Origin of the sequence: Streptomyces flavotricini (assembly GCF_020639365.1) — a bacterium.
Taxonomy (GTDB): domain Bacteria; phylum Actinomycetota; class Actinomycetes; order Streptomycetales; family Streptomycetaceae; genus Streptomyces; species Streptomyces flavotricini.
Genome location: NZ_JAINUL010000001.1, coordinates 4,453,883 through 4,510,740 on the forward strand (window position 1 = coordinate 4,453,883; position 56,858 = coordinate 4,510,740).

Here is a 56,858-nt window from a genome sequence, read left to right on the forward strand (position 1 = left end):
GGCCGAAGCTGTGGCCGAGGCCGTCGCGGAACCCGAGGCCGAAGCTGTGGCCGAGGCCGTCGCGGAACCCGAGGCCGAAGCTGTGGCCGAGGCCGAAGCTGTGGCCGAGGTCGAGGTCGAGGCTGTCGAGGCACAGGCTGTAGCCGAGGCCGTCGAGGCCGAGGCGGAGACGCCCGACGCGGAGCCGGTGGCCGAGGCGGTCGCCCCGGTCGTGGCCGAGCCCGAGGTTCAGACCGAGCCCGAGGTCGTCGTGGAGCCCTTGGCGGCCGAGGCGCAGACCCCTGAGGTGGAGCCGGTCGCCGACGTGACCGAGGTCGAGCCGGTGGTCGACGCGATCGCCGAGCCCGAGGCCGTCGCCGAGGTCGTCGAGGCCGAGGTCGTGGCCGCCGCGGAGCCGGTCGTCGAGGTCGCCGCCGAACCCGGGGCCGAGGCCGTCACCGACATCGCCGCCGAGCCCGAGGCCGTCGCGGAGCCGGTCGCCGAGGTCGTCGAGGTCGCCGCCGAACCCGAGGCCGAACCGGTCGCCGAGGTCGTCGAGGTCGTCGCGGAGCCGGTCGTCGAGGCCGTCGCCGCCGACGACGTCGAGGGTGCTGCCGCCGAGACCGCAGGGCCGGCTCACGCGCTCGCCGACGTGAAGCGGGCGGCTCCCGCGGTGGCCGCGGCCTACAAGGCCGCCGGACAGGCGCTCCGGGGCAAGGGCAAGGCCGGTGCGCGGGCCAAGGTGTACCTGGTCCTGGACCGGTCCGGGTCGATGCGCCCGTTCTACAAGGACGGCAGCGCCCAGCACCTCGCGGACCACGCCCTCGCCCTCGCCGCGCACCTCGACGCCGCCGCGACCGTACACACCGTGTTCTTCTCCACGGACGTGGACGGCACCGCCGACCTGACCCTGGAGGCCCACGACGACGCCTGGGTCGAAGCCCGCCACGGCGAACTCGGCCGCATGGGCCGCACCAGCTACCACGTGGCCGTGGAGGCCGTCGTCGAGCGGTACCAGAAGGACGGCGGCGAAGGCCCCGCCCTCGTCGTGTTCCAGACCGACGGCGCCCCCGACAGCGTCCGGCCCGCCAAGCAGGCCCTCGCCGACGCCGCCGCCTCCGCACCCGGCGTGTACTGGCAGTTCGTCGCCTTCGGCGAGCACGACGCCAAGGCCTTCGACTTCCTGCGCAAGCTGGACGCCGAGAACGCCGGCTTCTTCCATGCCGGCCCGGCCCCCGCCGAGCTGACCTCCGCCGCGCTGGCCAAGGGGCTGCTCCAGAGCTTCTGAGCCCCGCAGTCACCCGCGCAAGACGAAGGGCCCGGGATCCATCGGATCCCGGGCCCTTCGTCTCACCTACGGGCGATCAGCGCGCGGCGTCCGGGTGGACGGCCTCCGCGATCGGCTTGGCGTCGGCGGCCTTCGTCTCCACCGGCTTGCGCAGCGCGATGTTCAGCTCGCGCAGGCGGGACTCCTCCAGGACCGTGGGCGCGCCCATCATCAGGTCCTGCGCGTTGCCGTTCAGCGGGAAGGCGATGGTCTCGCGGATGTTCGGCTCGTCGGCGAGCAGCATCACGATGCGGTCGACGCCCGGGGCGATGCCGCCGTGCGGCGGGGCGCCGAGACGGAAGGCGCGCAGCATGCCGGCGAACTCGCGCTCGACGGTCTCCGCCTCGTAACCCGCGATCTCGAAGGCCTTCAGCATGACCTCGGGCTCGTGGTTGCGGATGGCGCCGGAGGACAGCTCGATGCCGTTGCAGACGATGTCGTACTGCCAGGCCAGGATGTCGAGCGGGTCCTTCTCCTCCAGGTCCTTCATGCCGCCCTGGGGCATGGAGAAGGGGTTGTGCGAGAAGTCGATCTTGCCGGTCTCCTCGTCCTTCTCGTACATCGGGAAGTCGACGATCCAGCAGAACCGGAAGACGTTCTCCTCGAACTGGCCGGCGCGCTTGGCGGCCTCGACCCGGACCGGGCCCATGATCTTGGAGACCTCTTCGAACTCGCCCGCACCGAAGAACACGGCGTGGCCGGGGAGCAGGCCCAGGCGCTCGGTGAGGACCTTGACGTTCTCCTCGGTGAGGAACTTGGCGATCGGGCCGGTCAGCGAACCGTCCTCGCCCACACGGACCCACGCCAGGCCCTTGGCGCCGAGCGAGATCGCGTACTCGCCGAGGCCGTCGAAGAACTTGCGCGGCTGCGCGGCGGTGTCCGGGACGGCCAGCGCACGCACGTGCTTGCCGGCGAACGCCTTGAACTCCGAGCCCTCGAAGACGTCGGTGATGTCGACGAGCTCCAGCTTGGCGCGCAGGTCGGGCTTGTCGTTGCCGTACTTCAGCATCGACTCGCGGAACGGGATCCGCGGGAACGGCGAGGTGACCTCGCGGCCGTTGCCGAACTCGGTGAAGAGCTCGGTCATCAGGCGCTCGATCGGCTGGAAGACGTCCTCCTGCTCGACGAACGACATCTCGACGTCGAGCTGGTAGAACTCGCCCGGCGAGCGGTCGGCGCGGGCGTCCTCGTCACGGAAGCAGGGCGCGATCTGGAAGTACCGGTCGAAGCCCGAGATCATCAGCAGCTGCTTGAACTGCTGCGGGGCCTGCGGCAGGGCGTAGAACTTGCCCGGGTTCAGGCGGGAGGGGACGACGAAGTCACGGGCGCCCTCGGGGGAGGTCGCGGTGAGGATCGGGGTCGCCATCTCGTTGAAGCCGAGGGCCACCATCTTGTGGCGGATCGCCGCGATGACGGCGGAGCGCAGCATGATGTTGCGGTGCATGCGCTCGCGGCGCAGGTCCAGGAAGCGGTACTCCAGGCGCCGCTCCTCGTTCACACCGTCGTCGGTGTTGATCGTGAAGGGCAGCGGGGCGGCCGCGCCGAGCACCTCGACCTCGACGGCCTCGATCTCGATCTCGCCGGTGGGGAGGTCGGCGTTGACGTTCTCGGCGCCGCGCGAGACGACCTTGCCGTCGACGCGGACGACCGTCTCCTTGGAGAGCTTGTCCAGGACGGCGGCCGCGGCGGTGCCGGGGCGGGCCACGAGCTGCGTGATGCCGTAGTGGTCGCGCAGATCGATGAAGAGGATGCCGCCCAGGTCTCGACGGTTGTGCAGCCAGCCGCTCAGCCGGACGTCGGCGTTGACGTCAGAGGCGCGGAGCTCGCCGCAGGTGTGGGACCTGTACCGATGCATCAGTCATCCAGTTCTTCGCGATACCAGGGTGGATTCAACCCTCACAAGGTTACCGTCCGGGCAGGGGACCGTGCTGGCGTGCCCGTCAGCGCCCGCGAACAGGCACTCCCGGGGGATGACCTGTAAAGATGACCGGGTGCGCACCGAGGACGTCCTGGCCGCCATCGCGACGGGCCTGTGGCGATGGGACAACGCCTCCGGGACGGTCACCCTCGACAGCGAGGCCGCCCGGCTGCTCGGGCTGCCCGCGGAGCCCGCCGTGCTGCCCGAGGTCGTCGTGCGGTCGCGGTTCCACCCGGTGGACTGGAACGAGATCAACGGAATCGTCAACCTCGCGGTGGCCGAGGACACCCTCGCCGAGGCCCGGCTGCGGATCATGGACGAGGACGGGCGCGTGCTGCGGACCGTGCGCAGCCGCTCCAAGCCCGTGGAGAACCGGTCCGCCGAGGGCCGCGTCGACTACGAGCTGATCGGCACGATCCAGGAGATCGCCGAGCCGCAGCCGGGCACGACCGCCGTGCACACCCCGATCACCGGCGACTGGCGGCGCTCCCGGGAGGCCTTCCTGCTGGACGCTGGACGGGCGCTCGCCGAGGCCCGGTCCACGGCGGAGGTGCTGCGGGTCGCCGCCTCCCTGTCGATGCCCGGCTTCAGCCCCGACGGGCTGGCGGTCTTCGGGGTGGCCGGGGACCGGCTGTCGATCATCGGGCACCACGGGCACGGACCCGGGGACGAGGCCCCCTTCTCGGACATGCGGCTGGAGACGGATTACCCCGCCGCCGAGGTCGTCCGTACGGGGCGGGCGATCTACCTCCCCAGCCCCGAGGAGTACAAACGGCGGTTCCCGGCCACCTGGCCGCTCGCCCAGCGCTTCGGCCGGGCCTCCTGGGCCTTCGTCCCCCTGATCGTCGCCGGACGCACCATGGGCGCCTGGATGGCAGCGTTCAAGCACCCGGTGTCCTTCTCACCGGACGAGCGGTCCGTCCTGACCACCGTGGCCCGGATGCTCGCCCAGGCCCTCCAGCGGGCGGGCGTGGCCGAATCCGAGCGGGAACTCACCTCCGACCTGCAGCGGTCGATGATGCCCATGCTGGGCCCCGACATCCCGGGCATGCAGCTCGCGGCGCGGTACGTCCCGACCGGCGGCGGGCTGGAGGTCGGCGGCGACTGGTACGACATGATCCCGCTCCCGTCGGGACGGTTCGCGCTGGTCATCGGGGACGTCCAGGGGCACGACGTACGGGCCGCCGGGCTGATGGGCCAGCTGCGGATCGCGGTGCGCGCGTACGCCTCCGAGGGCCACCGGCCCGACGCGGTGCTCTCCCGCGCCTCGCGCTTCCTGGCCGGCATCACGGACTCGTACGAGGACTCCGACTTCCGCAGCCCGCGCTTCGCGACCTGCCTGTACGTGGAGTGCGACCCGGCGACGGGGCTGCTGGAGGTGGCCCGCGCCGGCCACCCCGACCCGGTGATCCGGATGACGGACGGCACCGTGCTGATGCGACCGACCGCCGGGGGCCTGCCGCTCGGCATCGTCGCGGACACGGACTACCCCACGACGCGGTTCACGCTGGAGCACGGCGAGACGATGATGCTGTGCACCGACGGGCTCATCGAGACCGGCGGGCACGACCTGGACACCGGCTGGGCGCGGCTGCGGGCGATCCTCGAGTCCGAGACGCACGAGCCGGGCAGGGGCCTCGGGCCCGACGGCCTGGAGAAGCTGGCCGACCTGCTGGTCCAGGCCGTGCACGGGCCCTCCTCGCACCACACCACCGGCCCGCTGGCCGACCGGCGCGAGGACGACATAGCCGTCGTCCTGCTGTGCAGGGAGGGCGCGGACCGCGGCTACGGGGCCCCCGCGGAGCACCCGGCCCGACCGGCGCGACCGGCGCGCCGCACCATGCTGACCGTGGCGCAGGCGGAGCCGGAGCGGATCGCGGGCGCACGCCGGCAGATCCGGGAGCTGCTGCACGACTGGGCGGACGCGGAGCAGGTGGACTCGGCGGTGCTCATGGTCTCCGAGATGGTCACGAACGTCCTCGTGCACACGGACGGCGACGCGCTGCTGGTCGCGGAGGCGGTGGGCGAGCTGGGGACGCGGCGGCTGCGCATCGAGGTGGCGGACGCCAGCGACGAACTGCCGCACAAGCGGCACCCGGGCGAGATGGCGTCGAGCGGCCGGGGCGTCCTCCTGATGGAGATGCTGGCGGACACCTGGGGCGTGGATCCGCGCGGCGAGGGCAAGTCGATCTGGTTCGAGATGGACGAACAGGCCAAGGACGACTGAGCGACGACCGGGCCCCGGCCGCGACGCCGTCCCGCGAGACCGTCCCGCGAGGACGTCCCACGACGCCGTCCCGGAACGCCGTGGTTGGATGCACCGGTGCTGACTCTGCTCCCTCCGCCGGTCAGGCGGCTGGCCGCCTGGTGCGTGGTCGCCCTGCTCGTCAGCGGCGTGGTCGCCGTCGGCGTGTGGCTGTGCATCACGTTCAAGACCGCCGTCACGCCCGTCCTGCTCGCGCTGCTCGGAGTCGCCCTGCTCGGGCCGATGCACCGGCGCCTCGTACGGATGGGGGTGCACCCCTCGCTGTCCGCCGCGCTCACCTGCCTCGGCGTGGTCGCGGTGTTCGGCGGGGCCGGGTACGTGGTCGTGCACGCCCTGATCAGCACGGGCGACCAGATCCTCGACTCCCTCAAGCAGGCCGGACAGGACATCACCGCCCGCTTCGGGCCCGCCGGGACCTCCCTGGAGGACCTGGCCTCGAATGCCAAGGAGCTGCTGGCGAAGTTCGGCGGTACGGCCGCCTCCGGCGTCATCACCGGCATCAGCGTCGTCGGCGAGGTGATCGCCACCTCCGTCCTCGCCCTCCTGTTGATGTTCTTCTTCCTGCGCGACTCGCACCGCGCGGCCGGCACCCTGCGCTCGCTCGCGCCCCGCGCGGCCGGCGACACCGTCGAGGCGATGGCCCGCCGTGCCTTCGAAGCCGTCGAGGGCTTCATGCGCGGCACCACCTTCATCGCGCTGATCGACGCCGTGTGCATCACGGTCGGACTGCTCGTGCTCCGCGTCCCCGGCGCCGTCGGCCTCGGCGCCCTGGTGTTCGTCGGCGCGTACATCCCGTACCTGGGCGCCTTCATCTCCGGCGCGGTGGCCGTCCTCGTCGCCTTCGCCGAGCGGGGATGGTTCATCGGGCTGTGGGCGGTGGGCGTGGTGATCGCCGTGCAGCTGCTGGAGGGGCACATCCTGCAGCCGGTGATCCAGAGCCGGACCGTCCAGATGCACCCCGCCGTGGTCATGCTCGCCATCACCGCCGGAGCCAGCGTCGCCGGGATCCTCGGCATGCTGCTGGCCGTACCGCTCACCGCGGCCGCGTTCGGCGTGGTGTCGGAGATCCGCCGTCGCTACGCGGGGGCCGAGCGCGCCGAGTAGCAACGTTTCCGGGCAACCGTGCAACGGTCCCCGATCATCCGGCCGGGGTGGCGGCGCTGCGCGACTGGACCCCGGTGATGTCGCCGCTCACCGTCGCCGTGGCGCCGCTGATCGGACTGGTCACCGGGGTCCTGGCCGGCCTGTACCCGGCATGGCCGTCCTCCCGTACGCAGCCGGCGGAGGCCTGCGCCGCCAGGGGGCGGTCAGGAGTGCTGGTCCGCCGACTTCGTGCGCTCCCGGGCGGTGGTGGGGATGGTCCCCAGCCGGCCCGCCTGGAAGTCGTCGAAGGCCTGCTGGAGCTCCTGCCGGCTGTTCATGACGAACGGCCCGTAGTGCGCCATCGGCTCCCGGATGGGACGCCCACCGAGGAGCACGACCTCCAGGTCCGGGGTGTTCGCGTCCTGGGACCCGTCCGCCCGCACCGTGATCGAGCCGCCCTCGCCGAAGACCGCCGTCTGCCCCGTGTGGACGGGACGCCGGTCGGTGCCGACGCTGCCGCGGCCGGCCATGACGTACGCGAGGGCGTTGAAGTCCTCGCGCCACGGGAGGGTGATCTGCGCGCCGGGGGTGACGGTCGCGTGGATCATCGTGATCGGGGTGTGGGTGATGCCGGGACCGGCGTGGCCGTCCAGCTCGCCGGCGATCACGCGGAGCAGGGCACCGCCGTCGGGGGTGGACAGCAGCTGGACCTGGCCGCCGCCGATGTCCTGGTAGCGCGGGGGCATCATCTTGTCGGAGGCGGGGAGGTTCACCCACAGCTGGAGGCCGTGGAAGAGACCGCCGGACACGACGAGGGACTCCGGCGGGGCCTCGATGTGCAGGAGGCCGGAGCCGGCGGTCATCCACTGGGTGTCACCGCCGTTGATGACTCCGCCGCCGCCGTTGCTGTCCTGGTGGACGAAGGTTCCGTCGATCAGGTACGTGACGGTCTCGAAGCCGCGGTGGGGGTGCCAGGGGGTGCCCTTGGGCTCGCCCGGCGCGTACTCCACCTCGCCCATCTGGTCCATCATGATGAACGGGTCGAGGTGCTGGTAGTTGATCCCGGCGAACGCGCGGCGCACCGGGAACCCCTCGCCCTCGAACCCACCCGGGGCGGTCGTGACGGCCAGCACCTTGCGGGCGGCGGTCTCCTGGGCGGGCTCCGCGACGCGGGGGAGCGTCAACGGGTTCTCCACAGTCACTGCAGGCATGGTCGGAACCTCCTTCTGCGTCGAGTTTAGTTGAAACTCGAACTTCCTGCCACACCCCACAGAACAGAAGGGGCCCCGGGGGAATTCCCCCCGGGGCCCGAAGCCTCTCACCTGCGGTTATGCGGTCATACGGTCACGGCGAGACGACGACCGAGTTGATCGGCGTGATGTCCCGCCACCGCCACTGGTCCAGCGGCATGTCCTCACAGCTGCCGGTGCCGTTGTATCCGGTGCACAGCTTGAACTTCCAGCCGCCGGTCTGGTTGTTCAGCACCCAGCGCCAGTCGTTCTTGTTGCTCAGGTTGTAGGTACCCGCGGCGTTGAACTTCACGTCCACCGTGTGCGAGCCCCAGCCCGGGGTGTAGATGCACCCGTACCCGGAGGGGCACCCGTCGACCGTGTGGTCCGAGGCCGTCGCGGGTGACGCCGCCAGGACCCCCGTACCCAGCGCCATGACCCCGGTGGCCGCCAGCGCGGCGAGCTTCGTGCGTAAGGACGTGACGGACATGGCAGTCTCCCTGTCGGTAGGAGCGGGATTCCCCCGCAGCACCGATGTTCGGGAGCCGGGGCGCCGGCCGCGATCCTTTCGGGCACCGCCGAAAGGTCGGCCGTCAGCCCGTACTGTGGAGCAGGTCCACGCCCAGTCCGGTGGCCGAGTGGAGGACGGCCTTGCCGTCCCTCTCCGTGGTGATGAGCCCCGCCGCGCGCAGCGTGCGCGTGTGCTCCGACACCGACGGCAGGCTGATGTCCAGGTCCCGGGCCAGTTCGCTGGTGGTCCGCTGCTCGATCAGCAGGTGCAGCACGGCCGCCCGGGTCCGGCCCAGCAGCGCGTCCAGCGCGCCCTCCGCCCGGTCCGGCTCGACCAGGGGCAGCGGGGTCATCGCCGGGTAGTGCAGGACGTGCGACCCGTCCGGCAGGCCGGCCAGCAGCGGGCGCCCCGTCCAGAACGCCGAGGGCATCAGCATCAGACCGCCGCCGCCGAGCCGGACCTCGTAGTCCGGCTCGAGGCCCACCTCGAAGACGGTGTCCGACCAGGCCGCCGCCGGGTGGACGCTCGCCAGGCACGCCTTGATGCCGTGGGCGGCCAGCAGCCGGGTGCGCCAGGCGACGTCCGCCCTGTAGGACTGCCGGACCCGCGGCCACTGCGGGGCCACGACCGCCTCGTACGCGCAGCGGATCGCGCTGTCCAGCAGGTCCCACGCCTCACGGTCCTGCCCCCACAGCGCACGCAGCCAGGACGCCGGGCCGGGGGCGCGGGCGGCGGTACGGTGCAGCTGCTCGGCGCTCAGCCGCGCACCCGCGTCCCGTACGGCGGCGAGTCCCTCCTCCAGGCTCCGCGCGACGGGCTCGACGAACTGCGGGTTGTCGCCGTCCGGCCGCAGCAGATCGAGCAGCGGGCGCGCCCGGTCCGGTAATTCCCGGCTGACGCGGCTGCGCCAGCGGCCGAAAACCGCCTGTTCGTCCACGCGCTGCCAGGCGATCAGCGCCATCGACAGCTCCACCAGCGGCAGCGGCTCGCTCGCGAACGTGACGTTGAGCAGGTCCTCCGCCGTGAAATGCACTCGCAGCACGTCCGCCCCCCGGCCACGGCCTCCGTCAGCCGTACATGCGGCGCATCGCGTAGTCGACCATCTGCTCCACGGCCTTCGCGTCGAAGACCATGCGGTGGTCGCCCTCCATGTCGAGGACGAAGCCGTAGCCGGTCGGCAGCAGGTCGATCACCTCGGCGCCCGTGATCACGAAGTACTTGGACTCCTTGCCGGCGTACCGGCGCAGCTCCTTGAGCGTGGTGAACATGGGGATCACCGGCTGCTGCGTGTTGTGCAGCGCCAGGAAGCCCGGGGTCTCACCGCGCGGACAGTAGACCTTCGACGTGGCGAAGATCTGCTGGAAGTCCTCGGCGGACAGCGACCCGGTCGTGAAGGCCCGCACCGCGTCGGCGAGCGACGGCGGCGAGGGCTCGGGGTACAGCGGCTGCTCGCCGTACCCGCCGGCCATCTGCTGCGGGGCGGCGTACTGCTGCCCTGCGCTCACGTTCTGGTCGTAGCCGTACATAGGGCGAAGCCTACCGAGCGCCCCCGACCCCGTGGACGCGCATTCCCGCCAGGGTCGCGGCTCGCGGCCGGCCGGTGCGCCGCTTGACCCTGGTCACAGTCGCCCCGTCAGGGGTTGCGTCTTATTACCCACGGGTAGCATCATGAACGTTACCGATTGGTATGTACGAGGAACCTGTCTTCCCGAGCCTTAACGGAGCCGTCGCCATGGGGCACTACAAGTCGAATCTCCGCGACATCGAGTTCAACCTCTTCGAGGTGCTCGGCCGCGACAAGCTGTACGGCACCGGCCCGTTCGGTGAGATGGACACCGAGACCGCCAAGAGCGTCCTGTCCGAGATCGCCCGCCTCGCCGAGAACGAGCTGGCCGACTCCTTCGCGGACGCCGACCGCAACCCGCCGGTCTTCGACCCGGCCACCAACACCGCGCCGGTCCCGGCGTCCTTCAAGAAGAGCTACGAAGCCTTCATGGACTCCGAGTACTGGCGGCTCGGCCTGCCCGAGGAGATCGGCGGCACCACCTCGCCCCGCTCCCTCATCTGGGCCTACGCGGAGCTGCTGCTCGGCTCGAACCCGGCCATCTGGATGTACTCCTCCGGCCCGGCGTTCGCCGGCATCCTCTTCGAAGAGGGCAACGAGGCGCAGAAGAAGGTCGCGCAGATAGCCGTCGAGAAGCGCTGGGGCTCCACCATGGTCCTCACCGAGCCGGACGCCGGCTCGGACGTGGGCGCCGGCCGCACCAAGGCCGTCCAGCAGGAGGACGGCTCCTGGCACATCGAGGGCGTGAAGCGCTTCATCACGTCCGGTGAGCACGACATGGAGGAGAACATCCTCCACTACGTCCTCGCGCGCCCCGAGGGCCACGGCCCGGGCACCAAGGGCCTGTCGCTGTTCCTCGTCCCGAAGTTCCACTTCGACTGGGAGACCGGCGAGCTGGGCGAGCGCAACGGCGTCTACGCGACGAACGTCGAGCACAAGATGGGCCTCAAGGCCTCCAACACGTGCGAGATGACCTTCGGCGACCAGCACCCCGCCAAGGGCTGGCTGATCGGCGACAAGCACGACGGCATCCGCCAGATGTTCATGATCATCGAGTTCGCCCGCATGATGGTCGGCACGAAGGCCATCGCGACGCTCTCGACCGGCTACCTGAACGCCCTGGAGTACGCCAAGGAGCGCGTGCAGGGTCCGGACCTGGCCAACTTCATGGACAAGACGGCCCCCAAGGTCACCATCACGCACCACCCGGACGTGCGCCGCTCGCTGATGACGCAGAAGGCGTACGCCGAGGGCATGCGCGCCCTGGTGCTGTACACCGCCTCCGTCCAGGACGCGATCCAGGTCAAGCAGGCCGCGGGCGAGGACGCCTCCGCCGAGATTGGCCTGAACGACCTGCTCCTGCCGATCGTGAAGGGCTACGGCTCGGAGCGCTCGTACGAGCAGCTCGCGCAGTCGCTGCAGACCTTCGGCGGCTCCGGTTACCTGCAGGAATACCCGATCGAGCAGTACATCCGCGACGCCAAGATCGACACCCTCTACGAGGGCACCACGGCGATCCAGGGCCAGGACTTCTTCTTCCGGAAGATCGTCCGCGACCAGGGCGCCTCGCTGAACGTCCTCTCCGAGACGATCAAGAAGTTCCTGGCCGAGGCCGTCGGCGGCGAGGAGCTGGCCGGTGCCCGCGACGCGCTCGCCAAGGCGGCCGTGGACCTGGAGGGCATCGTCGGCCAGATGATCGTCGACCTCACCGCCACCGGCGAGGACGTCAAGAACATCTACAAGGTCGGCCAGAACACCACCCGCCTGCTGATGGCGTCCGGTGACGTCGTCGTCGGCTACCTGCTGCTCAAGGGCGCGGCCGTGGCCGCCGAGAAGCTGGCCGCCGGCGCCCCCGCGAAGGACGTCGCCTTCTACACCGGCAAGATCGCGGCGGCGAAGTTCTTCGCCTCGCAGGTGCTGCCGAACGTCTCGGTCGCCCGCGCGCTGGCCGAGGCCGTCGACAACTCCCTGATGGAGCTCGACGAGGCCGCGTTCTAGCCTCCACCGTCATCCAGCCGCGGGCCGGGCCCTCCCAGAGGGCCCGGCCCGCGGCATTCACAGGTTGTCGGTGGTTCGTGGCACGCTCGTAGACATGAGCCCGGCAGAGCAGCACAACCACAGCAGGGGGTACTCCGTCCCGACCGGGCGGCCGTACGCCCTCAAGGAGCTGCAGGCCGCCCTGGGCAGCCTCGGCGACCATCTGCGGGAGCTGTACGACGGCGCCCACCCCGCCGAGTACGAGGCCGTCGCCGACGCCCTCTACACCGCCTTCCAGACCGCGGCCGGGCTGGCACCCGCCAAGAGCTACACCGGCTGCTCCGAGCACCCCAACGGGGCCCTGGACCCCGAAGCGCCCGACGGCTGGGGCCGCTGCCTGATCTGCAACGACCGGCGCCGGCTCGGGCTCCGCTCCCAGGGGGTGCGCGGCGCCCGCCCGGCGTCCGCCGCCCCGCCCGCGGGGGAGCAGCGCCGGCTGGGCTATCCCGTACCGGATCCTCCGTACACGCTGCAGTCCCTGCGCGACCACCTCCGCACGGTCGAGGACCGCCGCTTCCACCTGGGCTTTTCCTCCCCCGCCGAGGAGTTTGTCCGGATAGCGGACGATCTCCATCGGGCATTCATCGTGGCCCGCGAGCTGTCCAGGCCCCGCAACGCCTCCGGCTGCTCCGAGCACCCCGGCGCGCCCATCGACCCGGACGCGCCGCCCGGTGAGGCCTGTATCTTCTGCGCCGGACGCAAGAGACGCGCGCAGCGCTCCGCGACAACCCCGGAGATGCTCCCGCGCATCCGCCGGGGCGAGCGCAGACAGCTGCAGCGCAGATTCGAGCGCCCGCCGGGCTGACAGGCCGCCGGGAAGTGGACCACACGGCCCGCGGTCCCGGCGCTTCGGCTATCCGCCGCAGTCCGACCATGGCGAACACGACCGTCGTTAAGGTGAACCACATGAGCTCTCCCGCCCGCTTCGACCGCGGCCACACCGACGATCTGATGACCTTTTTGACGGCCAGTCCGTCGCCGTACCACGCCGTGGCCAATGCGGCCGAGCGGCTGGAAAAGGCAGGTTTCAGGCAGTTGTCGGAAACGGACGCCTGGGACTCGGGCAGCGGAGGCCGGTTCGTCCTGCGCGGCGGCGCGCTCATCGCCTGGTTCGTCCCGGAGGGCGCGACCCCGCACATGCCGTTCCGGATCGTCGGCGCGCACACCGACTCCCCCAACCTCCGCGTCAAGCCGATTCCTGACACGGGCTCACAGGGCTGGCGGCAGATCGCGGTCGAGATCTACGGCGGAACCCTGCTCAACACCTGGCTGGACCGGGACCTGGGCCTGGCGGGCCGGCTGACCCTGCGCGACGGCAGCGAGCGGCTGGTGAACGTGGACCGCGCACTGCTGCGCGTCCCGCAACTGGCCGTGCACCTGGACCGGTCGGTCAACAGCGAAGGGCTCAAGCTCGACAAGCAGCGTCACATGCAGCCGATCTGGGGCCTGGGCGAGGCGCACGAGGGCGACCTCATCGCCTTCCTGGAGGAGGAAGAGGGCCTGCCGCAGGGCTCGGTGGCGGGCTGGGACCTGATGGTCCACTCGATCGAGCCGCCGTCGTACCTGGGGCGCGACCGCGAGCTCGTGGCCGGCCCGCGCATGGACAACCTGGTCTCGGTGCACGCGGGCGTCGCGGCGCTGGCCGCCGCCTCGACCGCCGAGAAGCTGGACCACATCCCGGTGCTCGCCGCGTTCGACCACGAGGAGAACGGCTCGCAGTCGGACACGGGCGCGGACGGCCCGCTCCTGGGGAACGTGCTGGAACGTTCCGTCTTCGCACGTGGGGGCACGTACGAAGACCGCGCGCGGGCCTTCGCGGGCACCATCTGCCTTTCCTCGGACACCGGCCACGCCGTGCACCCCAACTACGCGGAACGGCACGACCCCTCGCACCACCCGCGCGCCAACGGCGGCCCGATCCTGAAGGTCAACGTCAACCAGCGGTACGCGACGGACGGCACCGGACGCGCGGTGTTCGCGGCGGCGTGCGAGCGGGCCGGCGTGCCGTGGCAGACGTTCGTCTCGAACAACTCGATGCCGTGCGGGACGACGATCGGCCCGATCACGGCCGCCCGGCACGGGATCCAGACGGTGGACATCGGCATCGCGATCCTGTCGATGCACAGCGCCCGCGAACTGTGCGGTGCGGACGACCCGTACCTGCTCGCGAACGCGCTGGCGGCGTTCCTGGAGGACTGACGCCGCGGCGGCGCCGCCTGCCGGATCCGGGCGGGCGGCGCGGCTCCGGCAGGCACGGGCTTGGGCCGGGCGGGTCGATCTCGGACGGCGACGCGGTGCGATGAACGTATGGTGACACTCCGTCATGTTGTGCTGGAGTTCCGCCCTTCCCGGCCGACGAGGAGAGTCCCGTGCTCCGCCTGTTCCGCCTGTTCCGCCTCCTCCCCGTGCCGCGCGTCGCGGGCGCCGTGGCCATCGCCCTCGCCCTGCTCGTGGCCGCCCCCGCGGCCGCCACCGCGAAGCCGCCGGAGTCCGCGGACGCCTCGCTCTCCCTCACGGACCCGCGGATCGTCGCGCACTTCGACTTCGAGGCCGGCCAGACACCGGAGAACATCGCGCTGGAGCCGGACGGCTCCGCCGATCTGACCCTGGCCCTCGCCCGCCAGGTGGTCCGGGTGGACCCGCACGGCGGGAAACAGGTCCTCGCGACCCTGCCCGACGTCGCGGACCCGCAGACGCCGCTGCTCGGCGTCGCCGTCGTGAGCGGGATCGTCCGCACCCACGACGGGACGCTCTACGTCGGCTACAACACGGGAACGGCCGAGACCGGCATCTACCGGATCACCCCCGACCACGAGGTCACCAAGCTCGTCGGCATGCCCCCGAAGGGCTTCGTGAACGGCCTCGCCCTCGACGAGCACCACGGGCTCATCTACGCCGCGGACTCCGTCCTCGGCACCGTGTGGCGCATCTCCCTGGACGACGAGCCCCAGGTGACGGCCTGGGCCACCGGCGCGGCGCTGGAGCCGACCACCTTCATCGGCGCGAACGGCATCAAGGTACGGGGTCACGCGGTCTGGGTGTCGAACTACGACCGGGCCACGCTGCTGCGGATCCCGATCGACGAGGACGGGTCCGCGGGGAAGACCGGGACGCACGCCACCGGGCTGACGGGGATCGACGACTTCGCGTTCGCCGGGCGCGGCGAGACGGTGCTCGCCGCGCTGAACACCACCGCGAGCGGACTCGCCCTGGTCCGGCCCGACGGCACCCACACCGTCGTGCTGACCGGGAAGGACGGGTTGTCCGGGCCGACCTCCGTGGCGGTCCGCCACCACAAGGTCTACGTCACCAGCGGCGCCTTCCTCAACGGAATCGACCCGAACCTGCTCGTCGCCGACGCGGGGAAGGGCGCCCGGGCCGCACGGCGCCCTTCCCCGTAGTGGCTGTCCGGCCCTAGGCGTCCATCCCGGCGAGCACGAGCGGGAGCCGGGTGGCGCCGTCGGCCGTGACGGTCACCGGCACGCCCCAGTCCTGCTGGTGCACGTGGCAGGCCGGGTACTCGTTCGCCGGGTCGTCGTCGCACGAGGCCGCCATCGCCGAGACGTGCAGCACGCCCTCGGTGACCTCCGGGTTCAGGGCCAGCTCCCGGAAGAGGTCCGTCCCGGTCCCCTCGCCGCCCACCAGCAGTTCCGGCGGTGTCGAGGACACCAGCAGCCGTGTCGACGGTCCGTAGCGGGTGTCGAGCTTCTGGCCGGTCGGCGCCTGGAAGACCACGTCGAGCCGGAGCGTGCCCGGGGCGACCTCGGTGGCGGCCCGCTGCGTGCGGTGCGCGACCGCGTCGACCCGTACGGCCTCCTCCGGGAGGCGCAGCCGGGTCAGCCGGTGCCGGGCGGACTCGACGACCACGATGTCCTCGCCGACGAGCACCGCGTCACTGGGCTCCCGAAGGTCGGTGGCCAGTGTGGAGACCTGGCCGGTCGCCGGGTCGAATCGGCGCAGGGCGTGGTTGTACGTGTCGCACACCGCGACGGAGCCGTCGGGCAGCGCGGTCACCCCGAGCGGGTGCTGGAGCAGGGCCTGGGCGGCGTCGCCGTCCCGGTGGCCGAAGTCGAACAGGCCGGTCCCGACGGCGGTCCGTACGGCGTACCCGTCGCCGCCCTCGCCCTCGGGTTCCACGTACCGCAGGGCGCTGTTCTCGGAGTCGGCGATCCACAGCCGGTCCCCGGCGGCCGCGAGCCCGGAGGGCTGGGCGAGCCAGGCCTCCGGCGCGGGCCCGTCGTGCAGGCCCTCGCTGGTCGTGCCTGCGGAGACGGCGACCGTCCCGGTCTCCGGGTCCCAGGTCCACAGCTGGTGCACGCCCGCCATGGCGATCCACACCTTGCCCTGCCACCAGGCGACGTCCCACGGCGAGGACAGGTCCACCTCCAGGGCCGGGCCGGAGGTCGGGGAGCCCTGCCACCACTGGCGGCCGGTCCCGGCGACGGTCTCGACGGCGCCCGTCGCGGGGTCGAAGCGGCGCAGCGCGTGATTGACGGTGTCGGCGACCACGACCGAACCGTCGGGGAGCAGGGCCAGGCCCTGGGGCTCGCTGAAGGCGTCCGGTCCGAAGCCGCGCTCGCCGCTGCCGATGCGGCGTACGACGCTTTCGCCGTCGGGGCCCAGCTCCACGAGCTGGTGGCGCGTCGAGTCCGACACGAGGAGGTTCCCGCTCGGCAGCAGCAGCGCCTTGCCGGGGAAGCGGAGGTCGGTCGCCACCGGCTCGGGCGCCACGTAGGGCCCGTCCCCGCGGCGCAGCGTGCCCTTGGCCTCGTGCTCGGCCTCGAGCTCGTCCACGAGGCGGGCGATGGCGTGTGCGTGCCCCTCGCCTGCGTGCTGGGCGACGATGTACCCCTCGGGGTCGATGACGACGAGCGTCGGCCAGGCCCGTACGGCGTACTGCTTCCAGGTCGCCAGCTCGGGGTCGTCGAGGACGGGGTGGTGCACCTCGTACCGCTCGACCGCGTCGACGACGGCCGCGTGCTCCGCCTCGTGCACGAACTTCGGCGAGTGGACGCCGATGATCACGACGGTGTCGCGGTGCTTCTCCTCCAGCTCGCGCAGCTCGTCCAGGACGTGCAGGCAGTTGATGCAGCAGAAGGTCCAGAAGTCGAGGATCACGATCCGGCCGCGCAGTGCGGCGAGGGTCAGGTCCTTCCCGCCCGTGTTCAGCCAGCCCCCCTTCCCGACCAGCTCGGGAGCACGGAGACGGGCACGGCGGGGCGCGGGGGTGTGCGCCGGGGCGGCATCGTTCATGCTTCAAGCTTGCCATCCACGCGGGAACACCCCCCTCACGGGTGCCGTCACCCCGCCTGGTCGAAGAGGGCGCTCAGGCGGGGCAGCCGGGCCGCGGTCTGCGCCGTGTCGTCGAAGTCGAAGTCCCAGGACGGGTCCAGCGCCGGGTAGCTGATCGTGAAGGACTCCGCCGGGAGCTCGCGGCCCGTGGCCGACTCGTACGCCGTCCAGGCGATCGAGAGGGCCTCCTCGTCCCACAGCTCCAGACCCTCCGCCGCCGCCTCGCGGACCGCGGGGTGGTCCGCCAGGGAGTCGGGGTCGGCCAAGGCAAGGGCGAAGGCCTCCTCGCCCTGGGTCAGGAGCCAGCCGCGGAAGTAGTCGAAGCCGTCGTCCGAGCAGCCGCCGTTGATCACGTACGCCGCGGCCCAGAGCGGGCTGCGGTAGGACTCCGCCAGCAGGTCCCACAGCACCTGCTGGGCGGCGGCTATCTCGGACCCGGGGCGGCGCGCCAGCAACTCCGAGGCGCGTGCCGCCACCTGGTCGGGCTCGGACTCCGTACGGGCCGTGTCGATCAGCTTCCAGAACGTTTGCTTGTCCATGGGGAAAGCGTGGCATTCCCCTCTGACATCGGACGCGTCGTCAGACCGTGAGGAAGGAGTGGAGGGATTGGGTCAGAGCGGTGATGAAGGCCTCCTGCGTCGCCGGGGGCACGAGGTCCAGGGAGAGGTACGGGTTCAGGTCCTCCAGCTCGACGAGCAGGAGTTCGCCGGAGGGGGCGCGGCAGGCGTCCACCCGCTGGATGCCGTGCGACAGCGTGTTCCAGGCGATGAAGGAGCGGGCGAAGTCCAGGTCGGCCGCCGTGGCCTCGTACGGCTCCAGCTCCCAGCGGCGGTCCGGGTCCGGGGCGTGGAGGGCGTACTGGAAGGCGTCGTCGACGAAGTAGAAGGAGACCTCGTACGCGAAGTCGATGCGCGGCTGGATCAGGTTCACCCCCGCCGGGCCCTGCGGGTGCGGGGTGAAGGTCAGGCCTATGGAGTCCGCGCCCTGCTTGGGCTTCACCGCGTACGAGGGCACCGCGGGCAGCAGCGCGAGGTCGGCGGGGTCGTCGATCGTGGGGATGACGGGGTGGCCGGCGGCCGTGAGGTCGAGGAGGTACTGCTTGCCCGCCATGTCGCCGCGGCCCGTGAGCGGGTTGTAGACACGGGTGCCGGCGGCGAGGGCGGCCGCGCGGAAGGCGTCGTACGCCTCCTGGTAGTGCAGGACCGGCCCGCTGTTGCGGACGATCACCGCGTCGAAGTCCGCCATCATCCCCGCCGCGTCCAGCGGGTGGCACAGGGCGAGCGGGAAGTGCTCGCGCAGCCGGGAGGTGAGGAGGATGTCCTCGTCGCAGTAGCGGCGGCCGCGTGCCGGGTACGCCAGGTCGGTCACATAGAGCAGAGGCATGGCGGCAACCTATCGCGGGCATCGATCCGGGCATGAAATACCTGGTTCGGGACAAAATGCTGGCCGTCGGGGACGACTACTGGATCGAGGACGAGGCCGGGAGGCACGCATTCCTCGTCGACGGCAAGGCGCTTCGCGTCCGGGACACGCTGGAGCTGAAGGACCCGGACGGGCACATCCTGATCACGCTGCGGGAGAAGCTTTTCACCCTGCGCGACGCGATGACGCTGGAGCGCGACGAGCGCCGGCTCGCCGTGATCCGCCGCAAGCGGCTCTCCCTGCTGCGGGGCCACTACCTCGTGACGCTGGCCGAGGGCACCGAACTGGACGTGAGCGGGCGGCCCCTGGAGCGGGAGTTCAAGATCGAGTACGAGGGGGAGCTCCTCGCGCTGGTCTCGCGCCAGTGGTACCGGATCCGCGAGACGTACGCCGTGGACGTGATCCGGGAGGACGCGGACGCGGCGCTGCTGATCGCGGTCGCCGTGTGCGTCATCCGGCTGGCGGAGAAGGAGCGGGAGGGCGGGGCCGGTCCCGATGGTGATCCCGGGCCGTGAGCTGGCCCTGGACGTAGGCGTCGGTGTCCGGCGTGTACGGGCCGCCGTGGTCCAGCAGGAGGTCGGTGATGCGCTGCCACTCGGCGGCCTCGGCGCGGACGGCGGCGTCCGCGGACTCCAGGTCGCCGGCGTCGGCGAGCACGCCCTCCAGGGCGGCTTCCGCCTCGTGATGGGTCATGCCGGTGGCCAGGTCCCGGACCTGCCGGCGGGCTTCGACCTCCGCGGCGTCGGGCTCGTGCGGCTCCAGCGCGGCCTCCAGCACGTCCTCCGCGTCATCCGTCACGGCGCACCGCCTCCTCGTCTCCTCGTCGCGGAACCGGCGACCGCCGACCGGCGCCGCCCGTTCCTCTCCCCTGCCCGTGAACCGCGGCGCCAACCGGGGCCGTCCGGGGCGCCGGGGCCCGCGTGGCCCGGCGCCCCGGGGCGCCGGGGCGCCGGTCAGTGCAGGCGGCGGTCCTTCAGGGCCGGGAACTGCTCGCGCGTCTCGGCCACCTTCGCCGGGTCCAGGTCGACGGTGAGGACGTCCTCGCCGGGGCCCGCCTCGGCCAGGACCTCGCCCCAGGGGTCCACGACCAGGCTGTGCCCGGCCTGCTCGACGCCCGCGTGCGTACCGGCCAGCCCGCAGGCGAGCACGTACGACTGGTCCTCGACGGCCCGCGCCCGGTTCAGCAGGGTCCAGTGGGCCCGGCGTCGGGCCGGCCAGCCCGCGGCCACCACCATCGTGGTGGCCCCGGCGTCGACCAGGCCGCGGAACAGCTCGGGGAAGCGCAGGTCGTAGCAGGTGGCGATGCCGAGGACCTGCTCCGGCAGGGTGACGGTGGTCAGGGAGTCCCCGGCCGACATCAGGACCGCCTCGCCCTGGTCGAAGCCGAAGCGGTGGATCTTGCGGTACGTGGCGGCCAGCTCGCCGGCCGGGGACAGGACGAGGGCGGTGTTGTAGAGGGAGCCGTCGCCCGCGCGCTCCACGACCGAGCCCGCGTGCAGCCAGACCCCGGCGTCGCTCGCCGCCTTCGACATCGTCTCGTACGTCGGACCGTCCAGCGGCTCGGCCTCGGTCTCGAACTGCTCGTAGGCGAAGGCGCCGATCGTCCACAGTTCGGGCAGCACGACCAGGTCCGAGCCGGCCTGCTCCCGAACGATATCGGCCACTCGGGCCCTGCGTGCGGCGACCGACTCCCCGTCGGACACGGCGATTTGGATCAGAGAGGCGCGCACAGTACCACCGTCCTGGCATTCAAGCCGTCAACTCGGGCCTACGATCGTCACACGAAAGCACTGCCGGGGTGCTCACCGGCAGCGTAGTTTTGGAAGCAGTCCACACGCTTCCAGAAAACGCGCCACTGAACAGCACGCGAGGGGTCCCGTTGACCGTCCAGCCGCATCCCAGCCTCCAGCCCTATGCCGACGCGTGGACCCACTCCATCGAGGCGATATCCGAGCTGGTCCTCCCCCTGGCGGAGGGCGAGTGGAACCGGGCGACCCCGTGCCCCGGCTGGTCCGTCCGTGATGTGGTGTCACACATCATCGGAATCGAATGCGAGCAGCTGGGGGATCCGCGGCCGATCCACACCGTCGCGAGGGACCTGCGGCACGTGGTCGACGAGTTCAGCAGGTACATGGAGGTCCAGGTTGACGTCCGGCGCCACCACACCGCGCCGGAGATGACCTCGGAGCTGGAGTACACGATCATCCGGCGGTCCCGTCAGCTGCGGAACGAGAAGCGGGATCCGGCCACCATGGTGCGGGGCCCGCTGGGCGACCAGGTGACCCTGGAGCACGCGTTGCGGCTGCGGGCGTTCGACGTGTGGATCCACGAGCAGGACCTGCGGGCGGCACTGGGCGTGCCGGGGAACTGGGACTCGCCGGGGGCGTACGTGGCGCGGGACATCCTGCTGGCCGGGCTGCCGAAGGTGGTCGCCAAGCTGGCCGGGGCACCGGCGAACTCGGCGGTCGTGATCGACGTCCACGGGCCGGTGGAGTTCATGCGGACGGTACGCGTGGACGCGGCGGGACGCGGGACGGTGGACGGGACGCCCTCGCTGGGCCCGGCCGTGACGCTGACGACGGACTGGGAGACGTACGTACGCCTCGCGGCGGGGCGGGTCCGCGCGGGCGCCGTCGCGGACCGGGTGAAGGTCGAGGGCGACGCCGAGCTGGCGGACGCGATCCTGGCCCACTTCGCCGTGACCCCGTGACCCCGCTGGAGCCGTGACCCCGTGACCCCGTAGCCGGCGGGCGGCCGAGGCGCCGCCGGCGAGAACCGCTCCCACAGCAGTGAACGCGTCCGGGACTTCTGGGCCGAGGCCTCCGTCCTGGACCTCGGCGGCGTGCAGGTGTCCACCTTCGAGTTCAGCTCGCTGCACTCCCTGCGCACCGCAGCCCACGTGCGGCGCAGCGATCCCGAGCAGTACCAGCTGGGGCTCGTGACCACCGGAGCCATGTCGCTCGCCCAGAACCGGAACGAATCGGGTCTGTTCACCGGGGACATGGTGCTCTGGGACACCTCGCTGCCGATGGAGTCCGACGCCGTCCCGGATGTGGACGGGGGCCGGGTGCGGGCCGTCATCCTGTCCTTCCCCCGCGATGCGATGCCTCTGCGCGGTGCCCGGGTCGAACGGCTGCCGGCCCACCGGATCGCGGGCGGCCACGGCATGGGGGCGATCCTCGCCCAGTACATGAGGTCGCTGGCGGCGCACGCGGCCGACTGCGGGCCGGCGGAGCTGAACCGGCTGGGTACGGTCGCCCACGACCTGGTCGGCGCCTGCCTGGCCGGGCACCTCGGCGCGCAGGAGGAGCTCTCGCCCGAAGCCCGCACCCGCGCCCTGCTGGAGCGGATCGAGGTCTTCGTCCACCACAACCTCGGCGATCCGGAGCTGACCCCCTCCGCCGTCGCCGCCCGGCACGGCATCTCGCTGCGCCACCTCCAGCAGCTGTTCCGCGACCGGGGCGAAACGGTGGCGGCCGGGATCCGACGGCGCCGGCTGGAGCGGTGCAGGGCCGATCTCGCGGACCCGGCGCTCCTGACCAGCCCGGTGCACACCATGGCCAGGCGGTGGGGGTTCACCAACGCCTCCGTGTTCAGCCGGACGTTCCGGGAGGCGTACGGGACGAGCCCCACCGAGTTCCGGCACCGGGCGGTCCGGGAGGCCCTTGCGCGCAAGATCAACGAGCCCTGCGCGCCCGGCACATCCGGGGGCCTCGCGCGGCCGTAGGGTCGGCAGTCGTCGGCCGTGCCGTGCAGGTGCCGGTGACTGCGCCGGGGTGGTGGCTCCGGCGGGACTGGACGGGGGTCTGTCCCGCCGGGCCCCCGCGGCGAGCCTGGTGCGGGCGCCGCGCCGCCGCACGAGCGGGCCGCCGCACGAGCGGCCCCGGGCGGCGCCCGCTCCGAGGGGCGGCGCCGCGCGCGGGTTACGCGGGCGTCGGCCGCGGGGAGTCGGCCGGGTCCGCCGTCGCCGCGGAGGCCACGGAGGCGGACGCGGAGGCCGACGCGGACGCGGGCCGGGCCGGGGCCGCGGCCCGGGCACGTTCGCGGGCCAGGGCCCGGGGGCGCAGGCGCAGGATCTGGGTCAGGCCCAGGAGTTCCACCACGAAGACCGACGAGAAGGCGATCCGGTAGTTGTCGCCGGTGGCGTCCAGGAGGAGGCCCACCGCCAGCAGGGTCGTCATCGAGGCCAGGAAGCCGCCCATGTTCGTCAGCCCCGACGCGGTGCCCTGGCGCTCGGGCGGGTTCGCGGGGCGGGCGAAGTCGAAGCCGATCATCGAGGCCGGGCCGCAGGTGCCCAGGACGACGCACAAGGTGACGAGGAGCCACATCGGGGCCTGCGGGCCGGGGTAGGCCAGGGCCGAGGCCCACAGCAGCCCCGTGAGCCCCACCGTCCCCAGGGCCAGCGGGATCCTCGCCGACTGGCGGCGGCCTATCAGTTGGCCGTAGACGAGGCCGAAGCCCATGTTCGAGGCCACGACCAGGGTCAGCAGCCCCGCCGCCGTGGTCCGCTCCAGCCCCTGGTCCTCGACCAGGAACGGCATGCCCCACAGCAGCAGGAACACCATCGCCGGGAACTGCGTCGTGAAGTGCACCCACAGGCCCAGGCGGGTGCCCGGTTCCTGCCAGGAGTCCCGGATCTGGCGGCGCACGAAGCCCCCGCCTCCCGCGCGCGCCGGTGGTTCGTGGCCCTCCGGGTGGTCCTCCAGGAAGAGCACCAGCGGGATCAGCACGACCACGCCCGCCGCCGCACTGCCCGCGAACGCCTGCACCCAGCCGACCCCGTGCAGGACGGGGGCCAGCACCAGCGTGGAGACCAGGTTGCCGGCCATGCCGACCAGCCCCGCCAGCTGCGCCATCAGCGGGCCCCGCCGGGCCGGGAACCACCGGGTGCCCAGTCGCAGCACGGAGATGAAGGTCATCGCGTCGCCGCAGCCCAGCAGGGCGCGGGCCGCGAGGGCCATCCCGTACGAGGGCGAGAGCGCGAAGCCGATCTGGCCGGCCGTGAACAGGACCGCGCCCAGCGTCAGCACCTTCTTGGTGCCGAGCCGGTCCACCATCAGCCCCACGGGCACCTGCATGCCCGCGTACACCAGGAGTTGGAGGATCGAGAAGGTGGAGAGCGCGGAGGCGTTGACGTGGAAGCGGTCCGCCGCCTCCAGTCCGGCCACGCCCAGGCTCGTGCGGAAGATCACCGCGACGAAGTAGACGGCCACGCCGATGGACCAGACGGCCACCGCCTTCCGGCCGCCCGGAGGATCCCGGAAGACGCCGCTCCCCGCCACCGTCGCGTTCCCGCCCACCGGCCCGACCCCGCTCACCGGCCCGTCCCCCGCACCAGCGCCTCGACCCGGCCCACGTGGCCCCGTACGGTCGCGGCCGCCGCCTCCGCGTCCCCGGCCCGCAGGGCCTCCAGGATCTCCGCGTGCTCGGCCAGCGACCGCTCCACCCGCTCGGGATGCGCGTGGAACAGGGCCACGCCCATCCGCAGCTGCCGGTCGCGGAGCTGGTCGTAGAGGCGGGAGAGGATCGCGTTGCCGGCACTGCGCACGATCTCGGCGTGGAAGCCCCGGTCGGCGGCCATCATGGCCGCGAGGTCGCCCCCGGCGGCGTACCGGCGCTGCTCCTCCAGCAGTTCGGCGAGCCGCTCCAGCAGGCCGGCCGGCGCCGGCACCGCCCTGCGCACGGTGAACTCCTCGACCAGCAGCCGGGTTTCTATGACATCGGCGATCTCCTGCGCGGAGACCGGCAGCACCAGCGCGCCCTTCTTCGGGTACAGCTTCAGCAGCCCCTCGGTCTCCAGCCGCAGCAGCGCCTCGCGGACCGGCGTACGGGACACCCCCACGGCGTCGGCGAGTTCGCCCTCGGTCAGGAGGGTTCCGCCCTCGTAGCGGCGGTCGACCAGCACGGCCTGCTTGACGTGCCGGTACACGCGCTCGGCGGCGGGGACGGCGGCTTGCGCGGTGGCGGCGGGGGGTGCGGCTGACGGCATGCGCACAGGATAGATACATGAAGGGTGCACCGGTCGCCCCGTCCGGGATGTGGACAGCGGTCCCGCACGGCTGCACCGAAGGATGTACCGGGGCTTCGTCCGGCCGCAGGACGCAACGGGTCCCGCGCGCCGGGACGCTGAGGTCATGGCCCACACCACCCTCGCCGCCCCCGAAGTGACCGCGACCCGGCTGCCCCTCCTCGACGTCCTGCGCGGTGCCGCCATCCTCGGCACGCTCATGACCAACGTCTGGATCTTCGCTTCCCCCGGCTCCGAGTGGGGCGTACTGAACGGCGGCCTGGACGCACCCGACCCGCTCGCCGACCCCACCGCCGCGAACATCGCCGAGACGGTCTTCCGCTTCCTCGCCGACGGGAAGTTCCTCTCCCTGCTGACGATCCTGTTCGGGGTGGGCCTGGCCATCCAGTACGACTCCGCCGCGCGCCGCGGCGAGCCGTGGCCCGGGCGCTACCCGCGGCGGGCCGCGTTCCTCTTCCTGGAGGGGACCCTCCACTTCGTCCTGGTCTTCGCCTGGGACGTGCTGATGGGGTACGCCGTCACCGCCCTGCTGGTGGCCCGGCTGCTGGCCCGGTCAGAGAAGGTGCGGCGGGTCGCGCTGTGGACCGCGGGCGGACTGCACCTGGCCCTGATCGGCCTCGTGACGCTCGGGGACCTCGCCAAGACGGACTCCGGGCCCAAGCCCCCGGATCCCGCCGCGGCCCGGCTGTACGCCCACGGCGGCTACCTCGACCAGGTCTCCTTCCGGCTCGACCACGCCCTCGCCCTGCGCATCGAGCCCGTCTTCACCTTCGGACTCCTGGTCTGCCTCTTCCTCCTCGGCGTCCGGCTGCACCGCGCGGGCGCCTTCGCGGCGGGCGCCGGGGGGCGCCGGATCCGGGTCCGGATGGCCGCGTGGGGACTCGGCATCGGGCTGCCGCTGGGCGCCGCCGCCGCGCTCGGCGGAAACGACTTCTTCGTCCTGGGGCGCTACGGCATCGCCCCGCTGATCGCCGTCGGGTACATCGGCCTGATCGGCTGCGCCCTGGACCGCTTCCGGGTCCCGGGGGCGGGCGCCCTCGGCTCCGTCGGGCGCACCGCCCTGTCCTGCTACGTCGGCCAGAACCTGCTCTGCGTGCTGCTCTGCTACGGCATCGGGCTGGGGCTCGCCGACCGGCTCGGCGGGAGCGGGCCCTGGTGGGTGATGGGCCTGTGGGCGGGGGTGAGCCTCGTCCTGGTCGCCGCCTCGCGGCTCTGGCTGCGCCGCTTCGAGCGGGGCCCGCTGGAGGCCGTACAGCACTGGGCGCTCAGTCCCCGCGGGCCGCGTCGGCCGCGGCCGTGACCTCCACTTCCAGGACGAACTCGTCGTACGGGGCCTCCTGCGGGTACGGCGGCCGGATCTGCGCGAAGCGGATCCGGGCCCGCCCGCCGGGGCACCGGCCCCGGACGACGTACGTCCGCTCCAGCGGGGCGCCGGGCAGGACCTGCGCGGGGGGCGGTGGCCCGCTCACGTCGCTGACGGAGACGGCCTCCTCGTCCCCCGTGACCTGCCAGGTCCACACGTAGCCCCGCGCCCCGCGCCCGGTGAGCCGCAGCTCGTACGACTCGCCGGCGCCGAGGGTGATGTTGCGTACCTCCACCCGCGAAGACCTCCCGGCTCAGACGGGGCCGATCACCGGCCCCTCGTGCCAGCCCGCCGCGTCCCGCCAGTGGTGCTGCAGCTGCCGGTCCGTGCGCAGGACGATGACCTCCAGGTTGAACCCGAAACTCCCCTGGAGCATCCCGGTGACGGCGAGCGCGTCGTGGCCGAAGACGGCACTGCGGTTCCAGGCGGAGCCCGCGGCGTTGCCGCGCCACCAGTGCTCGACGCGGCCGCCCGCGCCGACCGCGCAGAGTTCGTAGTTCCCGGCGGTGTCCTCGTCGGCCGCCCCGTACTGGGCCTCGATCAGGCAGGGCGCGGAGGTGATCGCACTGCCGAAGACCTCCCCCGGGTGCCAGGCGAAGCCGTTCGGGTCATCGCGCCACCACAGCTGCATCCGGCCGTCCGTACGGGTGGCGACGAGGTCGAGGTGGCGGCTGCGGGTCTGGACCAGGGCGGGCCCGTAGTGGGCGATGTCGGAGGCGAAGCGGCCGCCATCGTTCCAGGTCCAGGGGGCGCCGTTGATCCGCCACCAGTGGTTGAGGCGGCCGTCGGCGGTGCGGACGACCACCTCGAAGTTGCCCGGCTTGCCGTAGTCGCTCTGGATGAACGCCGGGGTCGAGCCGATCGCGGCGTCGCCCGGCCCGAAGGCGCCGCCGTCGCGCCAGACGCCGGCGGACTGCTCGTAGTACCAGTGGCGCAGCCGGCCGCCGGTGGTCACGTGCAGGGACTCCATGTTCCGGTTGTAGGTGGTGCCGGTGAAGGCGGGCTGGCCCGAGGCGTCGTTCGCGTACGACGTGGCGCGGGCCCACGGGAAGGGGGCGTCGCCCTCGCGCCACCAGTGCTGGAGCCGGCCGCCGCCGCCCGCGGCGGTGGTGAGCAGCTCGAAGTTGCGGTGTGCGCGGCCGTTCCCGCTCTCGTAGACGTTGCCGGCGTGCAGGCGGCGCTTGCTCCACGGGTCGATGTTGGTGCCGCGCAGGCCGCACTTGGCCCAGCGGTCGATGTCGACCTCGCCGTAGGCGATCCGCCCGTGGCCGCCGACGTGGTAACCCGTCCCCCAGGAGTTCTTGAACAGCCAGCAGCCCGCGGCGTCGTCGTAGCCGGTGATCAGTACGCAGTGGCCGCCCGCGAGGCGGTCGCAGGTGCGGTGGTAGACGCCGGATCCGAGGCCGAAGAAGTCGTCGTACACGTCGAAGCAGGCGGTGAGCGGGCCGACGGTGTCGAGCCAGACCTTCTGCTGTTCGACGTCACCGAGGCGGACGTAGTCGGTGATCCGGACGGTGCGGCCGGACCGGTCCCAGCTGGGCGTGTACTCGGCGCGCCAGGCGTCGCGGCGGTCGGCCGGGACGGTGGGCGGGGGCGGGGAGTAGGGCCAGCAGTCGGGATCGGCGAGGCCGCCGTTGTCCTTGACCCAGTCGAGGGCGGTCTCGGGGTTGGAGCCCTGGCCGCAGGTGGACTTCAGACCGTCGTGGACGTCCCCCTCCGAGCGTTTCGCCCAGACGTTGTGCTCGATGCGGGCCATCGACTCGACGAGACCCGCGGCGCCGAAGGCCCAGCAGGAGCCGCACGGGTTCTGGTCCTTGACCTTGGTGATCCAGGGCCAGCCCCAGCGGGTGCGCCAGTCGACGGCGGCGGGACGGGCGCCGGGCCCCGGCGCCGGTGTGCCGGGCAGCAGGCCGTGGGCGGCCCGGCGGCGGGTGAGGTGCGGGTTGGCGCTCTCGTGGCCGATGAGCGCCCGCAGGTCGATGGCGCCGATCTCCTCGGCGGGCGTGAGGTTCGCCCCGGGTTCGAGGCCGAGGGAGGGCCGGGGTACGGGCTCCTCGTCGGCGAGATGTTCGATGACGGACCAGCGCGCTCGCCGCGATACGAGTTGCGCGCGTAGCTCCCCCACCGTCTGGACAGACCGCTCCGGCATGACCGCCCCCCAGCGTCAAGCATGGTGTGCAGACCCGGGAGCGTCCATCGGGGGGCGGGGCGCGTCAAGGGTGTCCGCACGGTCGCGCGGTCGCACGGGGGTCGTACGGGACGGCCGTCCGCCCCCGGCGTCGGAGGGACGCCGGGGGCGGGGGTGGGCCGGGTGGGGCCTATTCCGCCGGGGCGGGGGCGGCGGCCGGCGTGCCGGGCAGGCCGAGGCCGGTGAACATGGCCATCACGGTGGTGCCGAGGTCGTTCACGACGTCGGTGGCCTTGGCCTTGGCGTCGGTGGTGCAGCCGCAGGGGCCGGCGGCCTTGGCGACTTCGTCGACGGAGGCCTTGAGGTGGTCGACGGCGGCGGCGACGAGATCCACGCGGGCGCGGTCCACGGCCTTGTGCTTCGCGGCGACGACGGGGGCGACGGCCGGCAGCGTGACGGGCTGCGCGACGGCGGCGGGCGGCTTGGCCGCGTCAACCGGGGGCTTGACGGCCTCGACGGGCGGCTTGAGCACGTCGACCGGCGGCTTGGCGGCCTCCACCGGAGGCTTCGCAGCCTCCACCGGAGGCTTCGCAGCCTCCACCGGAGGCTTCGCAGCCTCGACCGGAGGCTTCGCAGCCTCCACCGGCGGCTTCGCAGCCTCCACCGGCGGCTTCACGGCCTCCACCGGCGGCTTCACGGCCTCCACCGGCGGCTTCGCAGCCTCGACCGGCGGCTTCACGGCCTCCACCGGCGGCTTCGCGACCTCCACCGGCGGCTTCGCAGCCTCCACGGGCGGCTTCGCGACCTCGACCGGCGGCTTCGCGACCTCCACCGGAGGCTTCACGGCCTCCACCGGCGGCTTCACGGCCTCCACCGGCGGCTTCGCAGCCTCCACCGGAGGCTTCGCCACCGACGCCGGCGGCTCGTCCGCGGGCCGCTTCGGCAGGACCACCGGGGTGGCCACCGGCACGTTCGCCGGAGGCTTGGCCACCGCCTCCGGTACGGCGGGGGCCGCCGGGGCCGCCGGAGCCGCCGCCGCGAAGGTCTTCTTCACGGAGGCCAGCGCCGCCTCGATCTTCTGCTTGTGCGCGGCCAGTTCGGCCTCCGGGAGCTTGCCGTCCGGGGACTTCAGCACCTCCCCGAGGAAGTTCGTCACGGGCGTGATCAGGCTGCCGGCCGCCCCGAGGGACGCCACCTGCGCGGTCAGCGCATCGGCACTGGGGGCGGCCTTCTTCGCCGCCGGCGCCGACGCCTTCGTCGGGGCCTCGGCCGCACCGGCCAGACCGGGGGACACGGACATCAGCGTCACGCACAGGGCGGCGGGGAGGGTGTAGCGGGTGATGCGGTGCAAGATCTCTCTCCTGTTTCAGAGTCGCGGGGCAGGGGGTGTGCCCCTGTCCACTCACCGCCACCCGGTCACATTCGGCAACCGGAAACCGGCCCGCGCATCTCCGAAACCACCGCCCACAAGGCCTCTACCTGCATGGATGGCCTCCTTCTTCCGTTCCGCCGCCGGTGCTGCACCCTCGTGAAGCCATCACCTTGGGTAATCACCCCGCGGAGGGGTGGGGGCCCCGGCCGGGCCGCCGGCAAGACCGTACGGGCCGGGCAGGGCGTCGGAGGGCCCCGTTAGGGTTTCCCGTATGGGGACCTGGATCGCACCGAGCGTCATAGAACGAGAGCTGTACGAAGCCAAGCTCAGGAACGACTGGCCCGCCTACTTCGACGCCCTGGCCCGCGCCTGGCTGTTCGTCCCCATGGCCCGCGGGTACGTGGACGCGCACCCCACCTCGGTCCTGCTCGAACCCGCGTACTTCCCGCAGGTCCGTGCCCGTTGCTACGTGGCGTACACGGCGGGCATGCTGCCCGCCCCCACCGCCGACGGGGTCTTCAGCCGTCAGAGCCTCGCCTGGTTCGCCGCCAATTTCGAACCCGGCGATCCTCCGTACCTGGCCGTCAACCCCGGCAGCCCCTGCGAGGCCTTCCTGCCCGCCGGTCCCGGCGACCGCGCCGTGTGGAACGCCCACTGGGACCGGGCCCCCACGTACGGCCTGGAGCAGAACAAGGTCCACGGCCTCCACGTCGGGGGCCCGTTGCGCGGCCCCGCCGCCTTCGGGCTCGCCTGCGGCGCGCACCTGTCCGTACGCAACGGACTGTTCTGGAACGCCCTGGGCTACCACGGCGAGGGCTACATGAAGGAACGCGAGAAGCTCAAGGAGTACTGGGGCATCACCACCCGCGAGGAATGGCTGCTCGGCACCGAGCGGCTGCTGACGGCGGACATGGTCAGCGCGGTCTGGGAGTTCACGCTGCGGATCCGCACGGCCCTCGCCCAGGAGTTCGCCGGGCCGGTGGACATCGAGCACTGGAGGCACGCCACCGAGGCGACCCTCCGGGCCAATGCGGAACGGGCGGCCGAGCCCCAAATCACCCCCGAAGGCGTCACCGTCGCCCGGCCCCGCTCCACCGCGGAGGTGGAAGGGGAGGTCGCCGGCGTGCAGCGGGTCATCGGCCGCATCGCGCGCTACGAGCAGCGCTTCCGGGCCGACGGGATCCTCGGCGAGGGCAGGTTCGTCCGGTCCGTCGAGGCCTGGGACTACGGGCGCGCCTCCCAGATGGCCCGCTGGGGCCTCGGCGCCCGCCTGTGCACGCTCCAGGAGGCCGAGGACGCGGTCGTCAGGGCCGGGAGGGTCTGCCGGCTCTCGTACCGCTCCTGGGAGGACCTCTCCGCCGGCTTCATCCTGGGACGCTGCCTCCAGTTCGACGAGGAGGAGTACGGGCACTGGTACACCGACATGGCCGCCACCCACCAGGCCCTGATGAGCGATCCCGGCAGCCCCTGGCTCAACATCCCCTGGACCTAGCGGAAGCACCGCCAGCCGACTTTTCCCAGTAGCGGTGAAAGCTTGGACGGCCCGGGAAAGCCCCAACTAGCCTCGCCCGCATGACCATTGCGCTGAACGACACGGTACGCAAACTGCTCGACGCCCCGCACCCGGCGGTGCTCACCACCCTCAATCCCGACGGCGGCCCGCAGAGTTCGGTGGTCTGGGTGGCGCGGGACGGCGACGAACTGCTGATCTCCACCGAGCAGGGGCGCCGCAAGCAGCGCAACATCGCCCGTGACGCGCGCGTCGGGCTGACGGTCTTCGACACCGCCAACCCGTTCGTGTACGTCGAGATCCGCGGCACGGCCACCGTCACCGAGGACACGGGCCGCGAAGTGGCGGTCCTCATCGCGGAGCAGTACATGGGGCCGGGCGGCGGCAAGGAGTACGCCGAGGCCCCCGCCGAGAACGTCCGCCTCGTCCTGCGCATCACCCCGACCAAGGTGCTCGGCAACGCGGCCAAGGCCGGCTAGCCGGCGCTACGGCAGTTGCGGGCGGACCTGCGACCAGGCGTCGACCGCCACCGCGAGCGGGTCTCCGTCCGCGAGGTGGGGCCGTACGAGGGCCATCCAGGGCAGCAGGAGCTTGATGCGCCGCAGGTGCTGGATGCGCGGTCGCGGCAGGTCGCGCCAGGTGCGGGCCTCGGCGGCCGCCTCCGCCGGGGTCAGGTCGATCAGCGCCAGCGCGTCGCGGCACAGCCGCTCCGGGTCGCCGCCGCGGCCCGGGCCGAACTGCCCGATCAGGTAGCCCCGTACGGCAGCCACCTCGACCGCGCGGTCCAGCGGGTGCGAGCCCTCCCAGTCCGCCTTGCGGTACGTCGCGGCCAGCGCCACCCCGCCCCAGCGCAGCCGGGTCTCCTCGGGCAGCCAGTCCCCCTGCATCCGGCCCACGGCCAGAGTCCGCAGGGTCAGCGGATGCGGTTCGTCCAGCAGCGGCGGGTCGGTGGCCAGCCAGGCCTCGATGTCCTCCAGCGCGTGCCCTCCGGGCGGGACGGCCGTCAGCACCTGCCCCCGGGTGAGCAGCGCCACCAGGGCTCCGGTGAGGTGGACCTTGGCCACGTGCCCCGCGTCGAAGAAGGCCACGCTGCGCCCGTACCGCTCGATCCGCCGCAGCCCGAGCCGCAACTCCCCGACGGCGTAGACCTGCCCGGCGCGCGCGACCCCGCCGAGGCACCGCACCACGCACACCCCGCCCGTGACGTCGGCCTCCTCGACGGAGTAGACCTGCAGCTCGGCGATGGCCACTCCCGGCCCCCCTTCCCCGGCCGGGAGGCTACCGCCTGCGGGTGTCAGAGCGCCCCTTGGAGCCCCACCCGGACCCGGGTCACCCGCGATCCGGCCGCCGAGAAGCGGATCGAGCGCGTCCCGCCGGCCACCGCCGCCTCCTGCCGGCCCGTGGCCGCCTTGGTGATGCGGACCGTGCGCGTCTCCGTGCCGTCCGGGAGGTCGGCCGGGCGCATTCATACGGTGATCATCCCCCGGGGTACGGGCTTCCGGACAGGACGTTCGCGTCACGCCGGAGCCCCCCTCGCGGTGCGGTGGCGAGGGGGGCTCCGGGTACCGGATCAGGACCGGGCTACGCCCAGGTGACCAGGCGGCGCGGGTGTTCCAGGACGGACGCGATGTCCGCCAGGAACTTCGAGCCGAGCTCGCCGTCGATGAGGCGGTGGTCGAACGACAGCGCCAGGGTGGTGACGTGGCGCGGCTTCACCTTGCCCTTGTGGACCCACGGCTGGAGCTTGATCGCGCCGACCGCGAGGATCGCGGACTCGCCGGAGTTCAGGATGGGCGTACCGGTGTCGACGCCGAAGACACCGACGTTGGTGATGGTGATGGTGCCGTTCTGCATGTCGGCCGGGGAGGTCTTGCCCTCGCGGGCCGTGGCGACCAGCTCGGACAGGCCCGTCGACAGCTCGCCGAGGGTCTTGGCGTGCGCGTCCTTGATGTTCGGGACGATCAGGCCGCGCGGGGTGGCCGCCGCGATGCCCAGGTTGACGTAGTGCTTGAGCACGATCTCCTGGGCCGCCTCGTCCCAGGACGCGTTGACGTCCGGGTTGCGGCGGATGGCCACGAGCACCGCCTTGGCGATGAGCAGCAGCGGGTTGATCCGCAGACCGGCGAGGTCCGGGTCCTCCTTGAGCTCCTGGATCAGCTTCATCGTGCGGGTCACGTCGAAGGTGATGAACTCGGTGACGTGCGGCGCGGTGAACGCCGAGCCGACCATCGCCTGCGCCGTGATTTTGCGGACGCCCTTGACCGGGATACGGGTCTCCCGGGCGCCCCCGGCCACCGGTGCCTCGGCCTCGACCGGTACCGGTGCGGCCTGGGCCGGCGCGGGCACCGCCGCCTGCGGGGTGATCGCGGCCGCCGCGGCGGCGTGCACGTCCTCGCGGGTCACGACCCCGCCCTCGCCGGTGGGCACCACGGAGGCCAGGTCGATGCCGAGGTCCTTGGCCAGCTTGCGCACCGGCGGCTTCGCCAGCGGGCGCTCCCCGACGGCGTGGCCGGTGCCGTTGCCGTTCAGCGCGGCGGCCGGAGCCGCCTCCGGCTGGGCCGGTACGGCCGGCGGCGCCACCGGGGCGCTGCCGTTCTGCGCGGCCGGCGCGGCCTTGCGCGGGCGGCGCTTCGTCGAGGCCTGGGAGACCCCGTAGCCGACCAGGACGGGCTGGCGGGCGGCCGCGGCCGGCTCCTCGGCGGCCTCGGCCGCGGCAGGAGCCTCGACTGCGGCGGGGGCGGCCGCGGCCGGAGCGGCCGCAGCGGGAGCCTCCGCCGCACCCGTCTGCACCGAGATGATCACCTGGCCGACGTCGACCGTGGTGCCCTCCTCGAAGAGGAGCGCGTGCACGGTGCCGTCGAACGGGATCGGCAGCTCCACGGCCGCCTTCGCCGTCTCGACCTCGCAGACGACCTGGCCGTCGGTGACGGTGTCACCCGGCTGGACGTACCACTTGAGGATCTCGGCCTCGGTCAGGCCCTCGCCCACGTCGGGCATCTTGAATTCGCGGATCGTCACGGGAACGCTCTCCTCAGTACGCAAGCGAGCGGTCGACGGCGTCGAGCACCCTGTCCAGGCCCGGCAGGTACTCGTCCTCCAGGCGGGCCGGCGGGTACGGGGCGTGGAAGCCGCCCACGCGCAGTACCGGCGCCTCCAGGTGGTAGAAGCACCTCTCCGTGATGCGGGCGGCGATCTCCGCGCCCGTGCCCAGGAAGACCGGGGCCTCGTGGACGACCACGAGCCGGCGGGTCTTCTCCACCGAGACCTGCAGCCCGTCGAAGTCGATCGGGGACATCGAGCGCAGGTCCACGACCTCCACCGACTTGCCCTCCTCGGCCGCCGCGGCCGCCGCCTCCAGGCAGACCTTCACCATCGGGCCGTAGGCCGCCAGGGTGATGTCGGAGCCCTCGCGGGCCACGCGCGCCTTGTGCAGCTCGCCGGGGATGGCGTCGGTGTCGACCTCGCCCTTGTCCCAGTAGCGCCGCTTCGGCTCGAAGAAGATCACCGGGTCGTCGCTGAGGATCGCCTGCTGGAGCATCCAGTACGCGTCGCTCGCGTTCGAGGGCGAGACCACCTTCAGGCCCGGGACGTGCGCGAACAGCGCCTCGGGGGACTCCGAGTGGTGCTCCACCGCGCCGATGCCGCCGGCGTACGGGATGCGTACGACGACCGGCATCTTGACCTTGCCCAGCGCCCGAGCGTGCATCTTCGCGAGCTGCGTGACGATCTGGTCGTACGCGGGGAACACGAAGCCGTCGAACTGGATCTCCACCACGGGCCGGTAGCCGCGCAGCGCCAGGCCGATCGCCGTGCCGACGATGCCGGACTCGGCGAGCGGGGTGTCGATGACCCGCTCCTCGCCGAAGTCCTTCTGCAGGCCGTCGGTGATGCGGAAGACACCACCCAGCTTGCCGACGTCCTCGCCCATGATCAGGACCTTCGGGTCCTGCTCCAGTGCCTTGCGCAGGGACTCGTTGAGCGCCTTCGCGATCGACATCTTCTCGACAGCCATCAGTGACCCTCCTCGAAGGACGCGAGGTAGGCGGCGAACTGGGCGCGCTCCTCGTCGACGAGCGCGTGCCCGTCCGCGTAGACGTTCTCGAAGATCGCCATGGTGTCCGGGTCGGGCATGGCGCGCACGACCTCGCGCACCCGCTTGCCCAGCGCCTCGCTCTCGGCCTCCAGCGACTCGAAGAAGGCCTCGTCGGCACCGCCGCTGGCCAGCAGGTACGTCTTCAGGCGCAGGATCGGGTCCTTCGCCTCCCAGGCCTGCGTCTCCTCGTCCCGCCGGTACTTGGTCGGGTCGTCGGAGGTGGTGTGCGCGCCCATGCGGTACGTGAACGCCTCGACCAGGGTCGGGCCCTCGCCCGCGCGGGCCCGCGCCAGCGCCCAGCGGGTGACCGCGAGGCAGGCCAGGACGTCGTTGCCGTCCACGCGGACGCCCGGGAAGCCGAAGCCCTGGGCGCGCTGGTACAGCGGCACGCGCATCTGGCGCTCGGTCGGCTCGGAGATCGCCCACTGGTTGTTCTGGCAGAAGAACACCACGGGGGAGTTGTAGACGGCCGAGAAGGTGAACGCCTCGGCCACGTCGCCCTGGCTGGACGCGCCGTCGCCGAAGTAGGCGATGACCGCGGAGTCCGCGCCGTCCTTGGCCACGCCCATCGCGTAACCGGTCGCGTGCAGCGTCTGCGAGCCGATGACGATCGTGTACAGGTGGAAGTTGTTCGTGTTCGGGTCCCAGCCGCCGTGGTTAACGCCCCGGAACATGCCGAGCAGGTTCGTCGGGTCGACGCCGCGGCACCAGGCCACGCCGTGCTCGCGGTACGTCGGGAAGACGTAGTCGTCGTCGCGCAGCGCGCGGCCGGAGCCGATCTGGGCGGCCTCCTGCCCGAGCAGCGAGGCCCACAGGCCCAGCTCGCCCTGGCGCTGGAGGGCGGTCGCCTCGCCGTCGAAACGGCGGGTCAGGACCATGTCGCGGTAGAGCCCGCGCAGGTCCTCGGTGGTGATGTCCTCGACGAAGGAGAGGAACTCCGCGGCGTCGGGATTGTCCGCTGCGCTGACCCGTTCCCCTTCGGGCGTCAGCAGCTGTACGAGCTGGGGCTCGGCGTTCTGCGCGGTGGCGGCAGCCTTGGCAGCGGGGGCCTTGGCGGCGCTCGCCGCGCCTGCCGCCCGCTTGGTGCCGCCGCTGCGTCGCGGCTTGCGCGCGGCAGTGCTCTCCACGGTCACGTGTTGCTCCTCCGTCGGTCCGGCTCCCGGGTTCTCCGGGGTCCAGTGCGGCTCACCCGGATCTGTACCAGCACACAAGGGTGGGTGCGCGTCATGTACGGATTCGGGCGTGACAGGTGCCCCGGCAAGTGCCCTGCGCAATGCACGTTACCCAGTGCGCCGCATAACTGCGAAACCCCACTTGACCTGCGTTTTTGCTTGGATTTCCAAGTAAATCGGCAGGGCGGGGAACAACCACTGGTCACAGCCTTGCAGGGGGCCGGAACAACGGCACGTTATCCCGGGTAACGACGGCAGGGAAGGGGTGAGTGTGTGAAACTGAGTTCGTGCGCGAAGACGGAAAAATCAAGGTATTCCTCCTGGACGACCACGAAGTGGTACGTCGGGGTGTCCATGAGCTCCTTTCGGTCGAAGACGACATCGAGATCGTCGGCGAGGCCGGCACCGCCGCGGACGCCCTGGTGCGCATCCCCGCCACCCGTCCCGACGTGGCCGTGCTCGACGTGCGCCTCCCGGACGGCAGCGGTGTGGAGGTCTGCCGCGAGGTCCGTTCCCACGACGAGGACATCAAGTGCCTGATGCTGACCTCGTTCGCCGACGACGAGGCCCTCTTCGACGCGATCATGGCCGGGGCCTCGGGCTACGTGCTCAAGGCGATCCGCGGCAATGAGCTGCTCAGCGCCGTACGGGACGTTGCGGCCGGCAAGTCGCTGCTCGACCCCGTCGCCACGGCGCGGGTGCTGGAGCGGCTGCGCGACGGCAAGAACGGCAAGGGCGACGACCGCCTGTCCAACCTCACCGAGCAGGAGCGCAAGATCCTCGACCTGATCGGCGAGGGCCTGACCAACCGCGTCATCGGCGAGCGGCTGCACCTGGCCGAGAAGACCATCAAGAACTACGTCTCCAGCCTGCTGTCCAAGCTGGGCATGGAGCGCCGCTCCCAGGCCGCGGCGTACGTGGCCCGGCTGCAGGCCGAGAAGCGCGCCTGACCGACGCCGCACCCGATCGAGCGCTCGGGCCGTTTCACTCGGGACCAACGTCCCCGATCATCGGGGCGGCTTCCTCTTTTCGGCGGAGCGTCCGTACCGGACAGTAGACGCATGTCTCCGGAGGAACTCCACGCCATCGAACTGCTGCGCCGGGTACCGTACGGCAGGGTGGCCACCAGCATGCGCGCGCTGCCCTTCCTCGCCCTCGCCCGCCACATCGTGGTGGACGGCAACGTCGTGCTGAGAATGCACGCGGGCTTCGGCTACCACCAGGCCTGCAACGGCAGCGTGGTGGCCTACGGCGCCGACAACTTCAATTCCGCCGACCCCCGCCTGTGGTCCGTGCAGTTCACCGGAACGGCCCAGGTCGTCGAGCCGACCACCCGGGAACTGGAACTGTTCGGACCGGTTCCGCATTTCGTGGACGGCGCGGTCTTCGACCCCGTCCACATGCGCATCGAGCCCCAGTTCGTGACCGTGCACTCCTTGTCCGGAAATCCGGACAGGGAGTACCAGCACGCCCTCTGAGCTGCGAATTCCCCTTACTGGTCTTCCAACGGGTTATTCGGCGGGTCCACTGGCGGGGACACGCTCTTCGACGGCGACGCGGACTTCGACGGGGACTTCGACGGACTGCTCGACGCCGAAGCCGACGGGCTGGTCGAAGGCGACGTGGACGGCGTGGCGCTCTGACTGAACTTGCTGCGGCTCGGCGACGGCACGTGCTCCTCCGACTGACGCGTCGAGGGCGTCTCCTGCGAGGGGGTCACCTGCTGGTCGGACGGGGTGCTCTGCTGGCCGCTCGAAGAACTCTGGACGGCCGGCGGAGTGCTGTCGTCATTGTTCTTGCCCGACACCGAGTTGACGGCGTACGCCACGCCGCCCGCGATCGCGATGATGGCCAGCACCGCGAACAGCCACAGCTTCCAGCGGCTGCCGCCGCGGTCGTCGTAGCCCTCGTACCCGTCGCGGCCGCCCTGCCCGCCGCCGTGGCCGTGGTTGTCGTAACCGCCCCCGCCGGGGAAGGCGGAGCCGTCGTCCGGGTTCAGCGGGGGCACCATCGCCTGCTGGAACTGCGAGGTCGTGGCGTGCGCCCCGTACGGCTGCTGGCCGCCGGTCTGGCCCATCGGCATCGCCGTGGTCTGCGCCGCCCCGCCGCGTCCGTGCGGCAGGGCCATGGTGACCGGACCGGTGTTCCAGGTGCCGGTGTTCGCGCCCTGGTCGTGCAGCATCTGGAGCGCGTACTGGACCAGCCCGCGCATCTCCTCGGCGCTCTGGAACCGGTCGTCCGGGTCCTTGGCGAGGGAGCGCATGACGAGCCCGTCGAGCTCCTGCGGGATGTGCTGGCCCTCCGGCAGCTGCGAGGGCGGAACGGGCGCGTCCTGCACGTGCTGGTAGACCACCGACAGCGGGGTCTCACCGGTGAACGGGGGCCGCAGCGCGAGCAGTTCGTACAGCAGGCAGCCGGTCGCGTACAGGTCGGAGCGGTGGTCCACCGCCTTGCCGAGCGCCTGCTCGGGCGACAGGTACTGCGGGGTGCCCATGACCATGCCGGTCTGGGTCATGGTGGACTGGGCGCCGTGCAGGGCGCGCGCGATGCCGAAGTCCATGACCTTGACCGCGCCGGTCTCGGTGATGATGACGTTGGCGGGCTTGATGTCACGGTGCACGATGCCGTGCTGGTGCGAGTACGCGAGCGCTTCGAGCACGCCCGAGGTGATGATGAGCGCCTGCTCCGGGCCCGGGGCCTCGGCGCTGATCAGCAGATCGCGGATGGTGCGGCCCTCGACCAGCTCCATCACGATGTACGGGACGGTGTTGGGGCCGACCTTGTCCTCGCCGGAGTCGTACACGGCGACGACGGCGTGGTGGTTGAGACCGGCGACCGACTGCGCCTCACGCGTGAAGCGGGCCTTGGAGACCGGGTCCTCCGCGAGGTCGGCGCGCAGCAGCTTCACGGCGACGGTCCGGCCCAGCCGGACGTCCTCGGCGGCGAACACCTCCGCCATGCCGCCGCGGCCCAGGCGGTGGGTGAGCCGGTAGCGGCCGTCGCCGACCAGGCCGCCGGCGCCCCAATGCTCAGGACCATCGGCCATCCCGGCGCCGTTTCCCTCGGGTTCGGGTGCCATCAGTCCTCGCCGTCGTCTCTCTCGGCCGCCGCTCAGCGGTAGGTCCTTTTCGGGTGCTCCGATGAACGCTACAGCCTCGGAACAGGTCGCCGTTCGGACAATGGCGCGCCGTGCCCCCGTGGTCACGGAACGGGCACCTGGCTTGACGTGTGCTTGCCCTCCGGCAGACTGGGCGCCACATGCGCTCAGCCAGAGGCGTTGGGACACATCCCGAGGGGAAGCAACAGTCATGAGCCAGGACGGCACTCAGGGCCAGTACGCGGGCGGCTCTCTGGCCGGTGGCCGTTACCAGCTAAGGGACTTGCTGGGTGCGGGCGGCATGGCGTCCGTCTACCTGGCGTACGACTCGGCGCTCGACCGGCAGGTCGCCATCAAGACGCTGCACAGCGATCTCGGCCGGGAGCAGTCGTTCCGTGAGCGCTTCCGCCGTGAGGCGCAGGCTGTTGCGAAACTGTCGCACACGAACATCGTCTCGGTCTTCGACACGGGCGAAGGCGAAGTGACGTTCAGCGGCCCCGGGGCGGGCGACGCCGCGGTGATGCCGTACATCGTCATGGAGTACGTGGAGGGCCAGCCCCTCGGCTCGGTCCTGGAGGCGGACATCCGCCAGTACGGGGCGATGCCCGCCGACAAGGCGCTGAAGGTGACGGCCGACGTGCTGGCCGCGCTGGAGGTCAGCCACGAGATGGGCCTGGTCCACCGCGACATCAAGCCCGGCAACGTGATGATGACCAAGCGCGGCCTGGTCAAGGTCATGGACTTCGGCATCGCCCGCGCCATGCAGTCGGGGGTCACCTCGATGACGCAGACCGGCATGGTCGTCGGCACCCCCCAGTACCTCTCGCCCGAGCAGGCGCTGGGGCGCGGGGTCGACGCCCGTTCCGACCTGTACTCGGTCGGCATCATGCTGTTCCAGCTGCTGACCGGCCGGATCCCGTTCGACGCTGACTCGCCGCTGGCCATCGCGTACGCGCACGTACAGGAGGAGCCGGTCGCTCCGTCCTCCATCAACCGCTCGGTCACCCCGGCGATGGACGCCCTGGTGGCGCGGGCCCTGAAGAAGAACCCGAACGAGCGCTTCCCCACGGCCGCCGCCATGCGCGACGAGGTCGCGCGGGTGATGTCGGCCGGCCACGCCGGGGCCCCGGCCATCGTTCCGGGCGCGCACACGGGCTCGAGCGGCGCGGGCGTCGGCTCGGCCGTGTTCCCGCCGGTGGACTCCGGCTTCCAGGCGCCGCCGGCCCAGTCCGTGCAGCAGCCGTACGCACCCACCCCGACGCCGTCCCCGTACGCACCGCAGACCGCGGCGCCGACGGCGCAGCAGCACGGGCAGGGCGGGTACGCCTACCCGCCGCAGCAGCAGCCGGTCCCGCACCAGCAGCAGTACGCCCCGCACACCCCTGCGCCGTTCACGATCTCCCCGGCGGGCTCCTCGACCGCCTCCGGCGGGGGCGGTGACAAGCGGAACATGCCGGTGGTCGTCGGCGCGATCGTGGTGGCGGTGCTGGCCATCGGCGGTCTGATCGCGGCGATCTCGATGAACGGCAACGGCGACAAGGACAAGGCCGACGGCACGGGCTCGTCGCCGGGGGCCTCCGCGGCCGCCTCGGGCTCGGCCAAGGGCGGCTTCAAGGGTCCGGACACCTCGCGCACGATCGACCCGGCCAAGTGCAAGGAGCCGGTGAAGTCCTACAACGACGCCAACAAGTACTCGGCGCCGGACCTGACCTACAAGAACCTGCTCTCGGTCAAGGCGTGCATCCAGGCCTCCGGCGGCAAGTACAAGATCATCGAGAAGGACGAGGCCGTGTACGGCAAGGACACGGTGCTGGAGCAGAGCCCCCGCGCCGGAGAGAAGATCGACAAGGAAGGCACGGAGTACACGCTGACCGTGTCGACCGGCAATCCGCAGTAGTCCGGAGCGGTTGGTCCGTCCCGGCATCCCCGGTGACCCCGATGGGGCGCCCGGGATGCCTGTTTTGCCCCGATATGTGAACCTGAGCCCAACATCTCGGCTGCTCGGGACGGGAGGGGCTCCCCGTGACTCAACGCCTCCGCGCGCAGCGCTGGCTGGCCGGGGCGGCAGTGGCCGCCGCCGCGCTGTCCCCCGCCGCCCCTGCCGCCTCCGCCGTGTCCGCGGCCGCCGCCGCCTCGTCCCCGGCCGGTCCGGCCGCGGCCGTCCGTCCGCTCGTCGCGGCCCTCCCCGGCAGGGTTCCCGTCGCCGCGCCGAAGGCCGACGACACCGACCCCGATCCGCTGGCCGACGTACCGCACGAGGCGTACGAGGAGCTCGCCGGCAGCGCCGCCGGGGTCGGGCGGGAGCGGCCCGGGCGACCCGCCGCCGAGCCCGCGAACCCGGAGACCGTGCTCGCCGCCCGCCCCCTCCTCCCGGTCCGCCCGCACCACCGTCCGGCCAGCCCGCGGCCGGTGCAGCCGCCACCCCCGCCGAGCCCCCCGCCCGTGGTCACCGCGATCGGCACCGGGCCGAACGAGCGCGCCGCCGACCTGGCCGCGCACATACTGCCGCTCGGCACCGGATTCGCCCTGATGGGACTGGGGCTCGGCTACCTCGGGCTGCGGCTGCGCAAGGGCCTCTGACGCCGCCCGCGAACCCGTCCCGAGCCGGAGGCGGGGGCGCCCGTCCCTCCTGCGGCCTACGTCTCAGGACGGTTGCGCGGCACAACATACTCGGTATACATACTGAGTATGTCGATCCGCCACGGCCTTCTCGCGCTGCTGGAAAGGGGTCCTCGGTACGGCTCTCAGCTGCGCACCGAGTTCGAATCCCGCACCGGTTCCACCTGGCCGCTCAACGTCGGGCAGGTGTACACCACCCTCGCCCGGCTCGAACGCGACGGCCTCGTCGCACCCGGCGGCGAGGACTCCGCCGGGCACACCCTCTACGCCATCACCGACTCCGGACGCGCCGAACTGCACCAGTGGTACGAGCGCCCCGTCGACCGCACCAACCCGCCCCGTGACGAGCTGTCCATCAAGCTCGCCATGGCCGTGGGCGCCCCGGGAGTGGACATCCGCGCCGTCATCCAGGCCCAGCGGCACGCCACGATCAGGGCGATGCAGGACTACACCCGGCTCAAGGCTCAAGCCCTCGCCGCGATCGAGAGCGGGAGGTCCCGCGAACGCGACGACGTGGCCTGGCTGCTGGTCCTGGAGCAGCTGATCTTCCAGACCGAGGCCGAGGCCCGCTGGCTCGACCACTCCGAATCACGCCTCGTACGGCTCTCCCTGCCGGCCGACCGGAGAGCCGAACCAGAACCACCCCAGGCCGACACCGACGCCCCCGCGGCCGCCGCCGCACCCGAGCCCCGCGCCTTCCGCACGCCGCGCGGCTGAAGCCACCACCGTCCCAGGGGGGACCCCCATGTCCGACCAGCAGTCCGCGCCCCACATACCGCCCGCGCCGTCCGCACGGCCGGTGCTCCAGCTCACCCAGCTCGTCCGCACGCACGGCAGCGGCGCCACCGAGGTGCACGCCCTGCGCGGCATCGACCTGTCCGTGTACCCCGGCGAGCTCGTCGCCGTCATGGGCCCCTCGGGCTCCGGCAAGTCCACGCTGCTCACCCTGGCCGGCGGCCTCGACACGCCCACCAGCGGCCACGTCATCGTCGAGGGCACGGACATCACCACCGCGAGCCGGCGCCAGCTGGCCGCACTGCGCCGCCGCAGCATCGGGTACGTCTTCCAGGACTACAACCTGATCCCGGCCCTCACCGCCGCCGAGAACGTGGCGCTGCCCCGGGAGCTCGACGGTGTCTCCGCCCGCAAGGCCCGCGCCTCGGCCCTGGCCGCGCTGGAGGAGATGGGCCTCGGGCAGCTCGCCGACCGCTTCCCCGACGAGATGTCCGGCGGCCAGCAGCAGCGCGTGGCCATCGCCCGGGCCCTCGTCGGCGACCGCCGTCTGGTCCTCGCGGACGAGCCCACCGGCGCCCTCGACTCCGAGACGGGCGAATCCGTCCTCGCCCTACTGCGCTCGCGCTGCGACGCGGGCGCCGCCGGAATCCTCGTCACCCACGAGCCGCGGTTCGCCGCCTGGGCGGACCGCGTGGTCTTCCTGCGCGACGGCAGCGTGGTCGACGAGACCCTGCGCAGCCAGGCCGACTCCCTGCTCTCCGGGCAGGCCGGCCGGTGAAATCCTCGTACCACGCCTGGATCGCGGCCATCCGGATCGCCCGCCGCGATGCCTGGCGGGCCAAGGGCCGCAGCGCCCTCGTCCTCGCGATGATCGCCCTGCCGATCGTCGGCGTGAGCGCCGCCGACCTCACCACGCGCAGCGCCCAGCTCTCCCCCGAGCAGACGGCCTCCCGTTCGATCGGCGCGGCCGACGCCCGGCTGAAGGATTCGGACCTGAGCGGGCCCGTCTACCAGGACGTCGAGGGCAAGACCTCCATGCCCGTCGGCGGCTACGACAAGTACGACCCCAGGTCGGAGACGGATCCGAAGGTCCTGACCTCCGCGATCCCGCCGGGTGCCCAATCGCTCAAGGACAGCACGGCACACACCAAGATCCGCACCCGGTACGGCCTGCTGGAAACCGACCTGCGGGAGATCGACGCGGCCAGTCCGCTGGTCAAGGGCATGATCGAGCTGCAGCGGGGACAGTTGCCGCAGGAGGCGGGCGAGGTCATCGCCACGAGCGCCTTCCTCAAGGAGTCCGGGTTCTTCGTGGGCTCCGAGTTCCGCGCGCGCGGCTCGGACGCCTGGTACCGGATCGTGGGCGCGTACGAGCTGCCGTCCGATCTCAACAAGAGCGAGGTCCTCGCCCCGCCCGGCACCCTGCTGGCCCCGCTCGACAAGGCCTTCCAGGCCGCCGGGGTCCCCGGCGTGGTCGCCACCGACACCTACCTGGTCAAGGTCGGCGGCGATGGTTTCACGTGGAACATGGTCAAGGCGCTCAACACGAAGAGCGTGCAGGTCGTCTCCCGCGCCGTGCTGCTCGACCCGCCCGCCGAGTCCGACGTGCCGTACATCGCCCAGCAGAAGGAACTGGGCTACTACAACCCGGACAACGGGCTCCCGACCACCGAACTGGCCGTCCTGGCCACGGTCGTCGGCCTCGCGATGCTGGAGATCTGCCTGCTGGCCGGCCCCGCCTTCGCGGTCGGCGCCCGGCGCTCGCGCCGCCAGCTCGGCCTGGTCGGCGCCAACGGCGGCGACCGGCGCCACATCCGGGCCATCGTGCTCTCCGGCGGCCTCGTCATCGGCGCCGCGGCCGCCGTCACCGGCACGGTCCTCGGCGTCGCCCTCACCCTGGGGCTGCGGTCGACGCTGGAGGAGTATCTCGGCGCGCGCTTCGGCGGATTCACCTTCCGCCCGCTGGAGATCTTCTCCATCGCCCTGCTCGCCGTCGTGACCGGCCTGCTCGCCGCGATCGCCCCGGCCGTCACCGCCTCCCGGCAGACCGTGCTGGCCTCGCTGACCGGCCGTCGCGGGACCCGCCGGGCCAACCGGGTACTGCCCGTCATCGGCCTCCTCGCCCTCGCCGCCGGCGCCGCGATCGCCCTCTACGGCACGGCCTCCCGGATGGGCTCCACCGTCGTCGCGGGCGGCAGTGCCATCGCCGAACTGGGCATCGTCGCCCTCACCCCGGTGCTGGTCGGCCTGTTCGGCCGGCTCGGGCGCTGGCTGCCGCTGTCGCCTCGGCTCGCGCTGCGCGACGCCGTGCGCAACCGGGGCCGTACGGCCCCCGCCGTGGCCGCGGTCCTGGCCGCCGTCGCCGGCACCGTCGCGGTGGCCACGTACCAGCACAGCGCCGAGATCCAGGCCCGTCACGAGTACATCGCCGACCTCCCGGACGGCGCCGGGGTGGTGACGATCCACGAGCTCGGCCGCAGCAAGGACATGCCCGCGGTCCGCGAGGCCCTGGCGCAGGAACTCCCGCTCGCCGTAAGGGCGGACGTGGACCACATCTCGTACGGCAAGCCCGGCTGTGAGCGCTTCACCGGCCCCGAAGGCTGCGGCAGGGCCGAGATCATGCGGCCCAAGGAGCAGCGCTGCCCGCTCTACGAGGCCAAGGACGGGATGGACTCGTTCAGCGACGCGGAGAAGAAGGCGCTGCGCAAGGACCCGCGGTGCACGTACAACCGCCACTCCGCGCAGTTCAACGTCGTCGTCGCCGACGAGAAGCTGATGGCGGCGCTCGCGGTCACCGATCCGGGCGCGGTGTCCGCCCTGAAGGAGGGCAAGGGCGTCTCCTTCGACAAGCGCAACGTCAAGGACGGCAAGGTCACCGTCCGGCTGATCGACAACAAGGACGAGGTCTACGAGCCGGGGGTCGACCCGAAGGGGGAGGACAAGGTCTTCCCCGTCCACCAGACTCCCGACACCGCCGAGGGGTACGGCCTGGAGCTCGTCCTGCCGCCGACCGCGGCCAAGAGCGCCGGCCTGACCACCCTGCCGTTCGCCTCGTACTTCACCCTGGACGGCACGGCCACCAGCCGGCAGAAGCAGCGGGTGGCGGCGCGGATCGACCAGATCGGCGTGGAGGCCCCCGTCACCATCGAGGCCGGCTACCAGGCCGGGGCCGACATCACGATGCTGGCCCTGACCATCTTCGCGGGCCTGGTCACCATCGGCGCGGCCGGCATCGCCACCGGACTCGCGCAGGCCGATGCCGAGGCCGATCTGAAAACCCTGGCGGCGGTCGGCGCACCGCCGCGGGTCCGACGCACCCTCAGCGGCTTCCAGTGCGGGGTGGTGGCCCTGATGGGTGTGGTCCTGGGCTCGGCGGCGGGCATCCTGCCCGCGGTCGGCCTGCGGCTGGTCCAGCGGCGGGAGACCGAACACCTCATGCAGATGGCCGGCGACGCGAACGACAAGCTGTACGTGCCGATCGCGGTGCCGTGGGAGACCCTCGGCGGGCTGCTCATCGTGGTCCCGCTCGGCGCGGCCCTGTTGGCCGCCCTGGTCACCAAGTCCAGCGGCGCCATGGCACGGCGCGAGGCGGGCTGACGGTCACTGTGCGTTCTCGCCCCCGTACAGGGTGGATCACGCCCGTACGGGGGCACACCGTGTGAGTAAGACGGTGTGCGAGAGAATGACGGCATGGAGATGCCGAGGAGTGAACGGTCGCAGGACAGCCCCCCGCCCGGCCTGATCGTGGGACAGGACGGGATGCCGGTCGGCGGCGCCGATGACGAGTCGCGCGAGGTCCCGGTGACGGAGATGGTCGAACAGCCCGCCAAGGTCATGCGGATCGGCAGCATGATCAAGCAACTTCTGGAAGAGGTCCGCGCCGCACCTCTGGACGAGGCCAGCCGGGTCCGTCTGAAGGACATCCACGCAGCGTCCGTGAAGGAGCTGGAGGACGGTCTGGCTCCGGAGCTCGTGGAGGAACTGGAGCGCCTGTCACTCCCCTTCACCGAGGAGGCGATCCCCTCCGAGGCGGAACTGCGGATCGCCCAGGCCCAGTTGGTGGGCTGGCTGGAAGGCCTGTTCCACGGCATCCAAACGGCCCTGTTCGCGCAGCAGATGGCCGCGCGGGCCCAGCTGGAGCAGATGCGCCGCGCCCTCCCGCCGGGCGCCCCGACGGACGAGGAAGACGGCCACGGCGCCATCCGGTCGGGCCCGTACCTGTAAGCGACGACGTGACACGAGGACCGGGGTCCCGGGGCTTCGGCCCCGGGACCCCGGTCCCGTGAATAAGCCCTTGCTAAGTGCAGCTCCCCGCTGGGGACATGGGCCGCGCATACTCACAGGTATGACCTACGACGCGATCGTCCTGGCCGGCGGCGCCGCGCGACGACTCGGGGGCGCGGACAAGCCCGCCCTTCAGGTCGGCGGGCGCGCCCTCCTCGACCGCGTTCTGGACGCCTGCTCCGACGCCGCCACCACCGTCGTGGTCGGCGGCCGCCGCCCCACCGCCCGCCCGGTCAGCTGGACCCGGGAGGACCCGCCCGGCGCCGGCCCCGTCGCCGCCCTGGACGCGGGGCTGCGCGCGACCACCGCCGAGCTGGTCCTCGTGCTCTCCGCCGACCTGCCGTTCCTCGACCGGGACACGGTCCGGACGCTGCTCCGGGCCCCGGCCGCCGGGGGCGACGGCGCCCTGCTGCGCGACCCCACCGGCCGCGACCAGCCCCTCGTCGCCGCCTACCGCGCCGAACCCCTGCGCCGCGAGATCGCCCTCCTGGCGACCGAGCACGGCACCCTCTGCGGACTCCCCCTGCGCGCTCTCACCGCGGAGCTCGACCTGGCCAAAGTGACGGACTCTGCGCCACTCGCCTCCTTCGACTGCGACACCTGGGAAGATCTCGCGGTCGCCCGAGCCCGGATCAGGGAGCATGGAAACGTGCTGGACCAATGGATCAACGCCGCCAAGACCGAGCTGGGCATCGACCTCCCCGTCGACACCAAGATCCTGCTCGACCTCGCCCGTGACGCCGCGCACGGCGTCGCCCGGCCCGCCGCCCCCCTGACCACCTTCCTGGTCGGCTACGCGGCCGCCCGGGCCGAAGCCGCAGGTGCCGACCCCGCCACCGCGGTCGCCGAGGCTTCCCGCAAGGCCGCCGACCTGGCCCTGCGCTGGGCCGCCGAGGCCGCGGCCGAGGGCACGACCGGCACCGAGGGCGGGACCCCGGCCCGAGAGAATGGCTCAGGATGACCCCCACCGACGCCGACCACGCCCTCCGGGCCCTCGACGAGGCCCTGGCCCTGGTCAGCCGCGACCCCCGCGCCGACGACGCAGCCGGCGGCCTCCACCGCGCCACGGCCTGGCCGAAAGCGCGGGAGGCCGCCATCAGCGCCGGCTCCGGCATCAGGCCGCGCACCCACCGGGTCCCCCTCGGGGACGCGCTCGGCGAGGTCCTGGCCCAGTCCCTGGACGCGCTCACCGACCTGCCGTCCTTCGACAGCTCCGCCATGGACGGCTGGGCCGTGGCCGGCCCCGGTCCCTGGACGATCCGCACCGGTGCCGGAGTGCTGGCCGGGTCCGACCGCCCCGAGCCGCTGGCCGACGGCGAGGCCGTACGGATCGCGACCGGCGCGCGGATCCCCGCCGACACCACCGCCGTGATCCGCACCGAGCACTCGCGCGAGTCCGGCACCCAGCTCCACGCCGACCGGACCGTCCTCACCGGCCAGGACATCCGCCCGCGCGGCCAGGAATGCCGCTCCGGCGACCTGCTGCTGCCCGCCGGCTCCCTCGTCACCCCGGCCGTCCTCGGCCTCGCCGCCGCCGCCGGGTACGACGAGCTCACCACCCGGCCCCGGCCCCGCGTCGAGATCCTGGTGCTCGGGGACGAACTGCTCACCGAAGGCCGCCCGCACGACGGCCTGATCCGGGACGCCCTCAGCCCCATGCTCGGCCCCTGGCTCACGCGGCTCGGCGCCGAGGTCACCGCCACCCGGCGGATCGGCGACGACCCGGCCGGGGCCAAGGCCCTGCTGGCCGCCGTCAAGGACTCCGACGCCGACCTGGTCGTCACCACCGGCGGCACCGCCGCCGGCCCCGTCGACCACGTCCACCCCGTCCTGCGCGAGGCCGGCGCCGAACTGCTCGTCGACGGGGTCGCCGTACGCCCCGGACACCCGATGCTGCTGGCCCGGCTCGGCGACCGCGCCGACGGACGCCACCTGGTCGGCCTGCCCGGCAACCCGCTCGCCGCCGTCTCCGCGCTGCTGACCCTCGCCGAACCGCTGCTGCGCGCCCTGGCCGGCCGCCGCCAGCGGCCCCGGTACACCGTCCCGGTGCAGGGCGACGTACCCGGCCACCCGTACGACACCCGGCTCGTACCGGTCCTGCTGACCGACGAGCACGCCGTACCGCTGCGCTACAACGGTCCCGCGATGCTGCGCGGCGTCGCCGCGGCCGACGGGCTGGCCGTCGTACCGCCGCACGGCGCGCGCGACGGACAGGACCTGGAGATCCTGGATCTGCCGTGGGTCTCAGGAGGATGTTTCACGTGAAACTCCACGGCCACGACGCGATGGCCCGGGCCGCCGACGAGAAACTCGTCTCACGGCGCATCAAACTGCCCAAGCGCGTGGTGGAGAAGCCGCTCCGGCAGGTCGGCAAACGCCTGTTGATGGCCCTGTTCGTACTGTTCCTGACGGTCATGATCGTGTGGCTCGACCGCGACGGGTACCACGACAACGCCAACGAGAGCGTCGATTTCCTCGACTGCGTCTACTACGCCACGGTGACCCTGTCGACGACCGGATACGGCGACATCGTCCCCTACAGCGACAGCGCGCGGCTGACCAACATCCTGCTGATCACGCCCCTGCGCGTGCTCTTCCTGATCATCCTGGTCGGAACCACGCTGGAAGTCCTGACCGAGAAGACCCGCGAAGAGTGGCGGCTGAGCCGCTGGAGGAAGAACTTGCGTGAGCACACGGTCGTCGTCGGCTTCGGCACCAAGGGCCGCTCGGCCCTGCAGACGCTGCTGGCCACCGGCCTCCGGAAGGAACAGGTCGTCATCGTGGACCCGAGCGCCAAGGTGATCGACACGGCCAACGCGGAGGGCTTCACCGGAGTCGTGGGGGATGCCACGCGCTCCGATGTGCTGCTCCGTGCCGAGCTGCAGAAGGCCCGTCAGATCGTCATCGCGACACAGCGGGACGACACCGCCGTGCTGGTCACGCTGACGGCTCGGCAGATGAACCGCGGCGCGAAGATCGTCGCGGCGGTCCGCGAGGAGGAGAACGCGCCGCTGCTGCGCCAGTCGGGTGCGGACGCGGTCATCACGAGCGCGAGCGCGGCCGGCCGGCTGCTGGGGCTCTCGGTGCTGAGCCCCAGCGCGGGAACGGTGATGGAGGACCTGATCCAGCAGGGCAGCGGACTGGACCTGATCGAACGGCCCGTACGGAAGGCCGAGGTCGGCAAGGGCGTACGGGAGACGGAGGACCTGGTGGTGAGCGTGCTGCGCGGCCACCGGCTGCTCGCGTACGACGACCCGCACGCGAGCCCGCTCCAGCTGACGGACCGTCTCATCACCATCGTGCGCGCGGCATCGCTCGCCCCGCCGCCGGTGGCCAAGGGATCCGCCGACTAGGTCGTGTCCCGGCCTGGTCCGAAAGACGGGCCTTGGCCGTCGGGGCGCCGAGGTGGCGTACCCTCCGGGCCATGCATGCGATCACCATCGAACAGCCCGGCGGCCCCGAGGCCCTCGTCTGGGCCGAGGTACCCGATCCGGTGGCCGGCGAGGGCGAGGTCCTCGTCGACGTCGCGGCGAGCGCCGTGAACCGCGCCGACGTCCTCCAGCGCCAGGGGTTCTACGATCCCCCGCCCGGCGCCTCCCGCCACCCCGGCCTGGAGTGCTCGGGGCGGATCGCAGCCATCGGGCCGGGCGTGTCCGGCTGGTCGGTGGGCGACGAGGTGTGCGCCCTGCTCGGCGGCGGCGGGTACGCGGAGCGGGTGGCCGTTCCGGCGGGCCAGCTGCTGCCGGTCCCGGCCGGCGTGGACCTGGTGACGGCGGCGGCGCTGCCCGAAGTGGCCTGCACCGTGTGGTCGAACGTGTTCATGGTGGCGGGCCTGCGCCCCGGCGAGACGGTGCTCGTGCACGGCGGGTCCAGCGGCATCGGCACGATGGCGATCCAGCTGGCGAAGGCGGTGGGCGCGACGGTGGCGGTGACCGCGGGCGGCCCGGAGAAGCTGGCGCGGTGCAAGGAGCTGGGCGCGGACATCCTGATCGACTACCGCGAGCAGGACTTCGTGGCGGAGCTGCGGGCCGCGACCGGCGGCGCCGGGGCGGACGTGATCCTGGACATCATGGGAGCGAAGTACCTGGCCCGGAACCTGGACGCGCTGGCCGTGAACGGCCGGCTCGCGGTGATCGGGCTGCAGGGCGGGGTGAAGGCGGAGCTCAACCTGGGCGCGCTGCTGGCGAAGCGGGCGGCCATCACCGCCACCTCGTTGCGGGCCCGGCCGCTGGAGGAGAAGGCGGCCATCGTGGCGGCGGTACGGGAACACGTCTGGCCGCTGGTGGCCGCGGGCCGGGTGAAACCGGTGGTCCACGCCACCTTCCCCATGGCGGACGCCTCCGAGGCCCACCGCACGATGGAATCGAGCGCGCACGTGGGCAAGCTCCTGCTCACCACGTGACCGGTCCTGCTGCCCGCGGCCTTCTCCCCGCCCCGCCTCTCCCCCGTCCCCTGGGGAACGGGCGGAGGGCGGGTGGGGGAGAAGGCCCGCGGGGCCCCGTCACAGCGAGCGCAACAGCACCGCGGGGGACTCCACGCAGTCCGCCACGTAGCGCAGGAAGCCGCCCGCCGTGCCGCCGTCGCAGACCCGGTGGTCGAAGGTCAGGGACAGCTGGACGACCTGGCGCACCGCCAGCTCGCCCTGGTGGACCCACGGCTTCGCCATGATCCGGCCGACGCCGAGCATCGCCGCCTCCGGGTGGTTGATGATCGGCGTCGAGCCGTCCACGCCGAACACCCCGTAGTTGTTCAGGGTGAACGTGCCCCCGGTGAGGTCGGCCGGGGCCAGCTTCCCGGCCCGGGCGACCTCGGTGAGGCGGGCGAACTCCGCCGACAGGGACTCCGGGTTGCGCGTCTGCGCGTCCCGGACGACCGGGACGACCAGCCCGCGCTCCGTCTGCGCCGCGAAGCCCAGGTGCACGGAAGGCAGCCGTACGATCTCGTTCGCCGCGAGGTCCACGGTCGAGTTGAGCTCGGGATACTTCGCCAGCGCGGCCGTGCAGATCCGGGCCAGCAGCGCCAGCACGGAGATCTTCGGCCCGCCCACGGCGTTCATCGCGGCCCGCGCCGCCATCAGCTCGGTCGCATCGGCGTCGACCCAGCACGTGGCGTCCGGGATCTCCCGGCGGCTGCGCGACAGCTTCTCGGCCACCACGCCCCGCAGGCCCTTCAGCGGCACCCGCTCACCCTCCGGGGCAGCCGCCGCCGCGGGGGCGGCGACGGGAACCGGCTCCGGCGACCGGCGCGCCGCCTCGACGTCCGCACGCAGGATCAGCCCCTCGGGCCCCGACCCGCGCAGCGCGCGCAGGTCGATCCCGTGGTCCCGAGCCAGCTTGCGCACGAGCGGCGAGATCACGGCCACCGGCCCCGTCACGACGGGACTCGCCGCGGCAGGACTCGCCACGACGGGAGTCGTCACGACGGCAGCGGGAGCGGGCGTGGGAGCCGAGGTGGCAGCCGGCGCCGCGGAGCCGGGTCGCACCCGCCTCCGACGCGCCGTGCGCGAGTGGTCCGTCCCGTAGCCGACCAGGACGTTGCCCGAGCCGGAGTCCTCGGGCTCCACCGCCTCGTCCGCCCCCGCACCCACCGCCACCGTGATCAGTGGTGCTCCGACGGGGAGTTCCGTGCCCTCCTCCCCGAACCTGGCGGTGACCACACCGCCGTACGGGCACGGCACCTCCACCATCGCCTTGGCCGTCTCGACCTCGACCACCGGCTGGTCGACGGCGACGACGTCGCCCACCGCCACCAGCCAGCGGACGATCTCGGCCTCGGTCAGTCCCTCCCCGAGGTCGGGGAGCTTGAACTCCATTACCTGCGGCATCAGTTCTCCCACTGCAGGCGGGCCACGGTGTCCAGGATCCGGTCCACACCGGGCAGGTGGTGCTTTTCCAGCATCGGCGGCGGGTACGGGATGTCGAAGCCCGTCACCCGCAGCACCGGCGCCTCCAGGTGGTGGAAGCACTTCTCCTGGATGCGCGCGACGATCTCCGCGCCCGGTCCGCCGAAGCCGTTCGCCTCGTGGACCACCACCGCGCGCCCCGTGCGGCGTACGGAGGCCACGACCGCCTCCTCGTCGAACGGGACGAGGGAGCGCAGGTCCACGACCTCCAGGTCCCAGCCCTCCTCGCGCGCCGCCTCGGCTGCCTCCAGGCACACCGGCAGCGAGGGCCCGTACGTGATCAGCGTGGCGCTCGTGCCGGTACGCCGGACGAGTGCCTTCCCGATCCCCGGCACGGCCGCCGGCGCCGCCGGGTCCCACTGCGCCTTCGACCAGTACAGCCGCTTGGGCTCCAGGAAGATCACCGGGTCGTCGCTCGCGATCGACGCGCGCAGCAGCCCGTACGCGTCCTCGACGGTCGCCGGGGTCACCACGTGCAGACCGGGCGTGGCCACGTAGTACGCCTCGGAGGAGTCGCTGTGGTGCTCCACGCCGCCGATCCCGCCGCCGTACGGCACGCGGATGGTGATCGGGAGCGGCATCGCGCCGCGCGTCCGGTTGCGCATCTTCGCCACGTGCGAGATCAGCTGCTCGAACGCCGGGTACGCGAACGCGTCGAACTGCATCTCCACGACCGGCCGCAGCCCGTACATGGCCATGCCCACCGCGGCGCCCAGGATCCCGGCCTCCGCGAGCGGGGTGTCCGTGCAGCGCTCCTCGCCGAACTCCTTCGCGAGGCCGTCCGTGATCCGGAAGACACCGCCCAGCGTGCCGACGTCCTCGCCCATGACGTGGACCGTCGGGTCCTCGGCCATCGCGTCGCGCATGGCCCGCTGCAGGGCCTGCGCCATCGTCGCCGGCTTCAAGGCCACCGTGGTCACGACTGCTCCTCCGCGTCGAGCTCGGCGCGCAGCATCTCCGCCTGCTCGCGGAGCCGGCCGGTCTGCTCCGCGTAGACGTTTTCGAACAGGTCCATCGGGTCGAGCACGGGCTCGGCGTTCATCCGGTCGCGCAGGGTCGCGGCCATCACCTCGGCGGCGTCCTTGGCCTCCTGGATGCCCGCCTCGTCCAGCATCCCGCGGGCGGTCAGCTCGCGCTCCAGCAGCTCCACCGGGTCGTGCGCCTTCCACGCCTCGACCTCGGCGTCACCGCGGTAGCGGGTCGCGTCGTCGGCGTTCGTGTGGGCCTCGATGCGGTACGTGACCGCCTCGATCAGCGTCGGTCCGCCGCCGGCCCGGGCCCGCCGGACGGCCTCGGACAGCACCTCGTGCATGGCGGCGACGTCGTTGCCGTCGACGAGGCGGCCGGGCATCCCGTACCCGACGGCCTTGTGGGCCAGGGTGGGGGCGGCCGTCTGCTTGGCCAGCGGGACCGATATGGCGAAGCCGTTGTTCTGGACGAGGAAGACCACCGGGGCCTGCCAGACGGCGGCGAAGTTCAGCGCCTCGTGGAAATCGCCCTCGCTGGTGCCGCCGTCTCCCACCATGGCGAGCGCGACCACGTCGTCGCCGCGCAGCCGGGCCGCGTGCGCCAGGCCGACCGCGTGCGGCAGCTGGGTGGCGAGCGGGGTGCTCAGCGGTGCGATGCGGTGCTCGCGCGGGTCGTACCCGGTGTGCCAGTCGCCTCGCAGGAGGGTCAGCGCCTGGACGGGGTCCAGGCCGCGCGCCACGGCCGCGAGGGTGTCGCGGTAGCTCGGGAAGAGCCAGTCCTGCTCCTCCAGGACCAGCGCGGCCGCGATCTCGCAGGCCTCCTGGCCGACGGTGGAGGGGTACACGGCCAGTCGGCCCTGCCGGGTGAGGGCGGTGGCCTGGGCGTTGTACCGGCGCCCGCGCACCAGCTCGGCGTAGCAGCGGCGCATCAGCGCGGCGTCGAGCTTCTCGGCGGCCGGGGTGCCCAGCACCCGGTACGGCTCGGGGTCCGGGAGCAGCGGGGCGGCATCCGTACGGGGCCTCCAGGCGGGCGGCGGGGTGGATCGGTGGGACGCACCGGCACCGGGCAGCTCTTGGACCGTCATGGCGGCGTACACCTCCTCGTGGGAAGTCGTCTGGGCGCCCGGGGGGTACCCCCGGCGGTGACCGGGGGATGTGAGGCGCCTCACCAACCGATTGTTCGGTCGATGGCGCAATTTGGCTACAGGCGGCTCCAGGCTGTGGACAAAGTGGCGCCGGGGCCCTGGGATGGGTGCAGGACGTCCAGGAGAGGGAGGCAGTGGGCAATGCCGGATGAACAAATGGCCGCGTCGGGTTCCACGCCGGGTTCCGTACCGGTGCCATCGGGCGGTGCACCTTCGGCCCCGCAGACCCCGCCCACCCCGCCGCGCCCCCTCGATCCCATCGACCGTTCGATCATGCGCCTGCTCCAGGCGGACGGCCGCGCGTCGATACGGTCGGTGGCCGAGCAGGTCCACGTCTCCCGCGCGAACGCCTACGCCCGGATCAACCGCCTGATCGACGACGGCGTGATCCGCGGGTTCACGGCCCGCGTCAACCACGAGAGGGCGGGCCAGGGCGCCTCCGCGTACATCACCCTGAAGATCGTCCAGAACTCCTGGCGCACGGTCCGCGAGAAGCTCCGCGAGCTCCCGGGCGCGGCCCACATCGCCCTGGTCAGCGGGGACTTCGACGTCCTGCTGCTGGTCCACACCCCGGACAACCGCACGCTGCGCGAGCTCGTCCTGACCCGCCTCCAGTCCATCCCGGAGGTCCTGTCGACGCGCACCCTGCTGGTGTTCGAGGAAACGGACCTGCTCGATGCCGGCCTCGGCCCGAACAGCGCCCAGGCCATCTCCGAGGAGTAGCCGGGGCCCGGAAGCGGCCCGGGAGAACGGCAGAGCCCCGGGAAGGCCGTGAGGGCCTTCCCGGGGCTCTTCACGAGACCGGTTACGCGATTACTTGGTCTCGTAGTAGCCGAACATGTCGACGATCAGGTCGGTGGTGTCCCAGCTCTGGTTCCAGAAGTCGACGACGCCGTTGACGCCGCCCGAGCTCGCCTGGACCAGGTTCGGGACGGTCTGGCCGGCCGTCCAGTTGAGGGTGGACGACGTGGGCCGCGCCGGAGTGACGTCGGTGCCCTTGTCGTAGTCCTCGGGGTGGTTCGGGTCCGGGGCGACCGACAGGAACCCGTCCTGCTTCGTGTTGGTCACCGTCGTGTTCAGGACGTAGCCGGCGATGCCCTCCTCGTCCGTGGAGATCGGCATCCAGATGTAGCCGCGGGCGTACATCGGGCCGTAACCCCAGGCGCGCGTGTCGAGCATGCGGCGCGGCGCCAGGGGCATGAAGGCACCCGAGCTGTCCGGGCTGTAGTAGCCGACGACGTCGACGATGATGTCGGTGCCCGCCCAGGCGCCGTTGAAGATGTTGACCTTGCCGTCGGAACCGACGGGGACGATCACCGAGTTGGCGACGGTCTGCTTGGCCTTGAAGTTCACGTTGGACGTGTTCGGGGCCGACTGGCCGCTCGGGTAGACCGTCAGGTGGCCGTCCTCGCGCGGGTTGGTGACGGTCACGTTCAGCGCCACGGCGGTGGCGTTGTTCGGCACGTACCAGCCTCCGAGCTGCACGCCGATCGACTTGCGGCCGCCGACCTGGCCCTGGGGCGCGCCCTGGCCGGAGCGGGTGTCCACGGCGCGGACCGGGGTCATCGGCGTGTAGCCGCTGGCCGCGGTGCGGGTGAAGTAGCCCGTGATGTCGGCGATCAGGTTGACCTGCGTCCAGCTGCCGTTGTAGAGCTCGACGGTGCCGTCCTTGCCGACCGGCACGATCACCATGTTCGGGACGGTCTGCGCGGCCACGAAGTTGACGTTGGACGTCGTCGGACGCGTGGTGCCCCCGGGGTACACGGTGATGTGTCCCGGGTTGGAGGTGTCGGTCGCGGTGACGTTCAGGGCCA

The 56,858-nt window shown here is 72.3% G+C and carries 51 protein-coding genes and 1 pseudogene (1 of these 52 cut by a window edge); 27 read left to right on the plus strand and 25 right to left on the minus strand.

Going from position 1 to position 56,858, the window contains the following annotated elements; all coding sequences use genetic code 11:
- The coding region (locus K7B10_RS20120; protein ID WP_229337755.1) for a VWA domain-containing protein at window positions 1-1,267 on the plus strand (1,267 nt) is incomplete at its 5' end.
- 76 nt (window positions 1,268-1,343) lie between these two features.
- On the opposite strand, the gene aspS is transcribed toward K7B10_RS20120, so the two are convergent.
- Window positions 1,344-3,161 carry an aspartate--tRNA ligase gene (gene aspS / locus K7B10_RS20125; RefSeq protein WP_229337757.1) on the minus strand — a complete coding sequence of 606 codons (1,818 nt, stop codon included), beginning with the start codon at window positions 3,159-3,161 and terminating at the stop codon, window positions 1,344-1,346.
- Between the two features lie 136 nt (window positions 3,162-3,297).
- On the opposite strand from aspS, the gene K7B10_RS20130 reads away from it, so the two are divergent.
- Complete coding sequence (locus tag K7B10_RS20130) at window positions 3,298-5,451, plus strand: ATP-binding SpoIIE family protein phosphatase (RefSeq protein ID WP_229345236.1); 2,154 nt, start codon at window positions 3,298-3,300, stop codon at window positions 5,449-5,451.
- A 99-nt stretch (window positions 5,452-5,550) separates the two neighbouring features.
- Window positions 5,551-6,594, plus strand: coding sequence for an AI-2E family transporter (locus K7B10_RS20135; protein ID WP_229345237.1), 1,044 nt, complete (start codon window positions 5,551-5,553; stop codon window positions 6,592-6,594).
- A 203-nt stretch (window positions 6,595-6,797) separates the two neighbouring features.
- On the opposite strand, the gene K7B10_RS20140 is transcribed toward K7B10_RS20135, so the two are convergent.
- From K7B10_RS20140 to K7B10_RS20155, 4 genes are all read right to left on the minus strand, one after another.
- Window positions 6,798-7,784 carry a pirin family protein gene (locus tag K7B10_RS20140; protein WP_229337759.1) on the minus strand — a complete coding sequence of 329 codons (987 nt, stop codon included), beginning with the start codon at window positions 7,782-7,784 and terminating at the stop codon, window positions 6,798-6,800.
- Window positions 7,785-7,917: 133 nt separating this feature from the next.
- On the minus strand, window positions 7,918-8,292 hold the full coding sequence (locus tag K7B10_RS20145; RefSeq protein WP_229337761.1) for a hypothetical protein: 375 nt from the start codon (window positions 8,290-8,292) through the stop codon (window positions 7,918-7,920).
- 103 nt (window positions 8,293-8,395) lie between these two features.
- On the minus strand, window positions 8,396-9,355 hold the full coding sequence (locus K7B10_RS20150) for an ArsR/SmtB family transcription factor (protein WP_229337763.1): 960 nt from the start codon (window positions 9,353-9,355) through the stop codon (window positions 8,396-8,398).
- A gap of 25 nt (window positions 9,356-9,380) precedes the next feature.
- Window positions 9,381-9,839 (minus strand): SseB family protein, encoded by a 459-nt coding sequence (locus K7B10_RS20155; protein ID WP_030153025.1) that lies wholly within the window; start codon window positions 9,837-9,839, stop codon window positions 9,381-9,383.
- A gap of 206 nt (window positions 9,840-10,045) precedes the next feature.
- On the opposite strand from K7B10_RS20155, the gene K7B10_RS20160 reads away from it, so the two are divergent.
- From K7B10_RS20160 to K7B10_RS20175, 4 genes are all read left to right on the plus strand, one after another.
- Window positions 10,046-11,875 carry an acyl-CoA dehydrogenase gene (locus tag K7B10_RS20160; RefSeq protein WP_229345238.1) on the plus strand — a complete coding sequence of 610 codons (1,830 nt, stop codon included), beginning with the start codon at window positions 10,046-10,048 and terminating at the stop codon, window positions 11,873-11,875.
- 94 nt (window positions 11,876-11,969) lie between these two features.
- Window positions 11,970-12,719 (plus strand): hypothetical protein, encoded by a 750-nt coding sequence (locus tag K7B10_RS20165; protein ID WP_229345783.1) that lies wholly within the window; start codon window positions 11,970-11,972, stop codon window positions 12,717-12,719.
- A gap of 101 nt (window positions 12,720-12,820) precedes the next feature.
- A complete protein-coding gene (locus tag K7B10_RS20170) occupies window positions 12,821-14,113 on the plus strand; it encodes a M18 family aminopeptidase (protein WP_229337764.1) in 1,293 nt (430 codons plus the stop codon).
- Window positions 14,114-14,283: 170 nt separating this feature from the next.
- Window positions 14,284-15,315, plus strand: a complete 1,032-nt coding sequence (locus tag K7B10_RS20175; RefSeq protein ID WP_229337766.1) for an SMP-30/gluconolactonase/LRE family protein — start codon at window positions 14,284-14,286, stop codon at window positions 15,313-15,315.
- Between the two features lie 13 nt (window positions 15,316-15,328).
- On the opposite strand, the gene K7B10_RS20180 is transcribed toward K7B10_RS20175, so the two are convergent.
- The 3 genes from K7B10_RS20180 to K7B10_RS20190 are packed head-to-tail and all read right to left on the minus strand — an operon-like array spanning window position 15,329 to window position 18,589.
- Window positions 15,329-17,167, minus strand: coding sequence for an NHL domain-containing thioredoxin family protein (locus K7B10_RS20180; RefSeq protein WP_229337768.1), 1,839 nt, complete (start codon window positions 17,165-17,167; stop codon window positions 15,329-15,331).
- Window positions 17,168-17,214: 47 nt separating this feature from the next.
- The gene (locus K7B10_RS20185) at window positions 17,215-17,745 is read right to left on the minus strand and encodes a DUF4240 domain-containing protein (RefSeq protein ID WP_229337770.1); all 531 of its coding nucleotides are present in this window, start codon (window positions 17,743-17,745) and stop codon (window positions 17,215-17,217) included.
- A 40-nt stretch (window positions 17,746-17,785) separates the two neighbouring features.
- Window positions 17,786-18,589, minus strand: coding sequence for an ATP-grasp domain-containing protein (locus K7B10_RS20190; protein ID WP_229337772.1), 804 nt, complete (start codon window positions 18,587-18,589; stop codon window positions 17,786-17,788).
- A gap of 32 nt (window positions 18,590-18,621) precedes the next feature.
- Between K7B10_RS20190 and K7B10_RS20195 the strand changes: the two genes are divergently transcribed.
- Window positions 18,622-19,143, plus strand: coding sequence for an LURP-one-related/scramblase family protein (locus tag K7B10_RS20195; protein ID WP_229337774.1), 522 nt, complete (start codon window positions 18,622-18,624; stop codon window positions 19,141-19,143).
- On the opposite strand, the gene K7B10_RS20200 is transcribed toward K7B10_RS20195, so the two are convergent.
- A complete protein-coding gene (locus K7B10_RS20200; protein ID WP_229337776.1) occupies window positions 19,079-19,426 on the minus strand; it encodes a hypothetical protein in 348 nt (115 codons plus the stop codon). The genes K7B10_RS20195 and K7B10_RS20200 overlap by 65 nt on opposite strands.
- A 155-nt stretch (window positions 19,427-19,581) precedes the next feature.
- On the minus strand, window positions 19,582-20,358 hold the full coding sequence (locus K7B10_RS20205) for a carbon-nitrogen family hydrolase (protein WP_229337778.1): 777 nt from the start codon (window positions 20,356-20,358) through the stop codon (window positions 19,582-19,584).
- A 149-nt stretch (window positions 20,359-20,507) separates the two neighbouring features.
- Here K7B10_RS20205 and K7B10_RS20210 point away from each other — a divergent pair, with 149 nt between their 5' ends.
- From K7B10_RS20210 to K7B10_RS40895, 3 genes and pseudogenes are all read left to right on the plus strand, one after another.
- Window positions 20,508-21,338 (plus strand): maleylpyruvate isomerase family mycothiol-dependent enzyme, encoded by an 831-nt coding sequence (locus K7B10_RS20210; RefSeq protein WP_229337780.1) that lies wholly within the window; start codon window positions 20,508-20,510, stop codon window positions 21,336-21,338.
- Window positions 21,339-21,437: 99 nt separating this feature from the next.
- Window positions 21,438-21,887, plus strand: a pseudogene (locus K7B10_RS40890) (AraC-like ligand-binding domain-containing protein); the annotation flags it as partial.
- 129 nt (window positions 21,888-22,016) lie between these two features.
- Complete coding sequence (locus K7B10_RS40895) at window positions 22,017-22,355, plus strand: helix-turn-helix domain-containing protein (protein ID WP_267502179.1); 339 nt, start codon at window positions 22,017-22,019, stop codon at window positions 22,353-22,355.
- Between the two features lie 196 nt (window positions 22,356-22,551).
- Here the strand turns inward: K7B10_RS40895 and K7B10_RS20220 are convergent, their stop codons facing one another.
- Both K7B10_RS20220 and K7B10_RS20225 read right to left on the minus strand, forming a co-directional pair.
- On the minus strand, window positions 22,552-23,946 hold the full coding sequence (locus tag K7B10_RS20220; protein WP_229337784.1) for an MFS transporter: 1,395 nt from the start codon (window positions 23,944-23,946) through the stop codon (window positions 22,552-22,554).
- Complete coding sequence (locus K7B10_RS20225) at window positions 23,943-24,617, minus strand: GntR family transcriptional regulator (protein WP_229337786.1); 675 nt, start codon at window positions 24,615-24,617, stop codon at window positions 23,943-23,945. The genes K7B10_RS20220 and K7B10_RS20225 overlap by 4 nt, the downstream gene beginning before the upstream one ends.
- A 145-nt stretch (window positions 24,618-24,762) precedes the next feature.
- Between K7B10_RS20225 and K7B10_RS20230 the strand changes: the two genes are divergently transcribed.
- Entirely contained in the window at window positions 24,763-25,956 is a 1,194-nt protein-coding gene (locus tag K7B10_RS20230; protein ID WP_229337788.1) for a DUF418 domain-containing protein, read from the plus strand.
- Here the strand turns inward: K7B10_RS20230 and K7B10_RS20235 are convergent.
- The 3 genes from K7B10_RS20235 to K7B10_RS20245 form a co-directional block, all read right to left on the minus strand.
- Window positions 25,922-26,254 (minus strand): protease inhibitor I42 family protein, encoded by a 333-nt coding sequence (locus K7B10_RS20235; RefSeq protein WP_229337789.1) that lies wholly within the window; start codon window positions 26,252-26,254, stop codon window positions 25,922-25,924. The two genes, K7B10_RS20230 and K7B10_RS20235, sit on opposite strands and share 35 nt — an antisense overlap.
- 18 nt (window positions 26,255-26,272) lie before the next feature.
- Window positions 26,273-28,168, minus strand: a complete 1,896-nt coding sequence (locus tag K7B10_RS20240) for a C1 family peptidase (RefSeq protein ID WP_229337791.1) — start codon at window positions 28,166-28,168, stop codon at window positions 26,273-26,275.
- Window positions 28,169-28,337: 169 nt separating this feature from the next.
- Window positions 28,338-29,498, minus strand: a complete 1,161-nt coding sequence (locus K7B10_RS20245) for a ribosomal eL19 family protein (protein ID WP_229337793.1) — start codon at window positions 29,496-29,498, stop codon at window positions 28,338-28,340.
- Window positions 29,499-29,790: 292 nt separating this feature from the next.
- On the opposite strand from K7B10_RS20245, the gene K7B10_RS20250 reads away from it, so the two are divergent.
- Window positions 29,791-31,011 (plus strand): DUF1266 domain-containing protein, encoded by a 1,221-nt coding sequence (locus K7B10_RS20250; protein ID WP_229337795.1) that lies wholly within the window; start codon window positions 29,791-29,793, stop codon window positions 31,009-31,011.
- 80 nt (window positions 31,012-31,091) lie between these two features.
- Entirely contained in the window at window positions 31,092-31,508 is a 417-nt protein-coding gene (locus K7B10_RS20255) for a PPOX class F420-dependent oxidoreductase (protein ID WP_229337797.1), read from the plus strand.
- 6 nt (window positions 31,509-31,514) lie between these two features.
- On the opposite strand, the gene K7B10_RS20260 is transcribed toward K7B10_RS20255, so the two are convergent.
- From K7B10_RS20260 to pdhA (K7B10_RS20280), 5 genes are all read right to left on the minus strand, one after another.
- The gene (locus K7B10_RS20260) at window positions 31,515-32,279 is read right to left on the minus strand and encodes a hypothetical protein (protein WP_229337799.1); all 765 of its coding nucleotides are present in this window, start codon (window positions 32,277-32,279) and stop codon (window positions 31,515-31,517) included.
- 44 nt (window positions 32,280-32,323) lie between these two features.
- The gene (locus tag K7B10_RS20265) at window positions 32,324-32,494 is read right to left on the minus strand and encodes a hypothetical protein (protein WP_229337800.1); all 171 of its coding nucleotides are present in this window, start codon (window positions 32,492-32,494) and stop codon (window positions 32,324-32,326) included.
- A gap of 116 nt (window positions 32,495-32,610) precedes the next feature.
- Complete coding sequence (locus tag K7B10_RS20270; protein ID WP_229345239.1) at window positions 32,611-34,026, minus strand: dihydrolipoamide acetyltransferase family protein; 1,416 nt, start codon at window positions 34,024-34,026, stop codon at window positions 32,611-32,613.
- Between the two features lie 34 nt (window positions 34,027-34,060).
- Window positions 34,061-35,041 carry an alpha-ketoacid dehydrogenase subunit beta gene (locus K7B10_RS20275; protein WP_030857582.1) on the minus strand — a complete coding sequence of 327 codons (981 nt, stop codon included), beginning with the start codon at window positions 35,039-35,041 and terminating at the stop codon, window positions 34,061-34,063.
- Window positions 35,041-36,255, minus strand: a complete 1,215-nt coding sequence (gene pdhA, locus K7B10_RS20280; protein ID WP_229337802.1) for a pyruvate dehydrogenase (acetyl-transferring) E1 component subunit alpha — start codon at window positions 36,253-36,255, stop codon at window positions 35,041-35,043. Before pdhA (K7B10_RS20280) ends, K7B10_RS20275 begins: the two co-directional genes overlap by 1 nt.
- 326 nt (window positions 36,256-36,581) lie before the next feature.
- Here pdhA (K7B10_RS20280) and K7B10_RS20285 point away from each other — a divergent pair, with 326 nt between their 5' ends.
- Entirely contained in the window at window positions 36,582-37,244 is a 663-nt protein-coding gene (locus K7B10_RS20285) for a response regulator (protein WP_229337804.1), read from the plus strand.
- Window positions 37,245-37,355: 111 nt separating this feature from the next.
- Complete coding sequence (locus K7B10_RS20290; protein WP_229337806.1) at window positions 37,356-37,772, plus strand: pyridoxamine 5'-phosphate oxidase family protein; 417 nt, start codon at window positions 37,356-37,358, stop codon at window positions 37,770-37,772.
- A 14-nt stretch (window positions 37,773-37,786) separates the two neighbouring features.
- Here the strand turns inward: K7B10_RS20290 and K7B10_RS20295 are convergent, their stop codons facing one another.
- Window positions 37,787-39,373, minus strand: a complete 1,587-nt coding sequence (locus tag K7B10_RS20295) for a protein kinase domain-containing protein (protein ID WP_229337808.1) — start codon at window positions 39,371-39,373, stop codon at window positions 37,787-37,789.
- A 229-nt stretch (window positions 39,374-39,602) separates the two neighbouring features.
- Here K7B10_RS20295 and K7B10_RS20300 point away from each other — a divergent pair, with 229 nt between their 5' ends.
- The 10 genes from K7B10_RS20300 (at window position 39,603) to K7B10_RS20345 (ending at window position 51,431) form a co-directional block, all read left to right on the plus strand.
- Entirely contained in the window at window positions 39,603-41,288 is a 1,686-nt protein-coding gene (locus tag K7B10_RS20300; protein WP_229337810.1) for a Stk1 family PASTA domain-containing Ser/Thr kinase, read from the plus strand.
- 125 nt (window positions 41,289-41,413) lie between these two features.
- Window positions 41,414-41,971, plus strand: coding sequence for a hypothetical protein (locus tag K7B10_RS20305; protein ID WP_229337812.1), 558 nt, complete (start codon window positions 41,414-41,416; stop codon window positions 41,969-41,971).
- A gap of 108 nt (window positions 41,972-42,079) precedes the next feature.
- Window positions 42,080-42,727, plus strand: coding sequence for a PadR family transcriptional regulator (locus K7B10_RS20310; RefSeq protein ID WP_229337814.1), 648 nt, complete (start codon window positions 42,080-42,082; stop codon window positions 42,725-42,727).
- A 28-nt stretch (window positions 42,728-42,755) separates the two neighbouring features.
- The gene (locus K7B10_RS20315) at window positions 42,756-43,523 is read left to right on the plus strand and encodes an ABC transporter ATP-binding protein (protein ID WP_229337816.1); all 768 of its coding nucleotides are present in this window, start codon (window positions 42,756-42,758) and stop codon (window positions 43,521-43,523) included.
- Window positions 43,520-46,342, plus strand: coding sequence for an ABC transporter permease (locus tag K7B10_RS20320; RefSeq protein WP_229337818.1), 2,823 nt, complete (start codon window positions 43,520-43,522; stop codon window positions 46,340-46,342). Before K7B10_RS20315 ends, K7B10_RS20320 begins: the two co-directional genes overlap by 4 nt.
- 93 nt (window positions 46,343-46,435) lie before the next feature.
- A complete protein-coding gene (locus tag K7B10_RS20325) occupies window positions 46,436-46,969 on the plus strand; it encodes a bacterial proteasome activator family protein (RefSeq protein ID WP_030857605.1) in 534 nt (177 codons plus the stop codon).
- A 121-nt stretch (window positions 46,970-47,090) separates the two neighbouring features.
- The gene (locus K7B10_RS20330; protein ID WP_229337820.1) at window positions 47,091-47,990 is read left to right on the plus strand and encodes an NTP transferase domain-containing protein; all 900 of its coding nucleotides are present in this window, start codon (window positions 47,091-47,093) and stop codon (window positions 47,988-47,990) included.
- Entirely contained in the window at window positions 47,987-49,294 is a 1,308-nt protein-coding gene (locus tag K7B10_RS20335; RefSeq protein ID WP_229337822.1) for a molybdopterin molybdotransferase MoeA, read from the plus strand. The genes K7B10_RS20330 and K7B10_RS20335 overlap by 4 nt, the downstream gene beginning before the upstream one ends.
- Window positions 49,282-50,382, plus strand: a complete 1,101-nt coding sequence (locus K7B10_RS20340) for a potassium channel family protein (RefSeq protein ID WP_229337824.1) — start codon at window positions 49,282-49,284, stop codon at window positions 50,380-50,382. The genes K7B10_RS20335 and K7B10_RS20340 overlap by 13 nt, the downstream gene beginning before the upstream one ends.
- A gap of 71 nt (window positions 50,383-50,453) precedes the next feature.
- Entirely contained in the window at window positions 50,454-51,431 is a 978-nt protein-coding gene (locus K7B10_RS20345) for an NAD(P)H-quinone oxidoreductase (RefSeq protein WP_229337826.1), read from the plus strand.
- A gap of 99 nt (window positions 51,432-51,530) precedes the next feature.
- Here the strand turns inward: K7B10_RS20345 and K7B10_RS20350 are convergent, their stop codons facing one another.
- Genes K7B10_RS20350 through pdhA (K7B10_RS20360) form a run of 3 tightly spaced genes read right to left on the minus strand, consistent with a single transcriptional unit; the run spans window position 51,531 to window position 54,984 of the window.
- The gene (locus tag K7B10_RS20350) at window positions 51,531-52,853 is read right to left on the minus strand and encodes a dihydrolipoamide acetyltransferase family protein (RefSeq protein ID WP_229337827.1); all 1,323 of its coding nucleotides are present in this window, start codon (window positions 52,851-52,853) and stop codon (window positions 51,531-51,533) included.
- Window positions 52,853-53,821, minus strand: a complete 969-nt coding sequence (locus tag K7B10_RS20355; protein ID WP_199813601.1) for an alpha-ketoacid dehydrogenase subunit beta — start codon at window positions 53,819-53,821, stop codon at window positions 52,853-52,855. The genes K7B10_RS20350 and K7B10_RS20355 overlap by 1 nt, the downstream gene beginning before the upstream one ends.
- A gap of 26 nt (window positions 53,822-53,847) precedes the next feature.
- A complete protein-coding gene (pdhA, locus tag K7B10_RS20360) occupies window positions 53,848-54,984 on the minus strand; it encodes a pyruvate dehydrogenase (acetyl-transferring) E1 component subunit alpha (protein WP_229337829.1) in 1,137 nt (378 codons plus the stop codon).
- 201 nt (window positions 54,985-55,185) lie between these two features.
- Here pdhA (K7B10_RS20360) and K7B10_RS20365 point away from each other — a divergent pair, with 201 nt between their 5' ends.
- On the plus strand, window positions 55,186-55,767 hold the full coding sequence (locus tag K7B10_RS20365) for an Lrp/AsnC family transcriptional regulator (RefSeq protein WP_229337831.1): 582 nt from the start codon (window positions 55,186-55,188) through the stop codon (window positions 55,765-55,767).
- 90 nt (window positions 55,768-55,857) lie between these two features.
- Here the strand turns inward: K7B10_RS20365 and K7B10_RS20370 are convergent, their stop codons facing one another.
- Window positions 55,858-56,858 carry the 3' portion of a PKD domain-containing protein gene (locus tag K7B10_RS20370; protein ID WP_229337833.1) on the minus strand. It continues 586 nt past the right edge of the window, so the window shows 1,001 of its 1,587 coding nt (coding positions 587-1,587); its start codon lies beyond the right edge, outside the window — the gene reads right to left on this strand; it ends in the stop codon at window positions 55,858-55,860.

Coding starts and splice junctions, on each gene's coding strand:
- aspS (WP_229337757.1), bottom strand. CDS start 3,161: ATGCATCGGTACAGGTCCCACACCTGCGGCGAGCTCCGCGCCTCTGAC.
- K7B10_RS20140 (WP_229337759.1), bottom strand. CDS start 7,784: ATGCCTGCAGTGACTGTGGAGAACCCGTTGACGCTCCCCCGCGTCGCG.
- K7B10_RS20145 (WP_229337761.1), bottom strand. CDS start 8,292: ATGTCCGTCACGTCCTTACGCACGAAGCTCGCCGCGCTGGCGGCCACC.
- K7B10_RS20155 (WP_030153025.1), bottom strand. CDS start 9,839: ATGTACGGCTACGACCAGAACGTGAGCGCAGGGCAGCAGTACGCCGCC.
- K7B10_RS20160 (WP_229345238.1), top strand. CDS start 10,046: ATGGGGCACTACAAGTCGAATCTCCGCGACATCGAGTTCAACCTCTTC.
- K7B10_RS20165 (WP_229345783.1), top strand. CDS start 11,970: ATGAGCCCGGCAGAGCAGCACAACCACAGCAGGGGGTACTCCGTCCCG.
- K7B10_RS20170 (WP_229337764.1), top strand. CDS start 12,821: ATGAGCTCTCCCGCCCGCTTCGACCGCGGCCACACCGACGATCTGATG.
- K7B10_RS20180 (WP_229337768.1), bottom strand. CDS start 17,167: ATGAACGATGCCGCCCCGGCGCACACCCCCGCGCCCCGCCGTGCCCGT.
- K7B10_RS20185 (WP_229337770.1), bottom strand. CDS start 17,745: ATGGACAAGCAAACGTTCTGGAAGCTGATCGACACGGCCCGTACGGAG.
- K7B10_RS20190 (WP_229337772.1), bottom strand. CDS start 18,589: ATGCCTCTGCTCTATGTGACCGACCTGGCGTACCCGGCACGCGGCCGC.
- K7B10_RS20195 (WP_229337774.1), top strand. CDS start 18,622: ATGAAATACCTGGTTCGGGACAAAATGCTGGCCGTCGGGGACGACTAC.
- K7B10_RS20225 (WP_229337786.1), bottom strand. CDS start 24,617: ATGCCGTCAGCCGCACCCCCCGCCGCCACCGCGCAAGCCGCCGTCCCC.
- K7B10_RS20230 (WP_229337788.1), top strand. CDS start 24,763: ATGGCCCACACCACCCTCGCCGCCCCCGAAGTGACCGCGACCCGGCTG.
- K7B10_RS20240 (WP_229337791.1), bottom strand. CDS start 28,168: ATGCCGGAGCGGTCTGTCCAGACGGTGGGGGAGCTACGCGCGCAACTC.
- K7B10_RS20250 (WP_229337795.1), top strand. CDS start 29,791: ATGGGGACCTGGATCGCACCGAGCGTCATAGAACGAGAGCTGTACGAA.
- K7B10_RS20255 (WP_229337797.1), top strand. CDS start 31,092: ATGACCATTGCGCTGAACGACACGGTACGCAAACTGCTCGACGCCCCG.
- K7B10_RS20265 (WP_229337800.1), bottom strand. CDS start 32,494: ATGCGCCCGGCCGACCTCCCGGACGGCACGGAGACGCGCACGGTCCGC.
- K7B10_RS20270 (WP_229345239.1), bottom strand. CDS start 34,026: ATGCCCGACGTGGGCGAGGGCCTGACCGAGGCCGAGATCCTCAAGTGG.
- K7B10_RS20275 (WP_030857582.1), bottom strand. CDS start 35,041: ATGGCTGTCGAGAAGATGTCGATCGCGAAGGCGCTCAACGAGTCCCTG.
- K7B10_RS20290 (WP_229337806.1), top strand. CDS start 37,356: ATGTCTCCGGAGGAACTCCACGCCATCGAACTGCTGCGCCGGGTACCG.
- K7B10_RS20295 (WP_229337808.1), bottom strand. CDS start 39,373: ATGGCACCCGAACCCGAGGGAAACGGCGCCGGGATGGCCGATGGTCCT.
- K7B10_RS20300 (WP_229337810.1), top strand. CDS start 39,603: ATGAGCCAGGACGGCACTCAGGGCCAGTACGCGGGCGGCTCTCTGGCC.
- K7B10_RS20310 (WP_229337814.1), top strand. CDS start 42,080: ATGTCGATCCGCCACGGCCTTCTCGCGCTGCTGGAAAGGGGTCCTCGG.
- K7B10_RS20315 (WP_229337816.1), top strand. CDS start 42,756: ATGTCCGACCAGCAGTCCGCGCCCCACATACCGCCCGCGCCGTCCGCA.
- K7B10_RS20325 (WP_030857605.1), top strand. CDS start 46,436: ATGGAGATGCCGAGGAGTGAACGGTCGCAGGACAGCCCCCCGCCCGGC.
- K7B10_RS20330 (WP_229337820.1), top strand. CDS start 47,091: ATGACCTACGACGCGATCGTCCTGGCCGGCGGCGCCGCGCGACGACTC.
- K7B10_RS20335 (WP_229337822.1), top strand. CDS start 47,987: ATGACCCCCACCGACGCCGACCACGCCCTCCGGGCCCTCGACGAGGCC.
- K7B10_RS20340 (WP_229337824.1), top strand. CDS start 49,282: ATGTTTCACGTGAAACTCCACGGCCACGACGCGATGGCCCGGGCCGCC.
- K7B10_RS20345 (WP_229337826.1), top strand. CDS start 50,454: ATGCATGCGATCACCATCGAACAGCCCGGCGGCCCCGAGGCCCTCGTC.
- K7B10_RS20350 (WP_229337827.1), bottom strand. CDS start 52,853: ATGCCGCAGGTAATGGAGTTCAAGCTCCCCGACCTCGGGGAGGGACTG.
- K7B10_RS20355 (WP_199813601.1), bottom strand. CDS start 53,821: ATGGCGCAGGCCCTGCAGCGGGCCATGCGCGACGCGATGGCCGAGGAC.
- pdhA (WP_229337829.1), bottom strand. CDS start 54,984: ATGACGGTCCAAGAGCTGCCCGGTGCCGGTGCGTCCCACCGATCCACC.
- K7B10_RS20365 (WP_229337831.1), top strand. CDS start 55,186: ATGCCGGATGAACAAATGGCCGCGTCGGGTTCCACGCCGGGTTCCGTA.